40 protein-coding genes (2 of these 40 cut by a window edge) are annotated in these 57,671 nt (G+C 61.5%); 13 read left to right on the top strand and 27 right to left on the bottom strand.

Features of this window, described 5'->3' with window-relative positions; all coding sequences use genetic code 11:
- On the top strand, nucleotides 1-796 hold the end of the coding sequence (locus tag HAP54_RS31970) for a fused MFS/spermidine synthase (RefSeq protein WP_339156781.1). The gene continues 1,328 nt to the left of window position 1, outside the view; only the last 796 of its 2,124 coding nucleotides appear in the window; its start codon lies off the left edge, out of view; it ends in the stop codon at nucleotides 794-796.
- Here HAP54_RS31970 and HAP54_RS31965 read toward each other — a convergent pair whose 3' ends face one another.
- From HAP54_RS31965 to HAP54_RS31880, 18 genes are all read right to left on the bottom strand, one after another.
- Nucleotides 797-1,333 carry a hypothetical protein gene (locus HAP54_RS31965; protein ID WP_166294218.1) on the bottom strand — a complete coding sequence of 179 codons (537 nt, stop codon included), beginning with the start codon at nucleotides 1,331-1,333 and terminating at the stop codon, nucleotides 797-799.
- A 137-nt stretch (nucleotides 1,334-1,470) separates the two neighbouring features.
- On the bottom strand, nucleotides 1,471-2,061 hold the full coding sequence (locus HAP54_RS31960; protein ID WP_224741693.1) for a tetratricopeptide repeat protein: 591 nt from the start codon (nucleotides 2,059-2,061) through the stop codon (nucleotides 1,471-1,473).
- Between the two features lie 106 nt (nucleotides 2,062-2,167).
- Nucleotides 2,168-2,569, bottom strand: a complete 402-nt coding sequence (locus HAP54_RS31955; RefSeq protein ID WP_166294216.1) for a hypothetical protein — start codon at nucleotides 2,567-2,569, stop codon at nucleotides 2,168-2,170.
- Between the two features lie 12 nt (nucleotides 2,570-2,581).
- The gene (locus HAP54_RS31950) at nucleotides 2,582-4,261 is read right to left on the bottom strand and encodes a type II and III secretion system protein family protein (RefSeq protein WP_166294214.1); all 1,680 of its coding nucleotides are present in this window, start codon (nucleotides 4,259-4,261) and stop codon (nucleotides 2,582-2,584) included.
- A gap of 457 nt (nucleotides 4,262-4,718) precedes the next feature.
- Nucleotides 4,719-5,141: a TadE/TadG family type IV pilus assembly protein gene (locus HAP54_RS31945; protein WP_224741694.1), complete on the bottom strand. Its 423-nt coding sequence runs from the start codon at nucleotides 5,139-5,141 to the stop codon at nucleotides 4,719-4,721.
- Nucleotides 5,141-6,466, bottom strand: coding sequence for a pilus assembly protein TadG-related protein (locus tag HAP54_RS31940; RefSeq protein ID WP_166294212.1), 1,326 nt, complete (start codon nucleotides 6,464-6,466; stop codon nucleotides 5,141-5,143). The genes HAP54_RS31945 and HAP54_RS31940 overlap by 1 nt, the downstream gene beginning before the upstream one ends.
- Before the next feature lie 7 nt (nucleotides 6,467-6,473).
- Nucleotides 6,474-6,926: a hypothetical protein gene (locus HAP54_RS31935; protein WP_029085662.1), complete on the bottom strand. Its 453-nt coding sequence runs from the start codon at nucleotides 6,924-6,926 to the stop codon at nucleotides 6,474-6,476.
- An 84-nt stretch (nucleotides 6,927-7,010) separates the two neighbouring features.
- A complete protein-coding gene (locus HAP54_RS31930; RefSeq protein ID WP_029085663.1) occupies nucleotides 7,011-7,907 on the bottom strand; it encodes a type II secretion system F family protein in 897 nt (298 codons plus the stop codon).
- Nucleotides 7,904-8,836 (bottom strand): type II secretion system F family protein, encoded by a 933-nt coding sequence (locus HAP54_RS31925; protein ID WP_166294210.1) that lies wholly within the window; start codon nucleotides 8,834-8,836, stop codon nucleotides 7,904-7,906. Before HAP54_RS31925 ends, HAP54_RS31930 begins: the two co-directional genes overlap by 4 nt.
- The gene (locus HAP54_RS31920) at nucleotides 8,833-10,272 is read right to left on the bottom strand and encodes a CpaF family protein (RefSeq protein ID WP_166294208.1); all 1,440 of its coding nucleotides are present in this window, start codon (nucleotides 10,270-10,272) and stop codon (nucleotides 8,833-8,835) included. The genes HAP54_RS31925 and HAP54_RS31920 overlap by 4 nt, the downstream gene beginning before the upstream one ends.
- The gene (locus HAP54_RS31915) at nucleotides 10,269-11,465 is read right to left on the bottom strand and encodes an AAA family ATPase (protein WP_224741695.1); all 1,197 of its coding nucleotides are present in this window, start codon (nucleotides 11,463-11,465) and stop codon (nucleotides 10,269-10,271) included. The genes HAP54_RS31920 and HAP54_RS31915 overlap by 4 nt, the downstream gene beginning before the upstream one ends.
- Complete coding sequence (cpaB, locus tag HAP54_RS31910) at nucleotides 11,462-12,445, bottom strand: Flp pilus assembly protein CpaB (RefSeq protein ID WP_166294206.1); 984 nt, start codon at nucleotides 12,443-12,445, stop codon at nucleotides 11,462-11,464. The genes HAP54_RS31915 and cpaB overlap by 4 nt, the downstream gene beginning before the upstream one ends.
- Nucleotide 12,446: 1 nt before the next feature.
- The gene (locus HAP54_RS31905) at nucleotides 12,447-12,953 is read right to left on the bottom strand and encodes an A24 family peptidase (protein WP_166294204.1); all 507 of its coding nucleotides are present in this window, start codon (nucleotides 12,951-12,953) and stop codon (nucleotides 12,447-12,449) included.
- A gap of 95 nt (nucleotides 12,954-13,048) precedes the next feature.
- The gene (locus tag HAP54_RS31900; protein WP_166294202.1) at nucleotides 13,049-13,258 is read right to left on the bottom strand and encodes a hypothetical protein; all 210 of its coding nucleotides are present in this window, start codon (nucleotides 13,256-13,258) and stop codon (nucleotides 13,049-13,051) included.
- 132 nt (nucleotides 13,259-13,390) lie between these two features.
- The gene (locus tag HAP54_RS31895; RefSeq protein WP_414646154.1) at nucleotides 13,391-13,627 is read right to left on the bottom strand and encodes a Flp family type IVb pilin; all 237 of its coding nucleotides are present in this window, start codon (nucleotides 13,625-13,627) and stop codon (nucleotides 13,391-13,393) included.
- Between the two features lie 999 nt (nucleotides 13,628-14,626).
- Nucleotides 14,627-14,827 carry a Flp family type IVb pilin gene (locus HAP54_RS31890; RefSeq protein WP_029085699.1) on the bottom strand — a complete coding sequence of 67 codons (201 nt, stop codon included), beginning with the start codon at nucleotides 14,825-14,827 and terminating at the stop codon, nucleotides 14,627-14,629.
- Nucleotides 14,828-15,320: 493 nt separating this feature from the next.
- Entirely contained in the window at nucleotides 15,321-16,835 is a 1,515-nt protein-coding gene (locus HAP54_RS31885) for a hypothetical protein (RefSeq protein WP_224741696.1), read from the bottom strand.
- Between the two features lie 79 nt (nucleotides 16,836-16,914).
- A complete protein-coding gene (locus HAP54_RS31880) occupies nucleotides 16,915-17,208 on the bottom strand; it encodes a hypothetical protein (protein WP_166294200.1) in 294 nt (97 codons plus the stop codon).
- Nucleotides 17,209-18,189: 981 nt separating this feature from the next.
- Here HAP54_RS31880 and HAP54_RS31875 point away from each other — a divergent pair.
- The 5 genes from HAP54_RS31875 to HAP54_RS31855 all read left to right on the top strand — a co-directional run bounded on the left by HAP54_RS31875 (nucleotide 18,190) and on the right by HAP54_RS31855 (nucleotide 23,128).
- Complete coding sequence (locus HAP54_RS31875; RefSeq protein ID WP_166294198.1) at nucleotides 18,190-19,461, top strand: hypothetical protein; 1,272 nt, start codon at nucleotides 18,190-18,192, stop codon at nucleotides 19,459-19,461.
- Nucleotides 19,462-19,554: 93 nt separating this feature from the next.
- A complete protein-coding gene (locus tag HAP54_RS31870) occupies nucleotides 19,555-20,226 on the top strand; it encodes a hypothetical protein (protein WP_166294196.1) in 672 nt (223 codons plus the stop codon).
- A gap of 621 nt (nucleotides 20,227-20,847) precedes the next feature.
- Nucleotides 20,848-22,173 (top strand): TadE/TadG family type IV pilus assembly protein, encoded by a 1,326-nt coding sequence (locus HAP54_RS31865; protein WP_166294194.1) that lies wholly within the window; start codon nucleotides 20,848-20,850, stop codon nucleotides 22,171-22,173.
- Nucleotides 22,170-22,748: a TadE/TadG family type IV pilus assembly protein gene (locus HAP54_RS31860; RefSeq protein ID WP_166294192.1), complete on the top strand. Its 579-nt coding sequence runs from the start codon at nucleotides 22,170-22,172 to the stop codon at nucleotides 22,746-22,748. The genes HAP54_RS31865 and HAP54_RS31860 overlap by 4 nt, the downstream gene beginning before the upstream one ends.
- 2 nt (nucleotides 22,749-22,750) lie before the next feature.
- Complete coding sequence (locus tag HAP54_RS31855; protein ID WP_166294190.1) at nucleotides 22,751-23,128, top strand: TadE/TadG family type IV pilus assembly protein; 378 nt, start codon at nucleotides 22,751-22,753, stop codon at nucleotides 23,126-23,128.
- A gap of 826 nt (nucleotides 23,129-23,954) precedes the next feature.
- Here HAP54_RS31855 and HAP54_RS31850 read toward each other — a convergent pair.
- The 4 genes from HAP54_RS31850 to HAP54_RS31835 all read right to left on the bottom strand — a co-directional run bounded on the left by HAP54_RS31850 (nucleotide 23,955) and on the right by HAP54_RS31835 (nucleotide 36,195).
- On the bottom strand, nucleotides 23,955-25,325 hold the full coding sequence (locus tag HAP54_RS31850) for an HlyD family type I secretion periplasmic adaptor subunit (RefSeq protein ID WP_224741698.1): 1,371 nt from the start codon (nucleotides 25,323-25,325) through the stop codon (nucleotides 23,955-23,957).
- Between the two features lie 8 nt (nucleotides 25,326-25,333).
- The gene (locus HAP54_RS31845; protein ID WP_166294188.1) at nucleotides 25,334-27,046 is read right to left on the bottom strand and encodes a type I secretion system permease/ATPase; all 1,713 of its coding nucleotides are present in this window, start codon (nucleotides 27,044-27,046) and stop codon (nucleotides 25,334-25,336) included.
- A gap of 218 nt (nucleotides 27,047-27,264) precedes the next feature.
- Nucleotides 27,265-34,920 carry an Ig-like domain-containing protein gene (locus HAP54_RS31840; protein ID WP_166294186.1) on the bottom strand — a complete coding sequence of 2,552 codons (7,656 nt, stop codon included), beginning with the start codon at nucleotides 34,918-34,920 and terminating at the stop codon, nucleotides 27,265-27,267.
- Between the two features lie 145 nt (nucleotides 34,921-35,065).
- Nucleotides 35,066-36,195 (bottom strand): IS3-like element ISRj2 family transposase gene (locus HAP54_RS31835; RefSeq protein WP_166204126.1). Its coding sequence is split into 2 segments (ribosomal slippage): nucleotides 35,066-35,943 and nucleotides 35,943-36,195, totalling 1,131 coding nucleotides; the frame shifts between segments, so codons are not numbered across the junction.
- A 1,951-nt stretch (nucleotides 36,196-38,146) separates the two neighbouring features.
- Between HAP54_RS31835 and HAP54_RS31830 the strand changes: the two genes are divergently transcribed.
- The 5 genes from HAP54_RS31830 (at nucleotide 38,147) to HAP54_RS31810 (ending at nucleotide 45,816) form a co-directional block, all read left to right on the top strand.
- Nucleotides 38,147-38,683 (top strand): NYN domain-containing protein, encoded by a 537-nt coding sequence (locus HAP54_RS31830; protein ID WP_166294184.1) that lies wholly within the window; start codon nucleotides 38,147-38,149, stop codon nucleotides 38,681-38,683.
- Nucleotides 38,684-39,184: 501 nt separating this feature from the next.
- Entirely contained in the window at nucleotides 39,185-40,897 is a 1,713-nt protein-coding gene (locus HAP54_RS31825) for a TolC family outer membrane protein (RefSeq protein WP_166294183.1), read from the top strand.
- Between the two features lie 250 nt (nucleotides 40,898-41,147).
- Complete coding sequence (locus HAP54_RS31820; RefSeq protein ID WP_166306567.1) at nucleotides 41,148-43,319, top strand: type I secretion system permease/ATPase; 2,172 nt, start codon at nucleotides 41,148-41,150, stop codon at nucleotides 43,317-43,319.
- A gap of 12 nt (nucleotides 43,320-43,331) precedes the next feature.
- A complete protein-coding gene (locus HAP54_RS31815; RefSeq protein WP_166294181.1) occupies nucleotides 43,332-44,582 on the top strand; it encodes an HlyD family type I secretion periplasmic adaptor subunit in 1,251 nt (416 codons plus the stop codon).
- A 220-nt stretch (nucleotides 44,583-44,802) separates the two neighbouring features.
- A complete protein-coding gene (locus HAP54_RS31810) occupies nucleotides 44,803-45,816 on the top strand; it encodes a transglutaminase-like cysteine peptidase (RefSeq protein WP_166294179.1) in 1,014 nt (337 codons plus the stop codon).
- A gap of 109 nt (nucleotides 45,817-45,925) precedes the next feature.
- On the opposite strand, the gene HAP54_RS31805 is transcribed toward HAP54_RS31810, so the two are convergent.
- A complete protein-coding gene (locus tag HAP54_RS31805; protein ID WP_166294177.1) occupies nucleotides 45,926-53,863 on the bottom strand; it encodes a DUF5801 repeats-in-toxin domain-containing protein in 7,938 nt (2,645 codons plus the stop codon).
- A gap of 86 nt (nucleotides 53,864-53,949) precedes the next feature.
- On the opposite strand from HAP54_RS31805, the gene HAP54_RS31800 reads away from it, so the two are divergent.
- Entirely contained in the window at nucleotides 53,950-54,543 is a 594-nt protein-coding gene (locus HAP54_RS31800; RefSeq protein ID WP_248114419.1) for a hypothetical protein, read from the top strand.
- A gap of 42 nt (nucleotides 54,544-54,585) precedes the next feature.
- On the opposite strand, the gene HAP54_RS31795 is transcribed toward HAP54_RS31800, so the two are convergent.
- Both HAP54_RS31795 and HAP54_RS31790 read right to left on the bottom strand, forming a co-directional pair.
- Nucleotides 54,586-55,140: a DUF3617 domain-containing protein gene (locus HAP54_RS31795; protein WP_166294175.1), complete on the bottom strand. Its 555-nt coding sequence runs from the start codon at nucleotides 55,138-55,140 to the stop codon at nucleotides 54,586-54,588.
- Between the two features lie 269 nt (nucleotides 55,141-55,409).
- A complete protein-coding gene (locus tag HAP54_RS31790) occupies nucleotides 55,410-55,970 on the bottom strand; it encodes a DUF3617 domain-containing protein (protein ID WP_166294173.1) in 561 nt (186 codons plus the stop codon).
- Nucleotides 55,971-56,224: 254 nt separating this feature from the next.
- Here HAP54_RS31790 and HAP54_RS31785 point away from each other — a divergent pair, with 254 nt between their 5' ends.
- A complete protein-coding gene (locus HAP54_RS31785) occupies nucleotides 56,225-56,722 on the top strand; it encodes a hypothetical protein (RefSeq protein ID WP_248114420.1) in 498 nt (165 codons plus the stop codon).
- Nucleotides 56,723-56,786: 64 nt separating this feature from the next.
- Here the strand turns inward: HAP54_RS31785 and HAP54_RS31780 are convergent, their stop codons facing one another.
- Both HAP54_RS31780 and HAP54_RS31775 read right to left on the bottom strand, forming a co-directional pair.
- Nucleotides 56,787-57,047 (bottom strand): hypothetical protein, encoded by a 261-nt coding sequence (locus HAP54_RS31780; protein ID WP_166294171.1) that lies wholly within the window; start codon nucleotides 57,045-57,047, stop codon nucleotides 56,787-56,789.
- Nucleotides 57,048-57,197: 150 nt separating this feature from the next.
- Nucleotides 57,198-57,671 carry the 3' end of an IS1182 family transposase gene (locus tag HAP54_RS31775; protein ID WP_166202952.1) on the bottom strand. Its footprint extends 861 nt past the window's final position, so the window shows 474 of its 1,335 coding nt (coding positions 862-1,335); the start codon falls outside the window, past its right edge; it ends in the stop codon at nucleotides 57,198-57,200.

Genomic DNA, 57,671 nt, shown 5'->3' with positions numbered 1-57,671 from the left:
TCGCGTCGTCGAGGACCCCACCGGGGAAGTCCGTCTCCTGATGCACGGAACGACTGCGCATGGTGCAGAGCGCGTCCGCAACAAGGATGGGACGCCGGTCCGCGGCCGCCCTGAACCTACGACGTATTATTATTTCGGTGGGCCGATCGGCGACGCCATCGCAGCGGCCCGCGTCCCCCAGGGACGGCTCGCGCGCGTTGCTGCCGTTGGGCTCGGCACCGGCAGTCTCGCTTGTCATCGGCAGGACGGCGAAGCGTGGACGTTTTTCGAGATCGATCCGAACGTGGCCCGCATCGCGCGCGACCCGACGCTGTTCCGCTTCTTGTCGGAATGCGGGCCGGACATGCGCATCGTGCTCGGAGATGCGCGGCTGACGCTGGCAGCATCGGCGGAGCGTTACGACCTCATCGTGCTCGACGCGTTCTCCTCCGATGCGATCCCCGTGCACCTGCTCACGCGCGAGGCGTTCGCCGGATATCTGTCGCACCTGACCGAGCACGGCGTTATCGTGTTGCACATCTCGAACCAGCATATGTCGCTGTGGGGACCGGCAGCCGCGGTCGGCGGTGCGGAAGGCCTCCTCGCCTTCGGCAAGGATCAGACTCCATCTGACACGACCGACGACTATCTACGGACGCGTGCGCAGGTGGTGGTGTTTGCCAGGGACGAGCAGGATCTCGGCGGTTTGCCGGCGCAGCCAGGATGGAAGCGCCTGGATCCCAACGCGCGCACAGCCTGGACCGACGACTATGCCGACATCCTCGGCGCCGTTCTCGACCGGAAATTCAGGCACTGATCAGGCGTGTGTCGACGCAATCGTCCGGCGGGGTCGCAGCCACCTGCCCAAGGCGCCAATTTCATTCCCCACAGCCTGGAAATAGAGCAGGTGCGTCGTCGCAAAGGACAGAAGGCAGGCCCCAAGAATTGTCGCCATGACGTACAGGCCGGCCCCGGTCGGCACCGCGATCGGCCCAAGCGATGCTTGCGCCGTGGTGGGCGCGCCAGCCTGCCAGGCGTAGAGCAGAAAGCCCGCATAGCCTGCGCTCAAGTGCGTTGCGATCGTGAACGCGGGCCTGGCCTTGGCTAGGAGCCCGAGGCAGGCCAGCAGGAACAGCGGAAGCGCAACGCCGAAAAGCTGAAACCCGTCAATCCCAACGATATCGCCAAGCAATGCATGGCTGCGTTGGAAGATGCCAAAGACCCGGAGATTGAGGAACCAGAGCAGTTCGGAGCTCGGCACATACTGCAAGGCCAGCGCAGCCAGTTCGGCACTGAGCGTGGCGGCGAACAGCACGCATGGACCAAGGAATTGCAATTTGAAAAGGCGATTCATGAAACAAGCCATACGTAAAAAAACGTCTGGCTTGTCTTAGTTCCAAAGGATTTAACTTGTCTTAACGGGCCCCTGCACCGGACCGGCCAAGCACGAAAACATCATCAAGATCAAGCTACTGCGGCAAGGTTCTCAACTTATGGCTGATTGTTCGGCGGCCGTTCGATGAACTTGCGGCTGCCGTTGAGAAGCTCGAGATTGTTGGCGATGACAGGGTTGCCCGGATCTAGCGAATACGCCTTTTCGAACTTCTTCCGCGCGCCGCTCAGATTGCCGCGCAGCATGTAGGAATATCCCTGATCGTTGAGGATCTGGATGGTCTCGCCTCCCAACCGGATCGCCTGCGCATAGGCCTGATCGGCAAGATCGAACCTGCGTATCCGGTCGTAGCTTGCCGCGAGCCCGACCCAGGCGGTCACGTCCTTCGGCGCCTTCTCGACGGCGTCCTTGAAATAGCGCTGGGCGATTCCATAGTTGCCGCGGTTGTAATGCTCCAGCCCCAGCCGCACCGGCTCGTCGGAGGGATAGTATTTGACGTCCGTCGGCTCCTGCACAGGGTCGCCGCCCGGCGGATCCACCGGCGCCACGATCGCGGCCTCCCGCGTCGTGTAGTCGCAGGCCCCAAGGCCGGTCGCCATGCAGCAACAGATCAGCGCTGGACCAAGACGATGCAATCCTCGCCCCGTTCCCCACTTCCAGCGCATCTCTTGCACCTTTCGAAAGATCATCGCGAAACTACCTACAAAAACAGACGACACGACCGAAACACCGAGATCAGCGCCAGGAGCTCTCTTAACGGCAAATGCTCAGGAGGCTGAGACCCTCAGCTCACCACTACCTGCCGCCTCCCCCCACACCGACGGCCACCGATCCTCCGGTCCCCGCTCCCAATCCGGTTGTGTTGACGTTCTGAATTGTGGTGACGGGCGGCGCCTGGCCCATCGCCCTTGTCGGCTCGCCCATGTCGGGAAGCTGATCCAGCGGGCGTTGCTGATTGCCATAGCGCGTTATCGCACCACCCGTACGCCGCGCGTCGTACGCGATCCTGCGATCGCCGACATTTGCCGGCCATGGGTGGATCGTGTGGGTGGCGGCGTTGACTTCCTTGGCGTTGCCGGCGCTCATCGTGATGGTGTCGGAACGCTGGACGTAGCGGTCCATCTCGTCATGCCCGTAACCACCGTAGCAGCCGCCTAGCAGGAAGGGAGCGAGCAAAGCCAGATATCTGATCGTCATCTCTCGCCTCCTCTAGTTCAGTGTTTTCACGACCGGCTGGTTCGCACCAACGGCCGGTGGCGGAGCGCGTACGACCGCATCGGGCGCGATGATGTGGCCATAGGGTCCCTTCACCTCGCCGCCGGAATTGACGTAGTCGTCATAACGCTTGCGGACTTCCATCTGGCCATTGAGGAAGAAATCGACGTCGTTGGCCGGCAGCCGCGAGTCGAGCGGCGACGCTAGTTGCTGGCCGGGCGCCGCCGGCGCCACCAGCCGCGGCGTCACGATGATGACGAGATCGGTTTCTTCCTGCTGATAGGATTTGCTGCTGAACAAGCTTCCAATCACGGGCACCGAGCCGATCCAAGGCAGTTGCGAGACGTCCTGCCGGTTGCGGGTCTGCAGCAGGCCGGCGATGGCAAAGCTCTGGCCGTCGCGCAATTCGACCGTGGTGCGCGCGTCGCGGCGGCTCAAGGATGGTACCGTTGTCCCCTGGATCGATATCGCATTGGCGAAATCAAGCTCGCTGACCGAGGGCTCGACCCGGAGGTTGATCACGCCGCGCGAGAGCACGGTGGGCACGAAGGCCAGTTCGACGCCGAACTTCTTGTATTCGATCGTCACCGTGGGGAAGCCACTGGTCGTGTTGCTCGGAATCGGCACCGGAAACTCGCCGCCGGCGAGGAAGCGCGCTGCATCACCGGACAGCGTGGTCAAATTCGGCTCCGCCAGCCGGCGAGCCAGTCCCTTGGTTTCCAGCGCAGTAATCAGCAGGTCCACCGAACTGCCGTTGCCGGTCCTCAAGATGCTGGTCAGCAGGCTTCCGAACGGCGCAGGAGCTACGCCGCCGGCGGTGCCAATAAGCGTATTAAGCGTTCCAAGCACAGGAAGGCTGCCAGCAGGATTGGCACCAACAGGAGTGCTGCTGGTACTAAGGGCGCGGCTGACACCACTGGTGGGTACAGTATTGAGACTATTGATGCCGCCGATAGGTGTCCGTCCGACGGCCGTAGTTCCACCGAGGCCACTATTAGCAATGTTGGTGCCGTTGGCGTTGGCCGCCATAAGGTTCACGCCGAGGTCACGGCCCGCCGTCCGGGCGACCTCGAGGAAGCGCACCTCGAGCATCACTTGCTGCGGCGCCGCAACGCTCATGGCATTGACGACGATGCCGCCCTCGGGAACGCTGCCCTTGGCAATCGTCAGCGCCCGCTCCGCGGCGACCGCATCGGCGGCCATTCCGCTCAGCACCACCTGGCCTTCGGATGCAGACACGCGAATCCCGCGCGTACCGGTGCCGGACGCAATGTTCTGCTGCAGGTTGCCGATGTCGAGCGTGACTTCGACATCGAGAATGCCGATCTGCTTCATCGAGCTGTCGAACAGGATGACGTTGGTGGTGCCGGTCTTCTTGCCCTGAACATAGATGAGGTGGTCGCTGAGCGACTTCACGTCGACGACATCAGGCGAGCCGGCAACGATCGTCGAAAACGCCGTATCGACCCTGAAGGTTCGTGACTTGTTGATGGTCACCTTGACGCGCTGGACGTCGTTCATCTCGCTGACGAACACGCCGCTGGAAGAACCCCGACGCTCTGCCGCCCTCGCGCGATCAGCGGAAGGGAAAAAGGCAAGCGCAGCGCCCATAGCCACTAGGCTCACGGCGAAGAGACCACGTTCCGCGCTACCCCACACGCGACCGCCACTCATTTCGATTCCCCTCCGCCGCTGACATCGCGGCCATCCCGTAAATCTACGGCCCCCGGCGTTCTTGCGACTCTCCCTCGCACACCACGCCACAGAGCTTACAATGCGTCCGACTACAAATAGTTACTTGCAAATTCCCAATCCTGGCGCGCTGGGCAAGGAGCCCCACCCAGCCCGAGACCCCGCCTCGGGGCACCCGCCAGCCGCAAAAACGCGGTCTGGAGATCATCCCCCGCCGCACGCTTCGATTGCAAGGAAAGACCTTCGGGAAGATGTGGCAGTGCCGGAGAAAACTCCTCGATGTTGCCAGCGGGCACCACTTTTGGAGCCTACCGACCGACAGCGCAGCCGGATTGCCGATATTGTCAGCCACAATCAGATCAAGTCCGAGCCGGGGCTGGCTCGGTCCGGGCTTCCGTGATTCTTGCTTCAACCTGCTTCCGCAGAGCAGAAAGCTCTCTCAGCCTGGCAACGGAATTTGCGTGGAGACACTCGGGCTATTGAATGTCGAGCCCCATAGCGTTGGCCACAGCATGGTGAAACCTTGGAGCGATGCCGTAACCGTAACTGCCGTGCCTCCCGTCACCGTACTCACCGTAGGCGTGAGGCCGCCGGCATACAGGAATGGGACAAGTGCTCTTTTCTGCGCGTCAGTCGTGTAGTCGCCGCTGCAGGTGACAGTCGTCGTTACCTTGAGTGCGGCGCTTGTGTAGCAGTCATTGATCATGGCGGCCCGCGCACCAGCGCCCGCGAGCGACCGCAACGATTGCATAGTGATTACGTAACGCCCCAGATCGAAGATTGCGAAGATCAACGTGAAAATCGCCGCGGCGACGATGCAAAACTCGAACGCTGCGACGCCGCGCTGATCGAGCTTGCTCATCACTGCACCAAACGCACGGTTTGGACATTCGGCGTAGCTGCCCCATCTGACGAACATTTGGAGTTGTCCAGTTTCGTATTGCCTTGGAAGTTCACAGCGTAGGCTATGATCTGGTAGCAGCCGGTAGCGGGGGCACTCGCCGAACTGTTGCCTCCGTACGTGATCGGAGAATTTGGGACATACACCGTGCCATTGAAATAGCTGCTGGAGTTGCCACTAATGTTGACGTTGCCCGTGGTCTCATCATCATAGATGAGGAGATCTTTCATCAGAACCTTCGCCGATGCTGACAATGCGGACGGGCCCGTCGGTGCCTTCATCGCCATCAGCTGGATCGTCGGGTTTCCGGTGATCCTGAGCGATCCTCCTGAGAAAAATATCAAGGTAGCCGTCCCCGTTATCGTCGGGCTGCCGTTGATTGTGACGCGTCCCGTAATATAGTACGTACCGTTCAACGCGGAAGGCAACGACACGTTGTTGGCGGTGTTGACACACTGGCCGGCTTCATAAGATATCGCCGTCGAACCGATGCACGCCCTGTTCGGAAAATCGTTCGGCACCTTCAACGCTCCGATCGCGGCGCTCAATCCACTGAGTGGATCAGGGATCGGTTGCTGATAGGTTTGCACGCCCGTGCACTGGCTTCCCCCCGTCTGGGAGCAACCGCCGACCGTGAAGCTCGGCGCATTCACCTGGATGCCGGAATTGCCCTTGAAGCCGATTGCATTATCGGCCGTACTGTTCGACGAAATGCCGCACGTTGGCGACGAAACAGTAGGGCTCCCCTGGAACGTAATAGGGTCTTTCAGTGCCAACACACAAGGAGGTTTCGACAAACTAGCAATACTGGCGACCGCCGTCGCGCGCACGATGATCGTCGAGAAACCAAGCAACTTGGCGAGGTATGCCGGCTGCTGCTGACCAACGGTGGCCTGGACGAATTTGCCCGCGTTCCCGTTCCACGAAGCCAGCGAAGCGACCTGCACGCTCTGCGAGATTCCGCTCGGAAGGCTCGTCTGACATTTGGAGCCAGGGTAGGACGTGTCGCCCGAATTGCAGAACGCGTTCTGAGCTGCACCCTGCCTGCCGCGGTAATCGAATGGCTGTGAATTGTTGCACATTACGCCAGGCTGTGGAGCGCTGTCGCACGCCACCCGCAAGGCGCCCGCATAGGCGGCCGCATCAGCCGCCCCCTGGACGCGTTGCTTGGTGACGTACCAGGACCCGGCCTCACCACCGAGTGCCATAAATCCGACCACCGGCACCAGGGCAACGACGGTCGCGAACGCAACGGATCCTCGACGGCAACGGAGCATGTTACGCATGGGACACCTATTGAAATCGCTCTGAGTAAGATAGCGTGAACGAACAGGGATTGGCATTGGTGCTGTTGCACAACAGCGACTTCAACACTATCGGCGCGAACGTCACCGTTGTGGTGTAGACATAATACTTCGGCTGGGAGGGATCAGAGTTAGCTGAACTGCAGACAGCATTGCTCTCGCCGCAAATGAGCTGAATGCTCGGAATCGGATAACGAGTGTCTGCCTTGACCAGCGCAGCCGCCGCCCAACTGGACGCGCTCGTGACGTCCGGTGGGGGGGAATAAAGGATGGATTGCCCGAAGTTACGCAACGCCTGCCACGCAGATATGTAGCGGAAGCCGGCGACCGAAATGTCGGCAAGCGGCAGCATCACGATAAACATCAGGAAAAGCCAGACGGCCGGGAATTCAAACGCGACGGCCCCGCGCTGATCCGCCATGAAGGAAGCGTGGCGGCTCATGCCCCTACCTCGGAAGAGCCAACGGTTCGTCGAGACCGGCGTTTCAAAGGCAACCGCACTCCTGGCTCCGGCCCACATTTGAGTTCACCTCAACACTTTAAGGAGGTTCAGAAGCGGCCCGCCGCCGAGAATGACGAACATGGCCGGAAGCAGAAACAGCACCATCGGAACGGTCAGCTTGGCGCCCAGCTTGTGCGCTCTTTCTTCCAGCTTGGTAATACGTTCCCGGCGGAGGTCGGCAGCGATACTGCGCAGCGCCTGGCCCAACGGCGTTCCGTATTGCAGGCTCTGGCTGATCATGGTGCCGAAACGGCGAAGTCCCTCCGACCGCGATCCCAGCTTCTCGAATGCGTCGAGCCGATTTGGCAGGATCCGGAGATCGTCGAGAAGATCGGTCAGGACGCCGGCCATGGGGCGATTGGTCTGGTTGATTTCAGTCGCCACACGTTGCAGCGCGCTCTCCAACCCCATTCCCGCTTCGCTGCACACAACCAGCAAATCGATGGCATCCGGCATGCCGATCCGAATGGCAGCGTCAAAACGCCGCTTCAACACCCGCATGATCAATCGCGGACCCATGATCCCGAGCACCACGCCAACGAGCGTGAGGGTCACTACATTGGATGTATCGCTCCCCAAAAGCTGCGCTAGCAGGAAGGCAACCATCGGGAACGCGAACATGCTGAAGACTTTGACACCGATCCAGATCGACAAGGTTCGATGATGATTGAAGCCTGCCGATTGAAGGATGGTTCGCAATTCCTCGATGTTTTCCTCGGCATAGAAGCGCCGATACCGCGCGCCCAGCGATGAAAGCCAACCGACAATGTCCCGAGAGGGGGCCGACCGGTCAGGGATACCCAGCACCGCGTTCGACACCCGTGTGTCCAGGGCACGAAGGTGCATTTCGCGGATCATCAACAGGACAGTCGCAGTCGCGGCTGCGATGGCGAGGGCGACCAGGCTGAGACCTGCGGTCATAGCGCTGTATCCCTTCTGATCATCCAGCGTATCACGAAGTGTCCGATAATCACCGAGGTGACCGCGTAAGCCAGCATCTTATTTCCGGTGCTATCACGGAACAGCACATCGATCGTTTCCGGACTGAGCGAGTAAATCACCCCACCGACAATGAACGGCGCGGCTATAAGCGCGCGTGACGAAAAGATCACCTCTGCTGCCAGAGCCTTCGCGCGCGCGGCCATCGCGACACGCTGCCTCACGGTATCTCCGAGGATCTGCAGGGTTTCGGCCAAGCTGCCGCCCGACTTCAACTGCACCGCAAGCGTCACAGCGAAGATGCCATATTCCGCCACTTGCGTTCGCCGATAGATGCCTTCAATGACGTCCTCTGCGGGTCTGCCCATGTTCAATTCGCTGCACGCAATCGCAAACTGCCCGGCTGTCGGTTGCGGCATTTCGCGAGCGATGGTCCGGAATGCTTCTTGGACTGGCAGCCCGGATCGAACAGTACTCGTGACGAGCTGGACCGTGTCAGGTAGTTGCCGGAACAGCCGGTCGGTGAAACGATGTTGCTGCCATCCGAACAATCCCCGCACCACCATGAGGGCTATGAATGCAGCCACGATCGACACTTTGGTGGTTGAAAAATCCAAGGGACTGACGGCATAACAAAATGTCGCTGCTGCGATGAAACCGGCAAGCACCGCATAGGCCGGGTGCCATGCGTAAGGGACATCGGCCCTGTAATTGACCAGGCGGTTGAGAAACTGCGAGCCCGATCCGGTCTCCGCCCGACGAATTGAGGGCAGGTTGGCCGCGTGCGAGGCGGGCAGAGCTATCGCCACCTGACGATTGATGCGGCGCTGTCGAGCGTCGAGCCACAACGACGTGCACGCCGCGCACATCAGCAGCACCAGGACAAAGACGATCACGGACAGCGGTATCATATGTGCTCCATGGCCTCGGCCCAGGCCCGCTCGAGCCCAAAATAGACAAGACGGCTCTTGAATTTCGGCACTGCCTTGGTGGACTTGTAAGCGCCCTGGATCCTGCCGTGGACGTCTTCCTCTTTGTACTCGAACACGGCGATGTCGTTGGTGGTGATCACCTCGCCTTCCAGGCCGACCACCTCGCTGATCTGGACAATGCGGCGCTGTCCATCCCGCATGCGCTCGACCTGCACGATGATGTCCAATGCAGCGACGATCTGGGTTCTGATCGCCCGCGATGGCAGATTGACCTGTCCCATCTGCACCATGTTTTCGACGCGGGTCAGGGCGTCGCGGGTGCTGTTGGCGTGCACCGTGGAAATCGAACCGTCATGGCCGGTGTTCATCGCTTGCAGCATGTCAAATGCCTCAGCGCCGCGCACCTCGCCCACCACGATCCGGTCAGGACGCATACGCAGAGCATTCCACAGCAGATCGCGCTGGGTCACCTGCCCTGTGCCTTCGAGGCTGGGAGGCCGCGTCTCCAGGCTGATCACGTGCGGCTGTTGAAGCTGCAACTCCGCCGCATCCTCGATGGTGACAACGCGCTCGCCGTGGTCGATGAACTGGCTCATGGCGTTCAGCATCGTCGTCTTGCCGGAGCCAGTGCCGCCGGAGACCAGGACGTTGAGACGGCAGCGGGAAGCGACCTCGAGCAGTTGCCCAATGCCTGTGCTCATCGAGCCGTTCGCGATCATCCCGGCGATGTTCAGCCGCCGGCTTGGGAATTTTCGGATCGAGATGCACGGACTATGGATCGCCAGTGGCGGAAGGATGATGTTGACGCGGCTGCCATCCGGCAGGCGGCAGTCTACCATCGGGCTGGACTCGTCGACGCGCCGCCCGACCTGTGCGGCGATCTTCTGCGCCACAGCTGCGATGTGGTCGTTGTCGCGGAATCGCACCGCGATCCGCTCAAGCTTGCCGGCTCGCTCCACATAAATATTGCTCGGTCCGTTGACCATCACATCGCTGATTGATTCATCCAGCAGGAGCGGACGGAGCGGTCCGTAGCCGGTCATGTCGTCCGCGATCTCGTCCGCCAGCAGAAGCTGCTCGCGACCCGACAGCTCGAGCCGTTCCTCGTTGGCGATGCCGTGGATGATTTCCTCGATCTGCCGCCGCAGAACGTCGCGAGGAACCGCTGCAGCCGCCGATGGCTCGATCTGCTCGATGACCCGTTCGCGTAACGATGCCGACATCACCGGATGATGATGGTGAACCGGGGGTTCGTCACGCCTCGGCGTCGAGCCTGGCGCCGATTCCGGCAAGCTTGGTATCGGCGACGGCGCGCTTGCCGTCGACAAGGTCAAGCTCGGTGGCGATTCAGGCACTGGCTTCAATGAAGGCAAACGATCCGCCGGGTCGTCTGCGCGCCTCCCGAATTTTTTCATAGCCCAAGCAGCCTCCGCAAGCGTCCCTTCCGCTGGCCACCGACACCCGTGATCTCGCGCACGACCGGGGCAAGGTAACGTCGCAATCCCCTGACGTGCTTGAGAGCCGGAATTCCGAGATTGACTGCCTGGGTCATTCCCTTGCCAAGATCGGGAATCACCATGTCCGGCTCTGCGCCCAGGGCCTTGACGATCGTTGCCCTGGGAAGGCCCCCGGGTCGATTGGCACGATTGAGCAAGGTGAAGACCCGATCCTTGCCCGCGATGTTGGTGACGGCGTTGCGGAGCGCGTGGGCGTTGCGAAGTCCGGTCACCTCGGCTTCGAGCAGCACGAGAACGTGCCGCGATAGCGTGAGTACCGGATGCATCGACGGCCCAAACGGGACCGGTATGTCGACGACAATGTAATTGAAGCGTTGACGGAGCAGACCCAGCACGTGTCGCACGCCAGCTTCGGTGATGTTGAGCTGCGCATCCAGATCCTCAGCGGCAGAAATCAGGCAAACCCGCTCGTTGACATCAATTGCCGCGCGCTCGAGGAACAACGTGTCCGCCCGCATCGGGTTTTCAAGGGCAATCCGGAGCCCTGGCCCGGGCTGAACGCCCAACATGACTGCCGTTTCACCATTCTGCAGATGAAGGTCAAGCAACGCGACCTTGGCCTTGGTGGTCTCGGCGAGTTGCAGCGCGAGATTGATGGCGATGCTGGTCGCTCCGGCGCCTCCCTGTGCCCCGCAGATCGAGATCACATGCCCGCCACGATCGGCCTGACCGGTCGGCACGTCGCCGATCAGCTTCGGGCGCAGCATGTCCAGCACCATGTCACGCGTGATCGGCTTCGGAAGATACTCCGTCACGCCGATTTCCATCAGCTCGCGGTAGAAAATGATCTCCCTGCTCTCACCGATCAGAGACACCCGGACGTCGGGTGGGCAGACGCTTGCCAACCTTTCCAGTTCGGTAAACGGATCATCGATGCCACTGATGTCGACCACCAGCGCAGACAGCTCGGTGTCGGTTTCAAGCATCCGTATGGCATTCCGGATCGTGCCGCGCTTGATCGCCAGGTTGCTGCCTTCGAGGCCTTTGCGCAGAGCCGCGGCGCTCAGCTCGTCATCGACGAAACAGACGACCCGGTCGCGCGCGACGACGGATACAGCTTCAGGCGCGTTTACCATTGCCATGTTCATCATCTTTTCTCCTGCAACTTGCCGGAGTAGCCGACCGCCGCCGCCGTCGTCGTCGTAGTCTGGCGGGCAGCCTCCGGCGACCCATCGCAGCTGACGTCCGTGAGGCCGTTGTCCGGGCCTTCTCTCCTGACCGAGAACTCCTTACGCTCACCGCCGGAATGAACCACCACCGCTGTCGTGTGGCCGGCAACTGCATTCTGACGGGCGAGCTCGGGCGACACATCGCAGCTCGACATGGCGCCGCCGTCCGGCTTGTCCCATTGGTCGACAGCCGCGCGCACGGACAGCGAGAGCGTTCCGAGCTGTTTTGCGACCGTGATCTTCTTGACCTGGTCAGACCCAAGCTCCAGTGACACGGTTTGCGCCTGTTTGCCTGTCACGGCGCTGATGCCGCGCCCGCCCTGCACGATCTCCTGATCGATGGCGATGACCCGAACGTTGCGTAAAACGGTTTCGCTCAGGGCACGGCGCGCCGGATTTCCCTTCTCGAACACCTGGGTCAACAAGACATCCACGTAGTCGCCCGGCCTGATCAGGCCCGAGACACCGGACTCCTCGTCAACCTTGATGCTGATGGCACGGCTGTCCGGTGCCAGGACGCTGGCGAGAAAGCCTCGATCCTTCGGGCGCAAGATGTCTTGCAACGTCACGGGGCTGCCGGCGTCGACGAACTTGCGAACCAGAGCACCGGGAAGTCCAGCCTTGGAGTCGGGCGTCTCAAGGATCGCTCCCGCCGGAACACGTTCCGGCGCGGCGGAACGCACCGCGAAGTCCTCGTCACGGGCCAATGTGCCCCTCGGCAGCGCCCGCGCCGCAACGAAATAATTGACCGTCGTAGGCGCTGCAGGTGCGGCCGCCGGCGCGTTCTCCACGATTGCCGCGGGAGCCTGTTTCGGCAGGTTCATATTGTATGCGATCAGCCCGAACGCGGTGGTTGCGAGCAACAGCACTACGATGATCGAAATACGCAAAGCGGATGACATCTCAAAATCCTTTGCTCAAAATCGTCCAGATGCCACCGCAGGCTATGGCAACGCCATACGGCAGCGGTGCGTGCCGCAAATGGCGCCAGCGCTCTACCGCGTAGACCCGCCGCGCGAACGACGATCCGGCGGGAGCCAGTCTCGGATATGGCAGGTTGCGCATCACCAGATGCGCGAGGGCAAGAACGCCGCCGGCAAGCGCGGTAATGGTCAGCAACTGGACCACGCCCGCAAGCGGCAGGCCAACCGCCAGGGCAACCAGCAACTTGACGTCACCGCCGCCAATCGAACCCCGCGTGTAGATGACCAGCAGCAGCAGAAACAGGATCGCAGCGACGATCAGCGATTGCGCAACTTGCATCGGGCTGGCCAATTGGCTGACGATCCCGAGCAACGCCAGCGCCAGACAAATCTCGTTTCGGATCAGTCGCGTCGCGACATCGATCGTTGCCACATACAGCAACAACAGGATTTCCAGACCCGCGGCTATGGGAACAATCCAACTCATCAAATACACGCCTCAAAAAATAAAAAAATCCACTTTTCAAAAACGGTAGCGGTTTAAAAAACGGTGGCTTCAAATGTCTCCGTCAGACGGCGATATCAAGTTCCAGCTGCGGTGACGATGGCAGAACTGATCGCAATCACCCCGCTCGTGAGCGCCGTCGCGACATCGTTGCCGGGACTGAACACAGCAATCACCACGACCACAACGCAAACCGCGAGGATGATGTATTCGAAGGACACCACACCGCGCCTGTCCCTAAGGAGAGGCTTCAAAGTATCAATAATCTTTTTGCAATACCCCGACACCGGAAAAATCCTTCCTTGGCTTAAGGGGGTTCTTCAAAACGAAACGTGCGTCTAATCCGACCTGTAAAATGAAATCTGCAAAAGAGTGGGGAAAGGGGAAGGCGCAGGCCTGCCCCTTTCCAGAAGTCAAAATCAGAGGCCAGCCATCTTGGCGGAGATCTTGGTGATCCCCCCGGCCAGAGCAGACGAGATGCTGGTGTCGGTCTTGAACACGGCGATCACCACGGCGACGATGCAAGCCGCGACGATGATGTACTCGAATGACACCACGCCGTCCTTGTCGGTGCGGAGACGCTTCAATGCTTCCGTCGTCTTGATGTAAGCGTTCAACATAGGAAAAATATCCCTTTTTGAGATGAATTTACGCAATACCGTTGGCCTTCAAAATCCGGTGCCAACTGGGATTTTCTTATAATATCTCGCTAGCTCCCTGTCACCCGGTAATCGTTTGTTAACCCTACCGCCGCAGCCGTGGGCGACTCACCTGGGCAGTTTGCCATGCAAGCAATCACCGGAATCTCCTGAGATCACATGGACTTTGCCACGCTCGGTAACCTCGGGGGAGCCGGTCCCGTGCGAATACGGTGCGGAATTCCACGGGTGCGAAAGCAAGGGAAATACTGCGACAAAAACGCCCAAAAGGCGACCGTGGGCACGCGGGCGCAAGCGCAAGGCGGCAGGGCTTCCGCGCAAAATTCCCGTCAGCTTGGGCGCAAAGATCCCCTGGCTCGATGGCAACTTGCGGCCAAGCCGATGCTTGATCGCGTTCGATTGCCCACAGCTTCAAGCAACGTTGAAACCGATTTGACGGTGGTGCCGACGCTCGATCCGGATCGAGCGCACGCATGAACCGCCATCGCTTCAGAGAATATCGAACAACCAGGCCTACGCGCTATCCGCATTTTCTGGATGGCGGGCCGATCGTGGACGAGCATGGGTCCCCTCACAGTCCGGCAAGTCGATCGAGCGCACCCACAGCAAGTGGTGGTATGTGGTCCGCCGTCGCGAGGATCAGCCTGGTCGCAAAAACGAGAGCAGCGATAGTTGCGATAAATGCCGTCCGTGCTGCGGGAATGATTTTCCGGTCGTCCCGCCGGATGCCGCGATGGATGCGGGCCTTAACGGACCGGCATGAAGAACGGCACAATCAGCGCGAAAACGTCGGACATGGCGTCATGGCCAGAGTCTGCCAGATGGCAGACAATGGTGAGTGGAGGCAGCTCCGGCCCGCCGTACAGGACCTAGGCCGCCACAGACCGAATACGGACTGTAACGGGATCCGGCGTGCCAAAGTCCAGCGGCCTCCACTCGCCGATATTTGAAACCGTCGCCCGAAGGTTCAGAATCGGGCCCTTTCCAGCCGCCAAATCAGAGGCCGGACATAGCGGTGGAGATCTTGGTGATGCCTCCGACCAGGGCAGAAGAGATGCTCGTGTCAGTCTTGAACACAGCAATCACGACGGCGACGATGCAAGCTGCGACGATGATGTACTCGAATGACACCACGCCATCCTTGTCGGCGCGAAGCTGCTTCAAAGCTTCCGTGGTCTGGATGTAAAATTTCGACATAGGAAAAATCCTTTTACTCAGATGAATTTTACAAAAAGGGTCGGCGCACAATCCAGCCGCCAACCGTTAAGTTTTATAATATCTCGCCTAAAATTGTCACTGCTAATTCTTCCTTAACCTTACTGTGGCAGGCCTCCCCCGTATTTGCGCGGGGAACAGGCATGAAGTGCGACGAAATTGCCGAAAATTCCCGAATAAAATCGGCGCCAACGCCATTGGCCGGTATCGGTTTCGTATCCAGCCGTTGCTGCCTGGAAACAATCGGACGACCAGTTACAAAAAAAGCGACGATCGGATGATGTCATCGGCCACCTCCGCTTGTTCTGTGGCCTTCGGCACTGGCGTTCCTACGCTGGCCGCACGGCGCGAGCGTTCCAAAGATCCGGCGTCTGGGGTTCGGCCTGCCAACGTCGTTCAACATACAGACAGCAGCGTTGACGCATCCCGATGTCTCGCTGTCGCAGAGCGCCATCGCAATCGGACGAATGGCATTCTAGGGAATCCCAGTTTTCCCGGGCTCCGCGTTCTGTGGACGCGCGCGCCGAACGTGGACGACGGCCACCTCGTCCGCGTAGGCCCTCTCCCAGTCTGGCATTCGATCGAGCAGACCCACCGCTCGCGCAGACGGAAGCAGCAGGGTTGTGTCAATCTTGTATTCGTCAAGCAATCGGACGAAGTCCGCTATGTCCTGAAGCGAAAGGGCTCGCGAATAGCGGGCGAGAAAGGCCGGCCCGTAAAGTTCGGCACGTGAATCGACGAACGTCGGAATACCCTGGAAGATCAGGTATCCGCAGAAGTAGTAGTCATTCAGAACGCGATTTGCCTTCAACTCCTTGATCTTTTCCACGGCGACGCGCGGAACGAGTGGTGGCGTGTGGTCCATCGTCGCCACTATCACCCCTGTCGCGACAACCAGGGCGGCGATAGCCGCGACAAACGCCGTCCTTGCTGGTTGCACGACTTTCCGGCTGTGTTGCGACTGAGGCCATGAAAGGTGCTGGCCTAATGGACCGGCAACGAGGAGTGGCGCAACCAGTGCGAAAACGTCGACATAGCGTACATGGGCGAGAGTCTGCCAAATGACCGCCAGCAACACGGCAAGCCTGATCGGAGGCAGCTTCAGCCCGCTATACAGGGCGTAGGCAGCGCCACCGATCAAGCATACCGAGACCGGATTTGCTTCGCCGAAGTCCAGCGCTTGCCACTCGCCGATCTTTGAAAGAATGGATCCCAGTTTCAAAATGCGCAGTGTGACCAGGATCGATTCCGGTCCATACGGGGTGATGCAGGCGGCTGCAAGTGCAAGCCCCCCAAATCGGAGCCATTGCAGCGCGACCGTCACGCGAGCGGATTTGTCTGCGGTCCAAAGGGCCTCCAACGCGAACGGCCCAATCAACGCCAGGCCCAGCGTAAAGCTGCCGTGAAGGTTCGCCCAGAGCGTGACGAGCGGCAGATACCAGAGCGAAGGCGCTCGTCGTTGTTCGCTCGCTTCTATCAGGGTGTTAGCCCACAGCACCATCAATGGAAAGACCAGAACGTGCGGCCGGGCCAGCGTGTGCGTCGCCGTCATGGCGATTGCAGCCCCCACCATCAGCACGACCGGCACGTTCGGCAATCTCTTCAGCAGCAGGCGTGTAAGCAGGAAAAATGCTGCGGACGCCGACAGCGCGGCAAGCATTACAGGTCCCGGCCATCCGGCCAATTTGAACGCCGCGTAGTAAAGGACTTCTGACAACCACGCGCTGGTTATCCAGGGCGCGCCGGGCATCGTGAAGGAGAACAGATCGACGTGCGGTACGGCACGATGATCAATGATCCACTGCCCGACCACGATATGCCAATAGATGTCGGCGTCGCTCAGCAGGCTGACGCTCCTGGTGATGAGCGTCAGATAGGCCGTCGCCGCGAATATGAGTGGCAGCCAGGACCTAAGGTAATCGGGGCGCACCGGATCCAGGCTTATCCCGGTCGCTGTATCGACCTGACGCGAATTATTGCTTGAAAGCATGCTCTCCGTCCCCGTCCCGCAATATCAATCATTGTCAACTTAGAAATGTCGGCGCAACCGGAGATGCTCAAATTTCCCCTCAATAACACGTCCCGGCATCCCCTCCGAGCCGCCCGCAACTCTCCGGGTTCGATTGCCGCCACTGCGCGACCGCCAGCAGCGGCTTGCCGGCGTCGGCCGGCGCTGCCGATTGCCGGCTGCGCGCTTCCTCGAGGAGCTGCGAATGAAGCTTCTGGATCTGCACGTTTCGCTCGAGCAGGGACATTGTCCTTGCCTGAACCTGGCCTGCCAACGCCTTGCGCAGGGCATTCTCCCGATCGAGCAATTCGGGAAACGGAAGCAGCGGCCGTGCGAGCTCCGTCGCCTTGATCACGCAGGACGCCCGCTCCACCGCCTGCGTGATGATCGGGCTAGACATTTCGCTTTGAACCTGAAGAGCAGGCAGTGCGGTGCGGCTAACAGATCTCACCTACGAGGACTGGCTCAAACGCGCCTTTGGCCACAGGTGCGATCCAACGGGCCGCCGGTCTTTTTTGACCATGAGCGCGATTGGCGAGACTCCCGACCGGCGCTTGCGGTGGCTCACCTCACGCGATTGATCGAGAGCTCGGAGCCGGCGCTACGCTGGTATTCGGATCGCCAAATTACACATGGATTAACCTGTCTGGCAGCACCAGCGCCAGCAGTGACAACAGTTGGCTCCGCTCAACGGACGCGGCGATAACCGAGGCCGAAAGAGCTCTGGCGCAGTCACAGGGCGTTCCACGCGCATAAGCGGTGATCTGCTTTGGCACGGGAGTCAACATTGACCCGCAAAAATACGGATTTGACTCCTTCAGCCGCCTGAAAACGGCCGCTGTGGCGGACAAGTTCGGCCTGCGGCCATGGCGCGCGCAGCCTAGTGGGTGCCCGCCGCCGTGCTGCGGTCGGACTACCGCCAAAAACCTAAATGACTATTTCTTGAGGCCTTTGGTGAGGTGGAGTAGAATCTGCGCATTGGCGAAGTCCTTCTAGAAAATTGGATAACCGCATCGAATAGGCGTCTTTTGCATGCGCCGCGTGATCGACACCGCTCCAAAGGATGGGACATTCGTCATTCTCGAGGATGACGTAGGCGGAAGCTTCGAATCTGCTCATTGGTCGGCTGACGGGCGCGGGTGGATTAAGAAAAATGGCGAGCCAAGCGAGATCACGGCGACGCATTGGCTAACAATGCACCTTCCCGAGGAAGGTGATGAATTTATTCTGCAAGACGAATTAATTCCGCCAAAGGAAACTGGATCGATTGCCCCCCCCGGCGTCGCCAGGGCCCCGCTCCTTTTGTTTCCCCTCGGGCCTGGCCGAACGCGCGAGGGTGACGGAATTAACTCGTCTGGTTACGAACGCGGACCCGGTCACTGGCGTCCTGGTTGAAGCGCGGGCCGCGCAGAGCAAACAGGAGCGCGGACCGACCGCGCGGCGCGCCATCTCCTCGATCGCCGCGGTGATGGTCGGGGCGTCGCTCGTCGGCTTGTATTTCCACGCCGAGTTCGTTGCCTATGTGACGCGACACATTGGTGAGGAGGATAACGTCAGGCCAAGCATAGCAGATGTGGAGGCCGTCAAGAAGGAGACCCAGGTCCCAAGCGAAGACCAGCAAAAGGCCGATTCATCGGCGCGGGATCCGGCGCTTCATCAGCAAGCCGACCGGGCGATCGCACAGGCACCGCGGGATACTGCGCAGGGCAAACAAGCTGCGGAGGCAATGCAGCCGGAAGCGCAACAGTCTTCTGAAAAGGAGCGGCGCCGCGCAGAGGCCCTGGCAAATGAACTGGCGAGCGCGCAGCAGATCATTGAGATGCGGGCAGCGCAGGCGAACAAGGCACGCGATCAGGCAACGGAGCTCAGTCAGGCCGCGAATGGGATGGCGGAGCTACGACGGTCTCTGCAGAAGGAGCACGACAGGGCTGAGACGCTGACTGGCGAGCTTGCGACAGCGCGGCGCGACCTCGAGACCCAACTGGCGCTGTCAAGCAAGGCAGTTAACGAGACGGTGCAGGCGAAGAAGGCCGCCGAGAGCGCCATCGCGGAGCTGCGACAGTCTTTGAAGACGGAGCACGACAGGGCCGAGGCGCTGACTCGCGAGCTTGCGAGGGCCCGTCGGGACCTCGAGACCCAAATGGCGCTGTCAAGCAAGGCCGGTGACGAAGCGGTGCAGATGAAGAAGGCCGCCAAGAGCGCGACGACAGAGCTGCGACAGTCTCCGAAGAAGGAGCGCGACCGGGCCGAGGCGCCGGCACCGGGTCGCGAACCCACGCTGACTCAAGCCACGATGGTGGCTGCGACCGAGCAGCCAGCGGTCGCTGAGGCGCAAGGCGGTCCAGAAGTGGCCAGGTTGTTGGCGCGCGCCAGCGCCCTGCTCGGCCAGGGAGATATCGGTGGAGCGCGGATCGTGCTCGAGCGCGCTGTCGAGACGGGCAGCGCACGGGCGAGCTTCATGCTCGCGGAGACATATGATCCCCTCGTTCTTTCCACATGGAAGACCTACGGAACGCGCGGCGATGTGACGAAGGCGCGCGAGCTATACGCTAAGGCCCTTGCCGGCGGCATCCAGGAGGCCAAGGGTCGATCTGTCGCGTTGCATTAGGGGGAGAATGGACCGCGTCATTGTTCGAACGCCAGTTCGCTGAACTCACCAGGAAAATTTGGTCTGCGGACTTGGCTGGTCGGGGTCTTTGTGATGCGCCTGCAAGAGCTCACTTTTGAGGAATGGCTTGAGCACGCGTTTGGACGCGCAGTTCGCCTTCAGCAGGCACCTTGGTACTTCGATCCCGGCCACGATTGGTGGGATCCGGCGCCCGCTCAGGCCATAGCCTATCTCACCCGCTTATTTGAAAACCCGGAGCCAGCATTGGAAGGGTTCGCCGATCGCCAAATCGCGCAAGGCCTGACTTATCTAGTCAACACGATGGCATCCGGCGACAGCGGATGGTTTTGCTCGACCGAGGTGCCGGTTAAGGAGCGCATCCGCAGCATCGAGGCGATCGGGCCCTTTTTTGAGCGACTGTTCAAGCCGCGCTGCACCCCACATCTGTCGCACCTGAGCGAGGTCGATGCCGGGCCCCTCAACGGCGTCTGCTACATGTGGTGGGATGTTTTTCCGTCTCTCGCCCTTGCTACCGATCCAAACTTGCCAACCCTCCACGACTGTGCGCTGCGTACCATGCAGCGTACCGTTCAACTGGACTCGATTGCTTGCCAGGAGAGCGCTCTGCACGGGTTGGGGCATTGGCAGCCAAAATACCAAGAGACAGTCGCCGCGATCATCGACGACTTTTGCGAGGCCTATCCGGACACCGACCCTAGGCTCTTGGCCTATGCCGAATCTGCCCGGTGCGGATGCGTGCTGTGACGTCCCCGTGGGTCGCGGATCACTCTTAGACCATCGAGCAGGGACATTGTTCTCGCCTGCACCTGCACTGCCAATGCCTTGCGCAGAGCACTCTCCCGATCGAGGAGTTCGGGAAACGGCAACAGCGGACGTCCGAGCTCCGTCGCCGTGATGACGAAGGCCGCCCTCGCCTCGGCCTGCGCGATCTGATCCGGAAAGCCGCTGCGACATTCCGACCGCGCCGTTCAGGTTGACCGTTGCCGGCTAGGACTCTGGCTCCGCCTCCTGCTCGATGGCCTGGCGAGCGGCCCCGCAACAGGCCAGCCGGACGCGGCACGAGAGTTAACCTTGATCCGTAAGACTACGGGGTCTGACCAGAGCTAGATTGAATCGCCTGAGAGCGGCCGCCTTTCCGCGGCCTACGATACCTCCGTCAACCCTTCGCTTTTCACCACGCCCGCGGCCCGTAGTTTCCACCGGAATTGAGGAAGATCTAGCAAACAAACCTGAATTCACCTCAGATTCTGAGCGCAATTGAATAGTCGTTCCATCGCTTATTCCGGGAAAAATAGGCATTCTCTTAATGGATTTGTGTCACGGGTGGACGATTGATTTGTGCTTTCCGGTCCTCGTGAATGATCAATGAGGATTGTCGTGGCCGTTTGTTCGATTTTTTTTCATATCCGCCGCCTGCGCTCGGATCAGCGCGGCGCCGTCAGCGTGATCATGGGTGTCCTGCTCGTTCCTCTGATCGGAGCCCTAGGTATCGGCTTCGAGGTATCGAACTGGTCCATGAGGACGCGCGGCATGCAAAACGCGGCCGATGCGGCCGCTCTCGCCGCGGCGACCAACAACGGCTCAAACTACGATGTCGAAGCCAAGGCGGTCGCGTCGCGATATGGGTTTGTAGATGGTGTCGGCAACGTCAGCGTCACCGTTTCCAACTCGGCAGCATGTCCAGGCGGCGGCAACAACTGCTATAGCGCGACCATTTCAGGGTATGTGCCGCTGTATTTGTCGCAGGTTGTTGGATACAGAGGTGACGCAACATTAAATGGTGGCCCAGCAAAGCAGATCGGCGCCGCATCGGTTGCAAAACGGCCGAGCGCGCCGACGGACTTTTGTTTGCTGGCGCTTGGGCCTCAAGGGATCCGGTCCAACGGCGCACCGAAGGCCAACATGGCCTGCAACGCGATGTCGAATACGGGGTCGACATGCAACGGCGGCAACCTTGGGGCACCGATCGGTGCAGCGCACAACACCAATAACGGCTGCGGGGTGACGCAGTATTCGAATGTGCCCACGGTCTCCGATGCCTATGCCGCGCTCGCCAGCAAAATTCCACCCGACCCCTGCAGCTCCTATCCGCAGGAGCCTACCAAAAAGAAAGATCCGGCGTTACCGGCCAGTAACCAATGGTCCGGATCCCAGTCGCTCGGCGGTACCTTCGTGGTCTGTGGTGACCTCCAACTCGCCGGAAATGTCACCATCGACGCCCCGGCGGGGGCGGTGCTGGTCATCGAGAACGGTCAGTTGGACACCAACGGCTACACGTTGGCGACGACCAAGGGTACCGGACTCACGGTGATCTTCTCCGGCGATAATTCGGGTTCATACACTCATGGTCCTACCGGCGGAGGCACGCTCGACATCGCCGCACCGACATCTGGAACCTGGTCGGGCGTCGCCATCTACCAAGATCCGAAGCTAACCAACGGCGTGGATATTTCGGCGGCCGGCAATAGCCCGGCGTGGAATATCACTGGTCTTGTCTATCTGCCGAATTCGAGCGTCACATTGAGCGGCGCCGTCAACAAGGCCGGGTTCGGAAAGTCCTGCTTTGCCCTGGTCGTCAAGGACATCACCGTGAACGGAACAGGGATGATCCTGCCGAATGGCGAATGTATCCCCGCGGGATTGTCGATGCCATCTACGACGATCCCGGGCAGAGCGATGTTGGTCCTATGAAACCGGGACTCCCGACGTGGCTGAGGGCGTCACACAAACCAGCGTTCGGCTTCGCTGATCAGATTAAGGCAATCGCCGCCGACCAGCGCGGCGTCGCGGCGGTCGAATTCGGTCTTTTCGTGATCATCCTCGCGCTCGCGCTCGCCAACGTCACCGACGTATCGTTCTACATCTACCAGCGAATGCAGGTAGAGAACGCCACCCAGGCGGCCGGCCAAGCCGCCTGGAAGAGCTGCGATCTATCCCATCTGCCGGCAACGACGAATTGCCCCGGGCTATCAACGGCCATGCAGAATGCCCTTCAGAGCACGTCCCTGGGGACGCGCGTCTCGATGATCTCGGGGTCGCCGTCGGAGGGGTATTACTGCATCAATTCGTCGAACGCGCTGCAGTACGTCAGCGACGTCACGTCAAAGCCTGCTGATTGCTCTGCCGCCGGCATGCCAACCTTGCAGCCTGGTGACTACATCGTTGTGCAAACAACGTTTACCTACACGCCATTATTCCCGGGCCTCAGTATCGCCAGCGGTCTCCCGACTCCCCTCACCGGAACGGCAATGATCAGATTAGGCTGACCGTGCGAAAGCTCCTGAAAACTTTGCAGCTCGATCAAGGAGGAACGACAGCGGTCGAATTCGCTCTTATTGCGCCCATTCTGATCGCGCTCCTTGTCGGCACCATCACGCTATGCGTCGGTCTCTTTCTGATTGGCAGCCTCCACTTTGCCGTAGAAGACGGCGCCAGGTGTGCATCAGTCAAAACCACCGTCTGCTCGGATGCCGCGACAACGGTTGCCTACACCAAGAGCCGGTATTTCGGCCCAGATGTATCACCCACCTTCACCTATACCGCTGCTGCTTGCGGCAATTCGGTCAGCGCGTCGGTCAACTATTCAATGAATGTGGGCTCCAGGACATTGGTGATTCCGATCTCGGCGACGGCCTGCTTTCCCTGAGATTGAATCGTTCCGACGTCGCCGGTTAGCATCTAAGAAATGCATGCTCCCGCCTGGACGCGTTGCGTCCGTGCGAGGCCGGGCCTACTCGCCTGAGCGGCGCCGGATGATTGCCCTCCCCGGCCTAATCTAGACTGCTCCGAATCCCCCAACACTGGCGCAGACAGGCTGGAGCTGGTGCGTGTGTTGGCGCGCCGCGTTTCAAATGCGAAATGAGTGCCTGATCTGCCTCAGCATAGCCAGCGTCGCGTCGGTGTACCGACCATGCGTGAGATACTGGTCTACTTGCGATGCTCCCAGCACCACCAATGCGGCTACCGCGAAGCCCTTGATCATAATGGGCCTCCCCTACGAAAGAGACCGCCAACCGGGCTGTCGAGTTTCACGTTGTATCGAACCTTCGCTGTCGCTGATCGCGACCTACCTGCAATAGCGAATGCTGGCCGAAAACGGTAACCAGAGCCTTAAGGCGAGCGTGAAGCAGAACGTGCTCTTCAACGTACCTGTCTCATCGAACCCGACTGGCCAGCTTGCGCCAGTGGTAGCCACGCTTTTCGACGTCCTCCCGAATTCTTTCGCTCACCGATCGCACGGTGCGTTTCTTTTTGCGCCAGTTTCCGCCTAACTTCGAAGGGATGGGAAGTCCACGCCGGATAACCAGCAGATCGTTTTTCCCACCCAAGTATATGTCATACATGAGAGCGCCCTGTTGCGGGGAGCAGCATAGACCTGCACAGCAGCATTATTGGTGGCAGGGGGGCAACAGCGACTTCAAAACAATTAGGCGCCAGGGAACCAGACTGGCCTCAAGGGATCGGTCCAAGCCTCACTTCTGCCGGAACGAATGATTGAACGACATCACAAGCGGCCCCATGATGTAATCAAACGCGGTTCGCTGAATCGTCGGGATCATCACAGTTGCCGGCATTCCCGGATAAAGGTGGATGTTGGGCATGGTCGCCAGTTCGTCCTGGTCGATCCGAACGTAGGCCGTGTAATAGGGATTGTTGGTCTTGGGGTCCGTCAAGCGGTCGGCCGAGACCTGAATGACGTCGCCGTGAATGATCGGAACGATCCGCTGCTTGTAGGCCGTCAGGTGAACTTCCGCGCGCGTGTTCGGGTGGACGTCGCTGATGTCCTCGACCGCGACCTGGGCTTCGATCGTCAGCGAATCCTCGTCAGGCACGATGTCCAAAATCTTGTCGCCGCGCTGGATCACGCCTCCCATCGAAAACACGCTGAGGCCAACCACCCGCCCGGTATAGGGAGCGCGAATTTCCATCCGGCCCAGCACCGCCTTGGCATTCATCGCCTTCGGGATGACCTCCAGGAGTCTGGCTTGGGTGTCGCGCAAGTCCTTGGTGACGTCGGTCATCCGGTCGTTGTCGAATTGGGCGATCTGCTGCTCCTGCTCCGCAATCGCCTGGCGCGCCTTGGCAATGTTGGCGTTTGCATCCGCGATCTGGCCTTCGAGACCATACGCCGTCCGCTCCAGCTGCAGGATACGCGGACGGGCGATGAGCCCTCGCTCCACGAGCGGAGCGACGTCCCTGGCCTCCTTGCGCACTGAATCGATCTGATTGGTGAACGATTTCACCTGCGCTTCCGAACCAACGATTTGGGAGCCCAGCTGATTGATCTTTTCGCGGACGACGCTTCTTTGCCCTTCGAGCGACGCCCTGCGGGTGTCAAACTGGCTGACCTGTCCGTTCCAGACGCTCTTGAAATAGGGATCATCAGAGCGCGCCTTCAGATCAGGCGGCATGACAAGTTGGGAGCCATGGTCAAGCTCGGTCAGCAGCCGGACTTCCGAGGCACGAAGCACGGCATATTGCTGCGTCAGCACCTCGTGCTCCGCGCGAGCCTGGGTCTCGTCCAGCACGATCAACAGGTCGCCCGCGAGCACCCTGTCGCCTTCCCTGACGTGCAATTCCTTGACGATACCGCCGTCGAGGTGCTGGAGGCTCTTGCGGTTGCCATCGACCTTCACGACCGCATTGGCGACCACCGCCCCGTTGAGCGGCGCCGTCACCGCCCAGGTGCCGATGCCGCCGAAGAAGATGGCAATGATCAGCCACCCCGCTACAGAGACCTTGCGAATGGAGTCGTTTGGCGCGCCATCCTTGTTCGCGCGCTTTGTCCCGCGCGGGGCGGCTCCGGGGCGCATCGACGGATCTGAGACATCAAGCAATGTCATGATTTCTCCTAACCGGTCGCTCCCCGAACTGCAGGAACCGGCACAGGCCGCGTGAGGCGCGCCAGGATTTCGCTCCGTGGTCCGAACATCTCGGCCACGCCTTCTCGCAACACCAGTATCTTGTCGACCACGCCGATGGTGGCCGGCCGATGGGAAATGATCACCACCGTGGTCCCGCGCTTCTTCAGCTGCGTGATGCAGTCGGCCAGCGCTGCGTCGCCCTCGGCATCAAGGTTCGAGCTGGGCTCATCGAGCACGACCAGGCTCGGATTGCCGTAGACCGCGCGTGCGAGGCCGATGCGCTGGCGGTAGCCTCCGGACAGGATCGCGCCACCCTCCCCGACCTGGGTATCGTAGCCATCGACGAGCCGCAGGATCATCTCGTGTACGTCGGCCATTCGCGCCGCCAGAATGATGTCCTTGTCGTCTCCGTCCTTGAACCGACAAATATTGGCGGCCACCGTATCGGCAAACAGCTCGATATCCTGGGGTAGATAGCCAAGATGCTCGCCGAGCGACGACCTGATCCAGCTCGAAACGTCAGACCCGTCGAGGCGAACGGCCCCTGCAGATGGCGCCTGAACGCCGACAATATGACGCGCCAGCGTGGATTTGCCGGCGCCAGAGGGGCCGATAATCCCCAATACCTCACCCGGTTCGATCTGGAAGGTGACACCGCGCAGAATGGGCTTTGATGTTCCAGGCGCGGCAAAGGACAGCGCTTCGACGGAAAGACGGCCCTCGGGCCGTGGCAGCGTCAGTCCTGATTGGCGCGGCGGATTGGCTCCCAACAGCTCGCGCACCCGCAGGAATGCGCCGCGGGCCGAGACGAGACTGCGCCAGGATCCAACGATCTGTTCAATCGGCTGCAACGCGCGGCCAAGCAGGATGCTGGCGGCAAACATGGCACCGGCGGTAGTCATCCGCTCGATCACCAGATAGGCACCAAGACCAAGGATCAAGGATTGCATCGACAGCCGCAGGAAACGGATCATGCTCTGCATCGTCGCCGCGCGATCGCTCGCGGCGACCTGGCGCTCCAGCATTCGGTCGCGGTCCCTACTCCAGCGATTCAGGAGGCCCGCGGTCATCCCCATGGCGCGCACCACTTCGGTGTTGCGCAGGCTCATCTCGGTGAAACTGTAATTTCGATTTGCCGCCTCGCTGGATTCGGAGAGCGGAGGTTTGACGATCCATTCGTTGAGAAAGGCCATCAGCACCAGAATGATCGAAGATCCCAGTGCAAAAGCGCCCAGGAACGGGTGCAGGCAAAAGATCACCGCGATGTAGATCGGCGACCACGGCAGATCGAAGACAGCGTGAATTCCAGACCCGGTGATGAACTGGCGGAACGTATCAAAATCCCGGAGCAGCTGGCTGCGCGCGCCGCCGATTTTTGCCGAATGGTCGATGATTGCGGTCATCACCCGCGGCGCGATCATCCGATCGAGGCGAATGCTGGTGCGTGTCAACACACGTGCGCGGACCGCATCGAGTCCAGCTAGTGCCATGAACGCCAGCAACAGCGCAAGCGTCAGCATCAGCAGCGTGATCTCGCTGGCGCTCGAGATCACCCGGTCATAGACCTGCAGCATGTACAGTGGGCCAGCCAGGTAGAGAAGGTTAATGGCCAGGCTGAATATGGCCGCAGTGACAAAATAGCTCTGGCAGGCTTGCAGCGACTGCCGGAATTCATCCGCTTTTTTACGGGGAATACTCACGCGGAAATTGGCCGGAGCCACCTTCTAAACATGATCGCTGGCTGCCCCTGGGCAGCAGTCGAAAGATTCAAATAAATCAATCATCCAATCCCCCCATTTAGCATGGCCGACGGCCGCGTTGATAGCCGCCGCCGCCGCAAAACAGGCAGGAGGGTAAACATACGGGGTTAGCCTTCTCCTCGCGTGGTTCTCTCCCATGGTAGATGCGTTCACGCCCCTCAGGCGATGTGGTGCGGATCATAGGTGATCACTGTGCCGTTCGTGCTGTCGGCCTTCTCGGCAAATCCGGTCGGATCGTATTGACCGAGCAGGACGATGTTGGCCGTGTGAGCGCCATCCGAAACCGTCAGAGTGCCGCCGGTCCCGGCCTGGTTCTCCGTGTAGCTCAACGTGGTGCCCGCGCCGAAGCTGATGCCCTTGATGTCGATGTCGTCATTGCCATCGAGGCCGCTCACCGTGCCGGAGAAGTGGAAGGCATCGTCCAGGATCAGGTGGCCAGCGGCGGTCGTGTCGAAGGTGACACCTGCCGCCGAGGCTGCCCCGAACTCGATGGTGCCGGCCCCGCTGATCAGGGCGTTGCCACTGCCGGTAACCTCACCCTCTGCTGTGACGGTGCCGCCATTGGCCCAAATCAGGCCGCTGTTGGCCACCGCACTGGCGAGCACCAGGCCACCCGCACCGGTCGCCTCCAGCGTGCCGGCGTTGGCGATCACGTTGGCGCCGGTATCGATCACCAGGGCATGGGTGCCGGTGGCATTGATGATGCCCTCGTTGCTCAGGGTCAGGCTCCCCTGCCCGAGCTGGCCCGCACCCGAGATCACGTTATCGACGTTGTCGAGCGTGACGTTCAAGACCGTTCCGGCAATGACGTTGTGGTCATCGTCGGACAGGACCACATGACCGCCGCCGTTGAGCGTGATCCCGGTCTGGATCAGCTGCAGCAGCGTGTCGTCGCCAGAGGCCTGCAGGTCGATCTCGCCGGTGTTGTGGATGACACCCGACAGCGGCAGCATCGCGCCGTCACCGATGGTCATCGCGCCCGGATTTTCGACCGTCGGTGTCACGTCGAACTCGAAGTTCGCTGCGGTCAGGTCCGCCGTGTGGACGCCGTCAAGCGTAATGGTCTGGCCGTCGGCCAGCGTGATCACGGCATTGCCGCTCGCGTCGTCCGCGGTGTGGGCCTGAACGTCCGCGAAGCTCTGCCAACCGTAGCTGATCAAGTCGATGACATCAGACGACACCTCGAAGCTGTGGACGGCGTCGTTGCCGATCGGCTGGGAGAACACGAACGTGTCGTGGCCGCTCGAGCCGGTCAGGTGGTCGTTGCCAGACCAGGCGAAGATGGAGTTACCCGCAGCATAAGCCTCAACGTTATCGACAACAAATAGGCTCTCCGAGCTACCGTCGGCATGGGCCCAAGTCTCAGCGATATTGAGGATCATCGCTCCTGCATAAGAAGTAGGTGTCGTGACCGTCAATATCGACGGATCGTCCACCCGAACCGTCCAGGAGCCGTCACCATTATTGGTTCCTCCACTCAGAGTCCAATCCATCGGAACCCCGGCGACCGTCACCGTTATGGGACCGACGTGATCCATCGATGGATCTAGCCCCAAATTGATTGGCTGCCCCGCTACTCCGGCCGGCGATTTTGGGATATTGCCGCTGCTGTCACCAGCTCCAAGATTCCCGGCTATGTCGGTGTAGCTGTTTGCCGCAACACTCACGGAGTTGTTTTGTGAGCTTCCGTGGGTGAATGTCTCTGTCCATGTAGTTGCATTTACTTGGGTAAAGCTGCCCGCATTCATCGTCCCGCCACTTGACGTCACGTCGGTAGCGTCGAAGCCAGCTACCGCCTCACTGAACGTGAATGTTATTGTCGCGGACTGACCGCTCGGCACCGTGCCGGGGTTTGACACCGTTACCGTGGGCGCCGTGGTGTCAACCGTGATGTCGAGCGCATGCGTGGTTGAAGCCGCGCTGACGTTGCCGGCAAGGTCGGTCTGGATCGCACGGACGTTGTGTGTGCCTGCCGCCAGCGAGACGTCCAGAGTGAACGTGCCGCCGGACACCGTGGTGCTGCCCAGGCTTTCGCCGGCGTCCACCACGCCGTTGTTGTTGGCGTCGTCGAACAGGGTCACCGTCGCCCCGGTCTCACCCGAGCCGCTGATCGTCAGCCCCGATGTGTTCTTGGTGATGTTGTCGGTGTTGAGCGCCCCGGTATCGTCCGCCGCAGCCAGGTCAAGGGTTGTTGGCGCCGCCGCCGTGGTGTCAACCGTGATGTCGAGCGCATGCGTGGTTGAAGCCGCGCTGACGTTGCCGGCAAGGTCGGTCTGGATCGCACGGACGTTGTGTGTGCCTGCCGCCAGCGAGACGTCCAGAGTGAACGTGCCGCCGGACACCGTGGTGCTGCCCAGGCTTTCGCCGGCGTCCACCACGCCGTTGTTGTTGGCGTCGTCGAACAGGGTCACCGTCGCCCCGGTCTCACCCGAGCCGCTGATCGTCAGCCCCGACGTGTTCTTGGTGATGTTGTCGGTGTTGAGCGCCCCGGTATCGTCCGCCGCAGCCAGGTCAAGGGTTGTTGGCGCCGCCGCCGTGGTGTCAACCGTGATGTCGAGCGCATGCGTGGTTGAAGCCGCGCTGACGTTGCCGGCAAGGTCGGTCTGGATCGCACGGACGTTGTGTGTGCCTGCCGCCAGCGAGACGTCCAGAGTGAACGTGCCGCCGGACACCGAGGTGCTGCCCAGGCTTTCGCCGGCGTCCACCACGCCGTTGTTGTTGGCGTCGTCGAACAGGGTCACCGTCGCCCCGGTCTCACCCGAGCCGCTGATCGTCAGCCCCGATGTGTTCTTGGTGATGTTGTCGGTGTTGAGCGCCCCGGTATCGTCCGCCGCAGCCAGGTCAAGGGTTGTTGGCGCCGCCGCCGTGGTGTCAACCGTGATGTCGAGCGCATGCGTGGTTGAAGCCGCGCTGACGTTGCCGGCAAGGTCGGTCTGGATCGCACGGACGTTGTGTGTGCCTGCCACCAGCGAGACGTCCAGAGTGAACGTGCCGCCGGACACCGTGGTGCTGCCCAGGCTTTCGCCGGCGTCCACCACGCCATTGTTGTTGGCGTCGTCGAACAGGGTCACCGTCGCCCCGGTCTCACCTGAGCCGCTGATCGTCAGCCCCGACGTGTTCTTGGTGATGTTGTCGGTGTTGAGCGCCCCGGTATCGTCCGCCGCAGCCAGGTCGAGGGTTGTCGGCGCCGCCGCACTGGTGTCGAGGTCGATCGGGGCGCCGTTGGCCGAGGCCGTATTGCCGGCATCGTCGGTGACGTTGAGGACCGAGCTGATCGGGCCGTCGGTGAGCGTCGACAGGTCGGCGCTGTAGGAGCCGTTGGCCGAAACGTTGACGTCGACATGGTGGGTGCCGTCGCTGAAGGTGACGACGCCGGTGGCGTCGGCATCGAGGCCGGCAACCGAGAAGCCGGCCGCGGTCTTCTCGCTGTTGTTGATGGTGGTGTCGGTGATGCTCAGCGCCAGGTCGGCGCCGACGTCCGCACTGGTGTCGAGGTCGATCGGGGCGCCGTTGGCCGAGGCCGTATTGCCGGCATCGTCGGTGACGTTGAGGACCGAGCTGATCGGGCCGTCGGTGAGCGTCGACAGGTCGGCGCTGTAGGAGCCGTTGGCCGAAACGTTGACGTCGACATGGTGGGTGCCGTCGCTGAAGGTGACGACGCCGGTGGCGTCGGCATCGAGGCCGGCAACCGAGAAGCCGGCCGCGGTCTTCTCGCTGTTGTTGATGGTGGTGTCGGTGATGCTCAGCGCCAGGTCGGCGCCGACGTCCGCACTGGTGTCGAGGTCGATCGGGGCGCCGTTGGCCGAGGCCGTATTGCCGGCATCGTCGGTGACGTTGAGGACCGAGCTGATCGGGCCGTCGGTGAGCGTCGACAGGTCGGCGCTGTAGGAGCCGTTGGCCGAAACGTTGACGTCGACATGGTGGGTGCCGTCGCTGAAGGTGACGACGCCGGTGGCGTCGGCATCGAGGCCGGCAACCGAGAAGCCGGCCGCGGTCTTCTCGCTGTTGTTGATGGTGGTGTCGGTGATGCTCAGCGCCAGGTCGGCGCCGACGTCCGCACTGGTGTCGAGGTCGATCGGGGCGCCGTTGGCCGAGGCCGTATTGCCGGCATCGTCGGTGACGTTGAGGACCGAGCTGATCGGGCCGTCGGTGAGCGTCGACAGGTCGGCGCTGTAGGAGCCGTTGGCCGAAACGTTGACGTCGACATGGTGGGTGCCGTCGCTGAAGGTGACGACGCCGGTGGCGTCGGCATCGAGGCCGGCAACCGAGAAGCCGGCCGCGGTCTTCTCGCTGTTGTTGATGGTGGTGTCGGTGATGCTCAGCGCCAGGTCGGCGCCGACGTCCGCACTGGTGTCGAGGTCGATCGGGGCGCCGTTGGCCGAGGCCGTATTGCCGGCATCGTCGGTGACGTTGAGGACCGAGCTGATCGGGCCGTCGGTGAGCGTCGACAGGTCGGCGCTGTAGGAGCCGTTGGCCGAAACGTTGACGTCGACATGGTGGGTGCCGTCGCTGAAGGTGACGACGCCGGTGGCGTCGGCATCGAGGCCGGCAACCGAGAAGCCGGCCGCGGTCTTCTCGCTGTTGTTGATGGTGGTGTCGGTGATGCTCAGCGCCAGGTCGGCGCCGACGTCCGCACTGGTGTCGAGGTCGATCGGGGCGCCGTTGGCCGAGGCCGTATTGCCGGCATCGTCGGTGACGTTGAGGACCGAGCTGATCGGGCCGTCGGTGAGCGTCGACAGGTCGGCGCTGTAGGAGCCGTTGGCCGAAACGTTGACGTCGACATGGTGGGTGCCGTCGCTGAAGGTGACGACGCCGGTGGCGTCGGCATCGAGGCCGGCAACCGAGAAGCCGGCCGCGGTCTTCTCGCTGTTGTTGATGGTGGTGTCGGTGATGCTCAGCGCCAGGTCGGCGCCGACGTCCGCACTGGTGTCGAGGTCGATCGGGGCGCCGTTGGCCGAGGCCGTATTGCCGGCATCGTCGGTGACGTTGAGGACCGAGCTGATCGGGCCGTCGGTGAGCGTCGACAGGTCGGCGCTGTAGGAGCCGTTGGCCGAAACGTTGACGTCGACATGGTGGGTGCCGTCGCTGAAGGTGACGACGCCGGTGGCGTCGGCATCGAGGCCGGCAACCGAGAAGCCGGCCGCGGTCTTCTCGCTGTTGTTGATGGTGGTGTCGGTGATGCTCAGCGCCAGGTCGGCGCCGACGTCCGCACTGGTGTCGAGGTCGATCGGGGCGCCGTTGGCCGAGGCCGTATTGCCGGCATCGTCGGTGACGTTGAGGACCGAGCTGATCGGGCCGTCGGTGAGCGTCGACAGGTCGGCGCTGTAGGAGCCGTTGGCCGAAACGTTGACGTCGACATGGTGGGTGCCGTCGCTGAAGGTGACGACGCCGGTGGCGTCGGCATCGAGGCCGGCAACCGAGAAGCCGGCCGCGGTCTTCTCGCTGTTGTTGATGGTGGTGTCGGTGATGCTCAGCGCCAGGTCGGCGCCGACGTCCGCACTGGTGTCGACCGACGTTCCCGTACCGATATTGGTCGCCGACGTCTGAGTGTTACCGGCGAGATCCTTCGCTCCCGACACACTAAAGGTGATATCGGCGAGTTCGACGTTGGCATCAGCCTCAGTGTAGCTCACTGCATAATGGGTAGCGTCGACCCAATGGCCATTCGCCGGGCTGGTAAGCGTGCCCGCTGCATTGTGAGTGATGACCGGTGTCGATGTCTGGTCCATCGCTTCCGAGAAGGTGATGGTGGCGGTGACCGTATGACCGCTGTCGGAGTCGGTAATATGCGCATCGTTCAGCGCCACCAAGACGACCGTCGCGTTCTGCGTGTCGATATCGGTGCCCGAGGAGACGTTCGAGGCCGCCACCTGGGTGTTGCCGGCCAAATCCTTGGCGCCAGACACGTTGAAGGTGATGTTGGCCAGCATCACATTGGAATCGGTGACCGTGTAGTCCACCGTGTAGTGGGTCGCGTCGGTCCAGTGGCCGTTGGTCGGGTTGGTCAGCGTCGTCCCGGCATTGTTGGCCACCGTCGGAGCAACGCCCGTGTTCATCGCCTCCGAGAAGGTGATGGTGGCGGTGACCGTATGACCGCTGTCGGAATCGGTAATATGCGCATCGTTCAGCGCCACCGAGACGACCGTCGCGTTCTGGGTGTCGATATCGGTGCCCGAGGAGACGTTCGAGGCCGCCACCTGACTGTTGCCGGCCAGATCCTTGGCGCCAGACACGTTGAAGGTGATGTTGGCCAGCGTCACATTGGCATCGGTGACCGTGTAGTCCACCGTGTAGTGGGTCGCGTCGGTCCAGTGGCCGTTGGTCGGGTTGGTCAGCGTCGTCCCGGCATTGTTGGCCACCGTCGGAGCAACGCCCGTGTTCATCGCCTCCGAGAAGGTGATGGTGGCGGTGACCGTATGACCGCTGTCGGAATCGGTAATATGCGGATCGTTCAGCGCCACGGACGTAACTGCCGGCTTCGTGGCATCTACAACGTGAATCGTCGAGATCGCCGTATTGCTGTTGACGCCACCGTCGTTTACGACAACCGAAATGTTGCGATCAGATGTGTCCGGGTTAGCGCTGGTGCTGAAAACAACTTGATGGAGCGCGGTCTGATAGGACGCGAGACTTGCCGACCCAGTAAGGGTAACGGTAATTACGCCGGAGACTGACGTATTGATACTAGCAACGATCCCGGACGGAAGTCCCCCACCGATGCTCAATACGTCACCAGCCTTGGCGTTCGTCAGCGTCACCGTTGCCGATTGCATAGTCGCGTTATCGGGATCGGTAATACCGACATCGGAATCGGCAATCGCAACGGCGGCCCCAGTGTCAGTAAAAGTCGTCGCATAGCCGGAGCCCGTCACGGTGCTTGAGTTGTTGGCGTCGAGATCCAGGACCGCCGCGTCATTCACGGCCGTGACATGGATAGTCGAGGTCGCCGTATTGCTGTTGGCGCTGCCGTCGTTCACTACCACCGTGATAGTGCGATCAACCGTGCTCGGATTATCGCTGGAGTTGCTGAATACGACCTGCTTGATCGCATTTTGGTAAGCCGAGAGGCTCGCCGAACCTGTCAGTGTAACGGTAATCTGTCCCGAAACGGAGGTATTGATCGCTACTGTGATACCGCTGGGAAGCGAGCCATTGATGGCAAGGATGTCGCTCGCTTGTGCATTGGTCAGTCGGATGGTCGCTGACTGCATCGTTGTGTTGTCGACGTCCGCAATCGTGGCATCGATATCGGCGATAGAAATCGGGACGCCGTTTTCGGTGAAAGTGGCTTGGTAGCCGGAACCACTAACACCGCTCGAATTGTTAGCATCAAGGTCCAAGACCGCCGCATCGTTCGATCCGGCAAATTGCACCGTTGCGGTGGCCCAGCTCAGCGTACCGTTGCCGAGACGAATAGCGTACGTGAAGGTATCACTGAGGAACTGACCTGATTGCAGCGCGTCCAGCTGGGCCCGAAAGGCAGGGTCTAAAGTGCCCGCGTCGTAACCAACTTTGCCATCCGAAGTGATCCAGATGTGGGCCCCCTTCATACTGTAGTCGCTACTCGTCGCCTCGGCGCGAACGGTATCTTGCGTCAAAAGGTCGGTTTGGATGCCAACTGCGCTGGTGCCATTGTCAATCGAGAACAGTGTCTTGGCATTACCGCCCAGATCATTTCCCATGACGTCCAGGTAGACGATATTCGCGCTGTTTTCCGTCAGCCCGGTCGAAGCACTGGTGAAAACATCGTCTTGAGCTTGGGGCGTATTGCCAAAGGAAGTGGTGCTGCCGCCGCCAGTGGTTTGAGTCGCCAAGAGCTGGCGCCGGTTGTTTGGACAGCGCCCCGCGGGATTTAAGTGGATTCCTGCCGGGTTATGCTGAACGCGGGGCCTTACGATTTTGTCGTTGCGTCGGGAGGGCGTAGCCCGACCAGAGCGACGACAAAATCGTCGGCGACGGTCATGCGGCCATCACCATAGCTTGCGTGCCGAAGTAAGCCTCGTCGGGCGTGCGCCCGTCAAGGCTCGAGTGAGGGCGTCCCTGATTGTAGAAGGCCAGATACTTGGCAATTGACGCTCGCGCCTCGGACACGCTGTCGTAGGCGCGGAGATAAACTTCTTCGTATTTGACCGTGCGCCAGAGCCGCTCGACAAACACGTTGTCGCGCCAGGCGCCCTTGCCGTCCATGCTGATGGCGATCTTCGCGTCCAGCAGCACATCGGTGAACTCGAGGCTGGTGAACTGGCTGCCCTGGTCCGTGTTGAAAATCTCGGGCCTGCCGTGCTTCGCCAACGCCTCCTGGACCGCTTCGACGCAGAAGGCCGCCTCCATTGTGATCGAGACGCGATGGGCCAGGACCCGTCGGCTGAACACATCGACGACCGCCGCGAGATAGACGAAGCCACGCCGCATCGGAATGTAGGTGATGTCCATTGCCCACGCCTGGTCGGGCCGCTCGATCTTCAATCCGCGCAACAGGTACGGGTAGATCTTGTGACCCGGTGCCGGCTTACTCGTGTTCGGGCGACGATAGACCGCCTCGATCCCCATGCGCTTCATCAGCGTCGCGATGTGGCGGCGACCGGCGTATACGCCCTCCCGCCGCAGCAACGATCGCTGCATACGCGCTCCCGCGAAGGGATAATCGAGATGCAGCTCATCGAGCCGACGCATCAAGGCAAGGTCCTCGGCCGAAACTGGCCGAGGTTCATAGTAGACCGTGCTGCGAGCCAGCTTCAGGACCTTCGCCTGGCGCACGATAGAAAGATCATGACCGCGGTCGATCATCGCTTTGCGCTCAGCAGGCCCGCCTTGGTGAGCGCGCCGGACAAAAAATCGTTTTCCAACGCCAGCTCGCCGATCTTGGCATGTAACGCCTTCAAATCGACCGGCGTCTCGGCCGACGCCTTGTCATGCCCAAACACGCCGGCGGCGCCTTCCAGGAGCTGGTTTTTCCAGATCGTGATCTGGTTCGGATGAACATCAAACAGTTGCGCCAGCTCCGCCAGCGTCTTGTCGCCTTTGACCGCAGCCAAAGCAACCTTCGCCTTGAATGCCGGAGAATGCATCCGGCGGCTCTTCTTCGTCATCTTCGCTCCTGATTCGCGGCAAGAATCCTCGCCGCTGTCAGGCAGAAAATCCACTCAAGCTACTGTCCGAATTTGCGGAGCCAGCTCTCCATTTCTTCGTCCTCGAAATTTGATAAATCGGAATGTTATTTGGAACTGGTCCGCCTGCGAGTGAACGCAGTGGCCGGCTGGCAAGTGATTAAATCGCATGCCGCGATTGCGGCCTCGAATTCTGAAATGATGTTCTGATAAGGTGATCGTGAAACGGCGCCTTCGTCGGGCGCGGTCAGCAGGCGATCATTGGCAAGCGTCGCCGACGACTCGACGCGAAGATCAGACGGCGGGGGACTAACCGGAATATCCCGGAGGCGGGATTCAATTGCGGACCACTCGAGCGCCGGTTCGGACTTCGGGTTAAACAAAAAGCGACTCAATACACACTCCTAAAAACTCTGCCGACGCAGAGCAGGTGTGATTGCAGCCGAAAATCAATTCATCAAACTACCCAAACGCTCGTCTAAAAAAATCTGCGAGCGTTCGACCGACAAGCAATTGCCAGGCTTTTTTATGTTATTTGCTCGTCCGCCGTGCTGTGAAAGACCTCGAACGCACTACCCTGCCCGCTTCGGTGCGGCTCTGAACTCCGCACGCATGAAAATATCTTGTCTTTAAATTCTTTCATCGTGGGAATGCTTGCACTCTGTGTCCGCAAAAAATGCGAGCAAGCATCCCAAAACCTAATTTAGATGCAATTTGCCGCAAATTTGCGCGGCCGTCCAGCGCCGTACGAAATCCTCGCGTTCACCATTAATGTCGAACCGACAAGGGATTCCTCTCTATCACACGTGGTATCCGTGGCTTTACGGGGAAGCCACGACAAGCGGTGGTCGCACTCGCGCCCGTGAAACTACGGTCATTCTGTCGAACCCTCCATCGGTGAAGAACGGCCGAAGACCTGCTACTTTTATTGAATGGCGGACCTCATCCAACGTCCGACCGGCACGGGCTTTTCGACAACGACGATGGCGATCCAGCTCCGACCGCTCGGTTCTAAGAAGAGCTTCAAAGCCTTCGCCCCCTCAAAAGCAGTTCCCGGAGTCCCCTCCCAGCCGCCCGCAACTCTCCGGGTTCGATTGTCGCCGCTGCGCGACCGCCAGCGGCGGCTTGCCGGCGTCGGCCGGCGCTACCGGCGGACCTGCCCTTGCGAGCCCACTTCCTCTGCCTGCCCGTCGAGCAATGCCGCTCCGTCGGTCCTCGCTGCTGCTGTCAGGGCGACAAGACTTATCGACGCGGCGCAGCAGACACGCCGCCGCCACACCGCCAGCAAAACAAACTGTCAGTGCAATTGGGGGACGTAAAACCGTCCTCTCCCCGAGAGCGAGAAAACTTGTGTCTGCAAAAAGGTGGTATCTCGAAATATCGCACCGGCGCGAAACGGCGCCGCTACACGTGGTCAATTTTAGATGTAATCTTGTATCTGACGCAATCGTCACCTTATGCACACGGGCTGGTCCGCGGTGCGCTGCACCATTGGCTGACGTCAACGACGGCGCTCGCCCGGCGACGTAAGCACTCATTTTTATTGATAGTCCACGGATATCAGGATCAAGATTGGAATTGGAATTGCGCGCGCAGCTATTGCGGCCGATGCCAACGAAGCGCCACAAACGAAGCGCCATAGCTGACAATTCTTCGTCGCTGCCCGAGCGCCTTCGTCCAGGCGCGGGTGCGAACGTTGGGGTGCTTTCAACGACGACCGTTTCATTTATCGCTGCGGCCGGCCGTGTCGCGTCGATTGCGATCTTATCAATAAGCGCACGATCAACATGACACCCGCCATGTTGAAAATTTCAGCTTTTTCCCGACCGAGTCATTGCTCTAGGATCGGTCATTTAAATCAGGGCGCCCGCACCCGAAGCATTTCCAGAACCAAAAGAAGCAGCAGCTGCTCCGGGCGTCATGGGGATTTGAGATGACCGATCGCATTGCACTTTTCATCGACGGCGCAAATCTTCACACCACCGTCAAGCACCTCGGTTTCGAGATTGATTTCAGGCGACTGCTTGCGGAATTCAGCAAGCATGGGCAGCTCGTCCGTGCATATTTCTACACCGTCGTGCGAGACGATGACGAGTTCAGCAGCCTTCGGCCGCTGGTGGATTGGCTCGACTACAACGGCTATTCGGTCCGAAGAAAGGCAGCCAAGCAGCACGACGACGGCGAAGGACGACGACGGATGAAGCGCAGCATCGGCATCGATCTCGCGGTCGACGCAATGGAAATTGCGCACCGCATCGACCACGCATTCCTGTTCTCTGGTGATGGTGATTTGCGGGCTGTTGTCGAAGCCGTCAGGCGGAAGGGTGTGCGTGTTACGATCGTTTCCAGCATTCGAACGAAACCTCCCATGATCGCCGACGAGCTTCGCAGGCAAGCTGATGTCTTCGTCGAACTCGAGGGCCTCAGGGCATCGATCGAACGTCCGCCACATCCGATTGCGCCGGAGTGAAAGTCGCGGCCCCCTCCCGACGTCGTCTACCGAGACCGGATCGTTCACCAAACCCGCTCGGTTACGGGAGGAATGTCGGTTGCGATGAAGGGCAAAGGAGCCGAGCTGACGACAGATGTCTTTGCGGCCCGGAAGGGGCAGCTCCGTCGATCCTTGCGACCCGGCTAAATGAGCCGCTTGGCGGCCTTTAATTCCAGCGCGCCGCCCTTCGTTGCAACCATCTGGCGGTCTGTCGCGAACAGCAGCTGCGGGCCGGCGGCCGCTAAGACAAACTTAACTAACCTTTCTGTTCCGGATATCCGGTGTTGCTATTGGGCAACTCCGCGACCACAGCCAAAAGGCTGAATTTTAACCAAAATCTCGGGGTTGTGGTCCGCTCGCGGCGGAAGACCCGCCTTAGTTAGGGCCATTGTGTGGCTGAAATGTCATAGGTTACGGAACCGCCGTACGTTACCCTTCACGGATTCTACGCAATATTTTTGTGAGTTGGGGGCGGAATTGATGAGGTCGGCATACACGGTCATCGCGTGCCTTTGCCTGGCGGCAACGCCAGCATGTGCCGAGGTTTTCTCCATTAACGATGCATTGCGCCAGGCGATGCAGACCAACCCGGGCGTTGGCGAGGCTTCGGCAAATCGGCGAGCGACGGAAAGCGAGCTGAGGCAAACCCAGAGCACGCTGCTGCCGCAGGTGCGGATTGACGCCAGCTACGGTCCGGAAAAGTTCGACCAATCGCCGAACTTCATCAGCCCGAACATTCAGTCGGCACCGGTTGTGGGTGCAGGACCGTGGCGCAATGGCAGCCAGGAATCGGTGGTGGTGCGCCAGCTGCTCTGGGACGGCTTCTCGTCGATCTATGACGTCTGGCGCCAGACCGCGCGCGTGAATGCCGCGGCCTCCCGCGTCAAGGAAAGAACCGAGCTGCTGGCCCTCGACGCCGCCGAAGGTTACATGGACGTCGTGCGCTACATCCGGTTGGTCAGCCTTGCCCAGCAGAACGTCGCCAATCACGAGAAGATCTTTGCAAACGTGAATTCCCGCTTCTCGGGTGGCCGCGCCGGCGAAGGCGACCTCGAGCAAGCCCGGGAGCGCGTCGAAGCCGCCCGTGCGGCACTCGCCGAATTCCAGCGCAGCCTCGAGGATGCCAGGGCGAAGTACCGCAAGACGGTCGGCCTCGAGCCAATCAATGTTCGCTTCCCCGCTCCTCTCGCGGGATTGCCGAACAGCCGCGACGAGGCGCTCGCGACCACCCTGCGGTTCAATTCGACGATTGCGGCAGCACAGTCCGACGCCGACGCCGCCAAGCATGCGTTCAAGGCCACGGACGGAACGTTCGGCCCGAAGTTTTATCTCGAGGGACGGGCAACCCACTACGACAACTCGTACCCCTACGTGGCGGCCACCGGAACTCCCGCCATTACGCATGAGGACTACAGTGGCAAGGTGGTGATGTCCTGGGACATCTTCCGCGGCGGCCAGGATGCCTGGAACAGGTCGGAGAAGGCCGAGCGCTTTACCGAAGCCACCATGCGCCACGCGCGCCTGCAGCGCGACGCGTATGAGTCGATCGACAAGGCGTGGAATGCCCGTACGATTACGGCCACGCGCATCGCGGCCCTGGCGCGCCAGCTGGAAGCGGACCGCAAGACCATCGCGGCCTTCCAGAAGGAATACGAGCTCGGCCAGCGTTCGCTGATCGACCTCCTGAACGCCCAGAACCAGTTCTTCAACGCGTCGGTCTCGCTCACCTCCGCCCGCAGCGTCGTCGTGTTCGCCGACTATCAGCTGCTGGCCGCGATGGGGACCCTGATCGAGTATCTGAAGGCTCCCCCGCCGGTCGATGCTGCCCCCACGGACATGCTTTCGATTGGCCTGCCCCGCTACTCGTTCCCCACACTGCGCGTGAACGTGCCGCAAACGGGGTCCGAACCGCTGCACGTCGGCGTTCCGGCCCCCGTAGCCCGTCCCGGCAAGACCTATGCGGCGGCCCAGCCCAAGGAGGTCGGCAAAGATGTCGGTTTTGCCGACCGTTGGACCGGCTCGACGACGGCCGCGGCCGTGCCCGGTTCCTCGGAATGGATGCAGCAGCAGAAGAGTGCGAGCGACGGCCCGAACGTCATCTACGCGGATCCATCGGTCTCGGCGAATGCGAGTTCCTATGCCTCGACCAAGCCCCACTGGCTGCTGTCGGCCTTCCCGAGCTCCGCTCGGTAGAAGGCCCGCCAACCAAAATCCGGACTGCCGGAAGGGCCCCAAACGGGGCCCTTTCGATTCCGTATTAATACTTAAAGCAAGTTTCGCTGATTTCGTTCGCCGTTTGTTGTAGCCTGCGCGCAATCTTTAAATGAGATTTCTGCATTTCCATTTTGGTTGTCGAGGTTTCGAATTGTTATTGCGAACTCCCAGCCCGGCGGCTGACGCCGGCCGCCTCTCGCCGGATGAATCAACTTCAAAGCCTGCCGCGATAGGTCGGCCGAGTGCATTGGGCGACGATCCCCTCAGCGCGTCGTTGACCTATCTTGCGGCCTATCACGGCCGCGCGGTGAGCCGCGAAGCTCTGCTCGGCGGACTGCCGATCAAGGACGGACGCCTGTCCGTCTCGCTCTACGACCGTGCGGCCAGACGCGCGGGCCTGGAGACCGAGGCCGTCAAGCGCGACATTTCGGAAATTCCTGCGCTTGTCTTGCCGGCTGTCCTCATCATGAAGAACGGAACGGCGCTCATCCTTCTGGGCGTGGACACGGCGACCAAGACCATCAAGATCGTCGATCCTGAGACGCCGAACAGCCCGCGCATCGTCGAACTCGCCTCGCTCGCCGCCGACTACACCGGATACGCGTTCCTGGTGAGAAGTGCTGCGCACGCCGATGCGCGCACCGTCGCCGCCGGCGACATCCCGAGGAGCCACTGGTTCTGGTCGGTGGTCAAGACGCATTGGCCCAGTTACGGCCACATCGCGATCGCCGCGTTTCTGACCAACATCCTCGCGCTGGCGACGCCGCTGTTCACGATGAGCGTCTATGACCGCGTCATCCCCAATGGCGCGATCCCCTCCCTGATCGCGCTGTCGATCGGCATGGGGCTCGGTATCCTGTTCGATTTCATCTTCCGCATGGTCCGCAGTCGCATGATCGACGTGACCGGCAAGACCATCGACGTCGTGCTGGCCGCCAACATCTTCGAGCATGTGATGGCGGTGAAGATGGCGCAACGGCCGACCTCCGTCGGCATCCTCGCCAACCAGCTCCGGGACTTTGACTCGGTGCGCGAATTCTTCACGTCCGGAAGCGTGGTTTCCGCGACCGACCTGCTGTTTGCTGTGCTCTTTGTCGGGGTGCTGTTCCTCATTGCCGGGCCGTTGGCGTGGATCCCGCTGCTCATGCTCCCGCTCGTCATGCTGATCGGCTTCCTGCTGCAACGCCCGCTCGATCGCGCCATGAAGCGCCTGCAGGCCGAATCCGCCGCGCGTCACGGCGTGCTCGTCGAGTCCTTGTCGGGTCTCGAAACCGTCCGCGCGACCGGCGCCGAGGCGCGCATGCAGACCCTGTGGGAGCGTTCGGTCGCAGCGACCGCCCGATCCGGTGAGGACGTTCACTTCTGGTCGTCGCTGTCGCTGACGAGTGCGAGCACCGCCCAGCAGATCACCAGCCTGCTGCTCGTCATCGTCGGCATCTTCCTGATCCTCGACGGCAAGCTCAGCGTCGGCGCGCTGGTCGCAGCGAACATGCTCGCCGCCCGCGTCCTGGCGCCGATCGCCGGAATAGCCTCTGTCATCACCAAGGGAACGCAGACGATATCGGCCCTCAAGGCGATCGACCGCATCATGTCGATCGAGCGGGAACGTTCGCCGACCCGATCCTATGTCGCGAGACGGATCGAAGACGGCAAGGTCGCCTTCGAGAACGTGTCGTTCGCCTACCCCAACGCGCCGGGCAACGCGCTCGAAAAGGTCAGCTTCAAGATCGAGGGCGGCGAAAGGGTCGGCATCATCGGCCGGGTGGGATCGGGCAAGACCACGGTCGGCAGATTGCTGCTCGGATTCTACGAGCCGAAGGAAGGCCGTATCCTGGTCGACGGCGTCGACTCCCGGCAATACGATCCTTCGGACCTGCGCGCCGGCATCGGCTTTGCGATGCAGGATACCGACCTGTTCTTCGGCAAGCTGCGCGACAACATCGCCCTCGGCAAACCGGAAGCGACCGACGAGGAAGTCCTGATTGCCGCGCGGCTCTCCGGCGTCGAGAGCTTCATCGCCGGCCATCCGATGGGCTATGACATGCCGATCTCGGAAGGTGGCCGCAGCCTGTCGGGCGGCCAGAAGCAGGCCATCGGGCTCGCGCGCGTCCTGATCCGCAAGCCTCGCGTGCTCTTCCTCGACGAGCCGACCGCGCATTTCGACATTCGCAGCGAACAGGAATTCCTTGAGCGGCTCAAAGGGCTCCAGGACGATCGCATGACCATCATCATCTCGACCCATCGTTTGTCATTGCTGAACATGGTCGATCGGCTGCTGCTGTTTGACAATGGCCATTTGGTTGCCGACGGCCCGCGCGACAAGGTGCTCGCCCTGCTGCAGGGAAGGCCTGCGTCCGCGGCTCCGTCGCCGGAGAATACGATCCAGCCGAAATCTGCATAACGAGCAAATATTATGGCGTCTTCCGATTTTGCGTTTGCAAATGATATCCGGTCCGCGGCGTTGCTGCGCACGCCCCGCACCTCCCGCATGCTGCTGTGGACGTCCTGCGCGCTGCTTGTGACGTTCCTGACCTGGGCGCACTTTGCCGTGCTCGACGAGGTCAAGCGCGGCAGCGGGCGCGTCGTGCCGTCGCGGCAGATGCAGGTGGTGCAGTCGCTCGAAGGTGGCATCGTCGGCGATATCCTGGTGCGGGAAGGCGACATCGTTCAGCAGGGCCAGTCCCTGATGCGCATCGACGACACGAAGTTCGCTTCCGAGTTCGGCGAAATCCGCGAGCGCCGCGCGGCGATGGCGGCGCGGGTGGCCCGGCTTGAGACCGAGGCGCGCGGGCGAAGCGAGATCACCTTTCCGGATCAAGTCGACACGGTGGCTCCGGCCGCCGTTGCGACCGAGGCCAGCGTGTTCAAGATGCGGGCCCAGAAGGTCGCGCAGGACATCGATGTCCTCAATCAGCAGGTCACCCGCCTCTCCGGCTCCCTCAAGCTTCTGGAACGCGAGCAGAGCCTGACGCGCAAGCTCTATGAGCAGAAGGTCGTGCCCGAGATCGAGATGCTGCGGCTGGACCGGCAGGCCACCGAGATGAAGGGACAGCTCGCCGAAGCGCAATCGAAGATCGCGAACATCACCGCCTCCTTCCGCTCGCAGGCCGACGAGGATCTGGCCAAATCGCGCGGCGATCTCGCCGTGCTCGACGAGAACATCAAGTCCGCCCAGGACCGGGTGCGCCGCACCGACCTGAAGGCACCGGTCCACGGCATCGTCAACAAACTGAACGTCAGCACGGTCGGTGCCGTCGTGCAGCCGGGCGCCAATCTGATGGATATCGTGCCGCTGGACGACACGCTCCTGGTCGAGGGGCGGATTCGTCCCCAGGACATCGCGTTCATTCGCCCCAACCAGGACGCGGTGGTGAAGATCAGCGCCTATGATTCCTCGGTCTACGGATCGCTGAAGGGCAAGGTTGAACGCATCAGCGCCGACACCATCGTCGACGACAAGGCGGAAAAGACCGAACGTCCGGAGACCTTCTATCGGGTCATGGTGCGCACCGACAAAAACCATCTCGGCACCGAGCAGAATCCGCATCCGATCATTCCGGGAATGGTGGCCACGGTCGAGGTGCTGACCGGCGAGAAGTCGGTGCTGGACTACATCGTGAAGCCTGCGCGCCTGCTGCGTGACGAGGCCCTGCGCGAACGCTGATCGGCCTTGCGGATTGCGTGGTTAACCGATCGTGACTTTCGATCGTTCAATTTCGAACGAACGGGCAAACCCTGGATTGACCGCTTTTCCGACATTCCCGGCACCGGCCCCCTCCACTTAACCCCGCTTAAGCGGCGCGCGCGCCAGTCTACGTCCCGATAACAGCGGGGACGCAGATCGACGCATAGACGTTGACGGTCCCCGATAGTGGGGACGTCATATGAAGTCGCTGAAGTCTGCCGCGTCGGCGGTCATCGCCGTGGCTGCACTGTCGATAGGTCTTTGCGCGGCGCCATCAGCGTTTGCTGCGGACAAGCTCACGCTCGGCAACGGCGCCGGCGAGCCCCCGCCGGCTTCGGACGCAGCATCAAACCGCCCACCGGCCACCTTCTTCACCATCAGCGACGTTCTGGCCAAGCTCGACCGGCAGCGCGGCCGTGGTCCGAACGCGATCCGCACCGCTTCGCTCACCCCGCTGGATACCGCGACCGACGCCATGCCTGCGGCGAAGCCGCTTCCGCCTGTTGGCACCGAGCCGTTCGGCCTGTTCACCTTCCGCGCACCGGAGAACAGCCTCTGGCGCAAATGGCGCGGCCTCGAATCCGACCTCGCCAGGGAGCGGACCATCCTCGAGCAGTGCCGCGAGAACGCCGCCGGCTGCCCGTCGCATGCCGCGCAATTCCTCCGCCTGATCGGCGCGGTCAAATCCAAGTCCGGACGCGACCGGCTGGATGAGGCCAACCGCGCCGTCAACCAGACGATCCGCTATGTCAGCGACTTCGCCCAGCACGGCGAGGCCGACCGCTGGACCGCCCCGCTTGCCACCTTTGCAACCGGCAAGGGCGATTGCGAGGACTACGCGATCGCAAAATTGATCGCGCTCAGCGAAGCCGGCTTCCCGCGCGAGGATCTGCGCCTGGTGCTGGGCCGGGACCGCGCGATCCGCCAGGATCATGCCGTGCTGGCGGCGCGCCTGGATGGCCATTGGCTGATCCTCGACAGCCGCCGCTCCGAACTGATCGACGACGGCGAGCTCGGCAACTTCACGCCGCTGTTTGCGATCAACGAACGCGGCGTCCAGCTGTTTGCGGCGCCCTACGCCAGGCGTCTCCCGCTCGATGGCGAGGCCGACGCGGCGCCGGCGGCCGCCAATGCGGCGGACGCCGAGTGGACCGGGGTGGAGCCGCTTGAAGCGGCAAGCCCCCTCACCGGCTTCCTGCCCGTGCTGATGTGATTGCGCCCGAGTAAGGGCGCGTTCAGTCAAGAAAAACTCCCAGACGAAACCCAAAGAAAAAATCCGCGGAGTGGTCTCCGCGGATTTTCGCTTTTGCTGCAAGCCAGTCCTAGAAGATATGAACGTTCGCGGCCGCCGGAACGCCGGTGCTCACATGAGCAAGATCCACCTTGTCGGTGCCGGTGCCATTGGCCGAGTACCAGAGCTCATGCGTTGTATTATTGAAGAAGAACTTGTTCGTGCTTCCACTTTCGTTCCAGGCGCTGGCGTTGTTCTCGGTTCCACCGGTGGCTGCTGATGACGTGAACTGATTGGCTGCAAGAGCGTTTGAAGCGCCCGACGGGAGGTTCAGACCGGCCACGTCGAGAAGAACCAAATCATTGCTGCTAAAATCACTGATGATGTCGTGAGCGCTGAGATTGAGAACAAACTTGTCGCTCCCGCCAGCACCAGTGAGCGTTTCACTGGTTGATCCGGCGACAATGACGTCATCTCCGGCGGTCCCCGAAAGCGCCGTTCCGCCGTTTACGTTGACAGAGAACGACCCCGTAGCAGCATCTCCATCACCATCCTTGACGCCCACGGTAAAGGGGACGTCGCTTGCGCCATTGTTGACGAGTTCGGAGATGCTGGAAAGCAGGACCTTCGACTTGCCCGAAGCGTCGTAGAGTTCGACGTAGTCGATATTCCCATGCCCGGTGGCGGTAAGAGTGGTCCCATCGGTGGCCGAATTATAGACGTGGGAGGTCACCGTGCCATCAACGCTGTGCACGACGTAGTCAATGATCGTCGAACCACCAATGGCGTTGATTGTGAATGAGATCTGATTTCCCGTCCCGACGGCCGAAGCGCCGGGCGCCTGACCGTACGTCCAGGTATCGCCATTGCTGTTATCGCCGACAGCCCCAAAATCAAAGCGCATAAAATCGCCCTGATTGAAGTTGTTGCTGCTGATGCCCTCACCGGACGAACTTGCGTTGATCTGCGCCTGCGTCAGCCCGGACGCACTCGTCAGCGTATCGTGCGTTTCGCCAAACCAGGCCGCTACATTGAAGGCTCCACTAGTGTGGTAGCCCGTCAATATGGTGACGGCATTGCTGCTCGTGTCCGACAATACGGCATACGAAGTCGGACCAGCACCGTGCACGGCGCCAGAAGTGTTAATGGACTGTTGTGAATATGAATCGAGGGTATGGAATAGGTTGAATGTGTAAGTCGATGTCGTCGGATCGAGCGATACGGTGAAGGCGTCCGTTCCATTGGCAACGCCATGGAGGACGCCACTTGCATCCACATATTCCGAGACCGCAAATCCGCCCGCCTGGAGCGTCGTGGCTGTGGGATGGAGCGGATCGGTGGATACGCCCGCGAAATAGAGCGACCCCAAGCCATCCGCGCCAAGCGTGTATTGCAGATCTCCAACGAGGCTAAAGCCTGCCTGATTGGCAATCACACCGTGTTCTGCCGACACCCAGGCCGGGCCATCATCGAGGAAGCTGATGTGCGTGCTGATGTCGGCGGTGGCTACCGCATGATCACCATCCGAGTCGGTCACCGTGACAGTCGCACCCACCTTGCCGGCCGCCAGCGAGACGATATCGTTGGGGTTGGTGGCGTCGTTCTGGTGGAGCGAGAGGTACTCCGCCACGTAGAGCCGACCGGTTGCCGGGTCGATGGCGATGGCAAACGCCACCATGCCGGTCAGGCTCGGGTTGGCGACGTCGGTGCCGACCGTGCCGATAATCCGGCCACTGCCATCGAGTGACAGCGTAATGGCGGTGCCGTCCGTCAAGGTCAGCCCAGACGCGGCATTGAGCACGGACAGCCCGTAGGTCGTCGTTCCGGCACCGGCCGCACCGTAGCTGCCTCCGGCCACCGTCAGGATGCTGCTGACACCGGTGGAGGCAAAGCTGAGTGCACCGTTGTCCAGCGAAGCCGCCGGCACATCGGTGTCATTGCCCTTGCTCGCGACGGTCGTAAACAGTCCGGCAACCGTGTTCGCCGCACCGTTGAACGTGATCGCGGCCGAGCCAAGGACGTCGCTTGCACCGCCGGTGGTCTGAACGCCGGGCGTTTCGTCGACACCGACTGTCGCTGCGCTGACCGCTACCGTCGGCGCCTTCGGGCCGTCGTCGCCGAACTCGATCTGGTGGCCGATGTCGATCTTGGCCGAGGCCGTGACCGTCTTGTGGCCTTCATGATCGGTCGTGAACGCACTCGCCGTCAGATCGATCAGGTTCGCCGCCAGCTGCTTCACATCGTTGATGTACGAGCCGCTGTAGGTGTCGATCTGCGAGTGATCGATCGTCTCAAACTGCGTCAGCGTCACGATGCCGGTGGTCAGACCGACGCTCAACGTGAACACCGTATTGCCCGCGTTGATGCCGCCGACCGTTGCCGAAGTCGAGCCGGTCACCACGCCGGACACGCTGTCGAAATACAGGAAGATCGCGCTGCCGGCATGGGTCAGCCCACTGGCGCTGCCATTGGCCACGCCGGCGTGCAGGCCGAGCGCATAGTTGATCGTCGTCGCGCCGGCGCCATCGGCACCGTACAGGTTGGTATTGCTGATCGTGAACGCGCCGGAGAAGTTCTCTGTTGCGACCGTCTTTGACGGGTTGGTGTCGTGCGAGTCCTGGATGCCGGTGAAGTTGCCGCCGGCCAGCCCGCCATCGAACGTCAGCAGCACCGGCGCGGTGAACGCGGCCAGCGTCACCGTCGGGGTCTGCGGGCCGTCGTCGCCGAACTGGATCTGGTGGCCGACATCGACCAAAGCCGAGGCCGTGACCGTCTTGTCGCCCTCGCTGTCGGTGGTGAACGCACTCGCCTTCAGGTCGATCAGGTTCGCCGCCAGCTGCTTCACATCGTTGATGTACGAGCCGCTGTAAGTGTTGGTCTGCGAGTGGTCGATCGACTCGAGTTGCGTCAGGGTCACGATGCCGGTGGTCAGACCGACACTCAGCGTGAACACCGTGTTGCCCGCGTTGATGCCGCCGACCGTCGCTGAGGTCGAGCCGGTCACCACACCGGTCACGCTGTCGAGATAGAGGAAGATCGTGCTGCCGGCATGGGTCAGCCCGCTGGCGCTGCCATTGGCCACACCGCTGTGCAAACCAAGCGTGTAGTTGACCGTGGTCGCGCCGGCGCCGTCGGCGCCGTACAGGTTGGTATTGCTGATCGTGAACGCACCGGAGAAATCCTCCGTTGCGATCGTCTTTGACGGGTTTGTGTCCTGCGAGTCCTGGACGCCGGTGAAGTTACCGCCGGCCAAGCCGCCGTCGAACGTCAGCAGCACTGGCTCCGGACACCCCGAGAGCGTCACCGTCGGCGCCTTCGGGCCGTCGTCGCCAAACTCGATCTGGTGGCCGATGTCGATCGAGGCCGAGGCCGAGGCCGTGACCGTGACCGTCTTGTCGCCTTCATGATCGGTCGTGAACGCACTTGCCTTCAGATCGATCAGGTTTGCAGCCAGCTGCTTCACATCATTGATATACGAGCCGCTGTAGGTATCGATCTGCGAGTGGTCGATCGACTCGAACTGCGTCAGCGTCACGATGCCGGTGGTCAGACCGACGCTCAACGTGAACACCGTATTGCCCGCGTTGATGCCGCCGACCGTTGCCGAAGTCGAGCCGGTCACCACGCCGGACACGCTGTCGAAATACAGGAAGATCGCGCTGCCGGCATGGGTCAGCTCACTGGCGCTGCCATTGGCCACGCCGGCGTGCAGGCCGAGCGCATAGTTGATCGTCGTCGCGCCGGCGCCATCGGCACCGTACAGGTTGGTATTGCTGATCGTGAACGCGCCGGAGAAGTTCTCTGTTGCGACCGTCTTTGACGGGTTGGTGTCGTGCGAGTCCTGGATGCCGGTGAAGTTGCCGCCGGCCAGCCCGCCATCGAACGTCAGCAGCACCGGCGCGGTGAACGCGGCCAGCGTCACCGTCGGGGTCTGCGGGCCGTCATCGCCGAACTGGATCTGGTGACCGACGTCGACAAGGGCCGAGGCCGTCACTGTCTTGTCACCCTCGCTGTCGGTGGTGAACGCGCTCGCCGTCAGATCGATCAGGTTCGACGCCAGCTGCTTCACATCGTTGATGTAGGAGCCGCTGTAGGTGTCGGTCTGCGAGTGGTCGATCGACTCGAGTTGCGTCAGCGTCACGATGCCGGTGGTCAGACCGACGCTCAGCGTGAACACCGTGTTGCCCGCGTTGATGCCGCCCTGCGTCGCCGACGTCGAGCCGGTGATCACACCGCCGACATCGTACAGGAAGATCGTGCTGCCGGCATGGGTCAGACCGCTGGCGCTGCCGTTGGCAACGCCGGCGTGCAGGCCGAGCGTGTAGTTGATCGTGGTCGCACCGGCGCCATCGGCACCGTACAGGTTGGTATTGCTGATGGTGAAGGCGCCGGAGAAGTTCTCCGTCGCGATCGTCTTTGACGGGTTGGTGTCGTGCGAGTCCTGGGTACCGGTGAAGTTGCCGCCGGCCAGGCCGCCGTCGAACGTCAGCAGCGCCGGTGCGGTGAACGCGGCAAGCGTGACCGTCGGGGTCTGCGGACCGTCATCGCCGAACTGGATCTGGTGCCCGACGTCGATCGTGGCGGAAGCCGTGACAGACTTGTCGCCCTCGCTGTCCGTGGTGAATCCGCTCGCCGTGAGGTCGACGAGGTTCGCCGCCAGCAGCTTCACATCGTTGATGTACGAGCCGTTGTAGGTGTCGGTCTGCGAATGATCGATCGACTCGAGCTGCGTCAGGGTCACGACGCCGGTGGTCAGACCGACGCTCAGCGTGAACACCGTGTTGCCGGCGTTGATGCCGCCTGCCGTCGCCGACGTCGAGCCGGTGATCACGCCGCCGACATCGTACAGGAAGATCGCGCTGCCGGCATGGGTCAGCCCGCTGGCGACGCCGTCGGCAACGCCGGCGTGCAGGCCGAGCGTGTAATTGATGGTCGTGGACCCGGCACCGTCAGCACCGTACAGACTGCCGTTGCCGATCGTGAACGCGCCGGAGAAGTCCTCCGTCGCGACCGTCGCCGACGCATTGGTGTCGTGCGAGTCCTGGGTACCGGTGAAGTTGCCGCCGGCCAGGCCGCCGTCGAACGTCAGCGGCGCCGGCGCTGTGAACGCGGCCAGCGTCACCGTCGGGGTCTGCGGGCCGTCGTCACCGAACTGGATCTGGTGGCCGACGTCGACCAGGGCCGAGGCCGTCACGGTCTTGTCGCCTTCGCTGTCGGTCGTGAACGCGCTCGCTGTCAGGTCGACGAGGTTCGCAGCCAGCTGCTTGATGTCGTTGATGTACGAGCCGTTGTAGGTGTCGGTCTGCGAGTGATCGATCGACTCGATCTGCGTCAGCGTCACGATGCCGGTCGTTAGACCGACGCTCAGCGTGAACACCGTATTGCCGGCGTTGATGCCGCCTGCCGTCGCCGAGGTCGAGCCGGTGATCACACCGCCGACATCGTACAGGAAAATCGTGCTACCGGCATGGGTCAGCCCGCTGTCGACGCCGTCGGCAACGCCGGAGTGGAAGCCCAGCGTGTAGTTGATCGTGGTCGCACCGGCACCGTCAGCGCCGTACAGATTGGTATTGCCGATCGTGAAGGCGCCGGAGAAGTCCTCCGTCGCGACCGTCGCCGACGGGTTGGTGTCGTGCGAGTCCTGGGTGCCGGTGAAGTTGCCGCCGGCAAGGCCACCGTCGAACGTCAGCAGCACCGGTGCGGTGAACGCGGCCAGCGTCACCGTCGGGGTCTGCGGGCCGTCGTCGCCGAACTGGATCTGGTGGCCGATGTCAATCGAAGCCGAGACCGGGACCGTTTTGTCGCCGTCGCTGTCGGTCGTAAACGCACTCGCCGTCAGGTCGATCAGGTTCGCAGCCAGCTGCTTGACGTCATAAATATACGAGCCGTTGTAGGTGTCGGTCTGCGAGTGGTCGATCGACTCGAGCTGCGTCAGCGTCACGATGCCGGTGGTCAGACCGACGCTCAGCGTGAACACCGTATTGCCGGCGTTGATGCCGCCTGCCGTCGCCGAGGTCGAGCCCGTGATCACACCGCCGACATCGTACAGGAAGATCGTGCTGCCGGCATGGGTCAGCCCGCTGGCGCTGCCGTCGGCAAAGCCGGTGTGGAAGCCCAGGGTGTAGTTGACGATGGTCGCGCCGGCACCGTCGGCGCCGTACAGATTGGTATTGCTGACGGTGAACACACCGGAGAAGTCCTCCGTCGCGATCGTCGCCGACGGGTTGGTGTCGTGCCAGTCCTGGAAGCCGGTGAAGTTGCCGCCGGCCAGGCCGCCGTCGAACGTCAGCAGTTCTCCCGATGACATCGACTCCGAGTCCGTCGGCGTCACCGTCACCGTCGGGGCTCGCGGACCGTCGTCGCCGAATTGGATATTGCCACCCAGATCAAGCAGCGCCGTGACTGTGGGGGACGAATCGCCGTCGCCGTCGGTGGTGACCGCACTTGCCTTCAGATCGATCAGGTTCGCGGCCAGCTGCTTGATGTCGTTGATGTAGGAGCCGCTGTAGGTGTCCGTCTGCGTATGGTCGATCGCATGCGTCTGCGTCAGCGTCACATCGCCCGCAGCGTCCACGCTCAACGTGAACACCGTGTTGGCCGCCGTGATTCCGCCTTCCGTGAGCGCCGTCGAGCCGGTGATGACGCCGCCGTTCTCGTACAGATGGATCGCCAGGCCGCCGGACGTCAGGCCGGAAGCGCCGCCTTCGCTGAACCCGGCATGGAACTGCAGCGCATAGGTGATCGTCGTTGCGCCGCTGTCGGCACCGGCCTCGTTCAGATGGCCGAACGTGAATGCGCCGGCAAAGCTCACCGAAGCAACGGTCGGAGAAGCGTTGGTGTCGTGCGAATCCTGGGGGCCAACGAAGTTGCCGCCGGCCAGGCCGCCATCGAACGTCAGCAGCACCGGCTCGACGCCAGACACAACCACCGTCGGATTGACCGGACCATCGTCCAGGATCGTCAGATGCGAACCGATATCGACGCTCGCGCTTGCCGTCTGGTTGTTGTTGTCAGTCACGGTGGCGGTCAGCGCGATCAGGCCCGACGCCAGCGTAATCCCTTCATTGAAGTCGCCCGGTGTTCCCTCGTGAACCGCGCGCAGATCGGTCAGCGTCACGTGGCCGGTTGCGTCGACCGAGACCGTGAGGACAAGATCGCCACCGACCGCCGTGCGCCCTTCCACGACGCCGGCCGCGTTCACCGTCAGCAGGACGTACTGACCGGTCGCGGTATCGATCAGACCGGAATCTTCGTTCGGCGACGTAACCGACAGCGCGTAGGTCAGCGACTGCTGGCCGCCGGGCGTCGTGACATCAAACGACACCTGCACAGTTGCGACCGTTGCCCCTGCGGGGCCCAATCCCGAACCGGCAACGCCATGGTTGGTCGCCGCGGTCAGGAAGCTCTCATCGACGGTCAGCGACGGTACGGAGCCGCCGGAAATGGTGGGAGGCGAAATGGTGGGAGGCGTAGTGGGTTCGTTAGGCTGGAAGCTGGCCGGCTGCGTGCCCGTCGGCTGCCCGCCGAGCGCCGAAGGCGGCAGCTCTTCCTGCGGCGCCAATACATTGAGAGGCGGGGGAGCCAGCGGATCAACCGCGAACGGCCTGAAGTCCGCACCGCTCGCCTGCGCGTTGCCGTTCGAGTTGCCGCCATTGTCGGCAGCCGGCAACACGGAGGTGTCCGTGCTGATCGGAAACAGACTCGTAAATTCCTGGACCGAGATGTCGCGGCCGGGTGCCGTCTCGATCGTGATGTTGCCCTGTCCATCGGCACGGGAGTCGAAGAACGGCTCGACCGTGACCGTCGACTGGTTGTCGAACAGGATGATCAGCTTTTCGCCGACATGGATCAGCGTGATCTTTTCGTTGGCGATCGACGTGAAATCGACCTTCGCCTTCTGGTCGTATCCAAGATTGATGACGACCGCCTGATCGGTCAGTGGCTTCGTCAGCTTGTAAATACGGATGGGAGCCGAATTGGTGGAATTGCCGGTGCCCGTAGCCTGAGCGACCTGAAACGAACCCTGCATTATCAACCCCGCAAAAATGCGATTAGTGGAAAAATTGTAGAAAAATTGAGTTTTAGGCTATTGTTAACCCTCCCCCCGGTCAAGAAATGTATTTGGTTAATCAATGCTTTCCGTTCAGGTGTGGTAAAGATCGAACAGGTCGAAGCTGGAAGAACAACGGCTTAGCCGGTTTGACTTGGCCCAAAGGCAGTATTTGCCCGGCCCTGTTCGTCCTTGCTGGCGATTTGGAGCGGTCGATGCGGGTGATTCTTCTTCAGGCTTGTGCCGCTGTCTTGATTTGGGGCTGTTTCGGCGCGGCGGCCGCGCAAGCCCCCGCACAACCAGTCCCGCAGGAGACCACGGTCGAACGCCAGGTTCGGGCCCTGGCCAACCGCGACACCCAGATTGGCCTCTATCTCAACGTGCTGCCTGATTGCACGTCGGGGCCGCTGCCGACCATCCGCCTGGTCACTCCGCCGGCTGCCGGAAAAGTCGTGGTGAAGTCGGCGAAGGCGAAAGCCACCAACTACAAGGCCTGCCTGGCGCTCGAGGTGCCCGCCTATGTCGCCTTCTACAAGGCGCCGCCGGAATTCCTCGGCGATGACGCCCTGACCATCGAGGTCAAGTATCAGGGCGGCCGAACCGAAATTCAGAAGATCACCGTCAAGGTCAGTGCGCCAGGCGGGCAACAGAAGATCTGATGGCGCAGCGGGCGATCTGATGCCCGGCTCGCGCTGACCGCCTTAGAGCGGCTCGCCCTCGGCTCCATCCTGCTGCAGCGGCAGCTCGCCCGGCTCGGCGGCCGGCTGGCCAAGCGACGCCCGGTCCTCGTGGCAATCGCTGATCCGGCGGGCAACCACCCGGTCGGTCCGCGGCGCCTGACCAACGTTGGTCTTGTTGACCTCGGTATAGGCCTCGTCGCTGAGAACCGTGATGACGGTGCTGACCGGCCCCAGATAGTCGCATCGGTTGGAGAAGACGTATTTGTTGTTGATCTTCTCCGGCCGCGACGAGTGGCAATTTCCAACCGACGGAGATGAGAAGGTCGCCTTCATCGCCTGGGTTGGATCGACACAGCGCGTCATCTCGCGCTCGAGCAGCTTTTGCCGGACGTTCGAGGACGTGGCGATCTCCAGCGTCCGCACGAAGCGCCACATCCCTTTTCGGAAGGTCGGCCCGCTGAATCCCTCCTCCGCCACGGCGCTCGGGGAGGCAAGCACGAACACGGAAAGCGCGGTCACGACGCCAAGCGTGCATGCGAAGACCTTCGACGGCCCGAAGCCCTCACGCGATATCATTTGTTGAGTCCCTACCGGCCGCACGATGCGGATCGCGTGACTTCACTTGAAGCGGCACGCCCAACCTCACATCATTCAGGAGCATTTCGTGTTAAGACCCCGTAAATGCTTAGCCTTTGCTCAAATCTCTCCCGAGCTCTTGCACCAAACACGGTGAATGCCGGGTTGCTTTCAGGCCGAGGCAGCTTCGGCTCGAAAGAATCGTCGCGTCTACGCGGTTGTGGACAAATGGACGCCTCGTCCGCCGCCACCCGCCGTCTGATTGCCAGCTAGTGCTGCAAAGCCGCCGCAGCGGATTTTTCGGCCTTGGCTGCGCCGCCATCGTCGCAATCGCCAATCCTCGTCGCGACCACCATGTCGGTCCTGGGGTGCTCGCCGGTGCTGACCTCGTTCAGCTCGGTATAGGCCTCGTCGCTTCGCACGGTAATGACGGTGCTGACCGTGCCCATGTAATCGCAGCGGTACCCGAAGGTGTATTGATTGCCGACCTTCTCCGGCTTGTCCGAAACGCAGCTCCCGACCGGTCCTGACGCAAAGGTCGCCTTCATGGCGTGGGTCGGGTCGACACAGCGCGTGGTTTCCGCGTTGACCACCCGATACTTGAAGTTCTTGTTGGCGGTCTTGGCGACATCGAGCGTCCGCACGAAGCGCCACAGGCCCTTGCGGAAGCTCGGACCGGAAAAGGATTGATCGCCCTCGCCGGGCTGCACCGCCGCTGCCCTGCCGTTCGCCGGTGGAGGCGACGGCGTCTGTGCATGCGCCATCAGGGACGGCACCGAGACGATCATCGAGATGAGGAGCAAACGCGCAATGCCACCACGGAAGTTCATTCCCACCCCCGATGTTCGTCCGAATGCATTCGTGATGCGGTCCGGTCAGCGCGTCGACGCAGTCCCAGAACACGGCTCAATACGTCACATCACTTGCAGACCAATTGTGGCCAGCAAAAGCACGTTAACGCTTCCCGACAGCTTCCAGCCGAATTCAGACTCACTGCAGCAAACCTGCAACACCTGACGCTCCGATCCCGCTGCAACGTGCCTGGCGCGCCGCTTCGGGCGCAACACCAGGCCGCAAAGCGCACGTGCAGTCGACGGATGGGCTGGACGAGCGCGGGACCGGTTTGACCTCTGAGGGTTTTTTTGCTCATTTGGCGTCAGATATTTTTCTCAATTTACTTAGCCTATCGCTGGACGAGGGGGCACTGATGCGTTTTCGGTTTTGCTACACGGTCGCAGGCATTTTGACTTTGGGTGCAGCGCTATCAGGCAATTCGGGGCCTGCGGCGGCCGCGGATCTCGGCCTGATCACGAAGGCACCGGTCGGCAGCTGCACGGAGATCGTGTTCACCTGCGAGAACGGCCATCAATATCCGCTGTGCCCACGCGCCGTGTCGGTCGAGGGCGAAGTGGTCACGGCTTCCCTGCTCACCGGCCGTGGCGGCGTCCATGTGCGGCACGTTCCGATGGGGGTCGGTTATCGCTACGCCGGTCGCGGCATCTGGCTGGACGGCTTCCGGGAAAACGCGCTGCTCAACTTCGGCAAGCACCACCAGGTGGCCTGCACCATCGCGCACTCATAAGTGCACGGCTCCGCGTTGCACCTCATGGCGTGACGCTGCGCGCTTCAGGCGGCGGAGCTGCTCCTCACCCCTTGGTGCGGAGCACGGCGCGCGACGATCGCGAGAACATATACGCCTTCGGATAGATGTAGACCGGGCAGCGATCCTGCCATTGGTACAGCTGCCAATTCCATTTCCAGCAGCCCGATTCGATCTGAGGCTCCTGCACGTAATCCAGCCGGTACGGCGGATCGCCAAACGGATAGTCGCCGGATCGCGCCGCCGTCGACGACAGAGCGACGATTGAAGCGGCTGCGGCAATGATCACGGAAAATGACTTTTGCATAACGCCCTCGATCGAATGACGTGATCGGCCGAGACTGCCAAATCCGCCGATTCATAGCAAGGTGCCGCCTGCCCGCGACAAGCCGCGCGATGTTCTAGGAGCCCGTCCAGATATGTTTTCGTGACGGGCATTTGTTGTAGAGTAGCAGGCTCAGGCTGCGTTTGCGAGGTTGAACAGCTTGAGGAGGTTATGGACGGTGCAGATCATTGTCCACTCGGCGCGCACTTTCTCGATGCCCCGCAACAGGAACTGGCGGAAGCCTCTTGCCTGTTTGATCTGCCCGAACACCGGCTCCACCACTTGCTTTCGCAATCGGTAGGGTGTTTCGAAGCCGCCATCGTCGATCTTCTTTCGCATGGCCTGTGTCAGCGGGCCGCCGACTTTTCCGTTCGCTACTGTCGGGTGCTTGGCGCGTCCGGGCGCGACATAGCCATCGATGCTGCGTGTGTCGAGCGCTTCGAGATTGGCTTCGCTGCAGTAGCCGGAATCCGCTGAGGCCTGCCGCGGCTTGCGGCCAAGATTGCTCTCGATGGCCTCGATCAGGGGCACCAACTGGCCCTGATCGCTGCCGTGCTGGGTCAGTTCTTGCGCGACAATGATCTGGGCATGTGCATCGACGGCCGC

Origin of the sequence: Bradyrhizobium sp. 2S1 (assembly GCF_011516625.5) — a bacterium.
Taxonomy (GTDB): domain Bacteria; phylum Pseudomonadota; class Alphaproteobacteria; order Rhizobiales; family Xanthobacteraceae; genus Bradyrhizobium; species Bradyrhizobium septentrionale.
This window is presented reverse-complemented; position numbering and strand designations above follow the sequence as displayed.

Excerpts from the sequence above, each read along its gene's own strand:
- HAP54_RS31945 (WP_224741694.1), bottom strand. The coding sequence starts at position 5,141 with ATGAGCAAGCTCGATCAGCGCGGCGTCGCAGCGTTCGAGTTTTGCATC.
- HAP54_RS31965 (WP_166294218.1), bottom strand. The coding sequence starts at position 1,333 with ATGAATCGCCTTTTCAAATTGCAATTCCTTGGTCCATGCGTGCTGTTC.
- HAP54_RS31870 (WP_166294196.1), top strand. The coding sequence starts at position 19,555 with ATGCGCCTGCAAGAGCTCACTTTTGAGGAATGGCTTGAGCACGCGTTT.
- HAP54_RS31885 (WP_224741696.1), bottom strand. The coding sequence starts at position 16,835 with ATGCTTTCAAGCAATAATTCGCGTCAGGTCGATACAGCGACCGGGATA.
- HAP54_RS31810 (WP_166294179.1), top strand. The coding sequence starts at position 44,803 with ATGAAGTCGCTGAAGTCTGCCGCGTCGGCGGTCATCGCCGTGGCTGCA.
- HAP54_RS31925 (WP_166294210.1), bottom strand. The coding sequence starts at position 8,836 with ATGATACCGCTGTCCGTGATCGTCTTTGTCCTGGTGCTGCTGATGTGC.
- HAP54_RS31905 (WP_166294204.1), bottom strand. The coding sequence starts at position 12,953 with ATGAGTTGGATTGTTCCCATAGCCGCGGGTCTGGAAATCCTGTTGTTG.
- HAP54_RS31960 (WP_224741693.1), bottom strand. The coding sequence starts at position 2,061 with ATGATCTTTCGAAAGGTGCAAGAGATGCGCTGGAAGTGGGGAACGGGG.
- HAP54_RS31805 (WP_166294177.1), bottom strand. The coding sequence starts at position 53,863 with ATGCAGGGTTCGTTTCAGGTCGCTCAGGCTACGGGCACCGGCAATTCC.
- HAP54_RS31830 (WP_166294184.1), top strand. The coding sequence starts at position 38,147 with ATGACCGATCGCATTGCACTTTTCATCGACGGCGCAAATCTTCACACC.
- HAP54_RS31935 (WP_029085662.1), bottom strand. The coding sequence starts at position 6,926 with ATGAGCCGCCACGCTTCCTTCATGGCGGATCAGCGCGGGGCCGTCGCG.
- HAP54_RS31815 (WP_166294181.1), top strand. The coding sequence starts at position 43,332 with ATGGCGTCTTCCGATTTTGCGTTTGCAAATGATATCCGGTCCGCGGCG.
- HAP54_RS31890 (WP_029085699.1), bottom strand. The coding sequence starts at position 14,827 with ATGTCGAAATTTTACATCCAGACCACGGAAGCTTTGAAGCAGCTTCGC.
- HAP54_RS31920 (WP_166294208.1), bottom strand. The coding sequence starts at position 10,272 with ATGAAAAAATTCGGGAGGCGCGCAGACGACCCGGCGGATCGTTTGCCT.
- HAP54_RS31955 (WP_166294216.1), bottom strand. The coding sequence starts at position 2,569 with ATGACGATCAGATATCTGGCTTTGCTCGCTCCCTTCCTGCTAGGCGGC.
- HAP54_RS31780 (WP_166294171.1), bottom strand. The coding sequence starts at position 57,047 with ATGCAAAAGTCATTTTCCGTGATCATTGCCGCAGCCGCTTCAATCGTC.
- HAP54_RS31795 (WP_166294175.1), bottom strand. The coding sequence starts at position 55,140 with ATGATATCGCGTGAGGGCTTCGGGCCGTCGAAGGTCTTCGCATGCACG.
- HAP54_RS31940 (WP_166294212.1), bottom strand. The coding sequence starts at position 6,466 with ATGCGTAACATGCTCCGTTGCCGTCGAGGATCCGTTGCGTTCGCGACC.
- HAP54_RS31930 (WP_029085663.1), bottom strand. The coding sequence starts at position 7,907 with ATGACCGCAGGTCTCAGCCTGGTCGCCCTCGCCATCGCAGCCGCGACT.
- HAP54_RS31800 (WP_248114419.1), top strand. The coding sequence starts at position 53,950 with ATGTATTTGGTTAATCAATGCTTTCCGTTCAGGTGTGGTAAAGATCGA.
- HAP54_RS31950 (WP_166294214.1), bottom strand. The coding sequence starts at position 4,261 with ATGAGTGGCGGTCGCGTGTGGGGTAGCGCGGAACGTGGTCTCTTCGCC.
- HAP54_RS31860 (WP_166294192.1), top strand. The coding sequence starts at position 22,170 with ATGAAACCGGGACTCCCGACGTGGCTGAGGGCGTCACACAAACCAGCG.
- HAP54_RS31790 (WP_166294173.1), bottom strand. The coding sequence starts at position 55,970 with ATGAACTTCCGTGGTGGCATTGCGCGTTTGCTCCTCATCTCGATGATC.
- HAP54_RS31825 (WP_166294183.1), top strand. The coding sequence starts at position 39,185 with ATGAGGTCGGCATACACGGTCATCGCGTGCCTTTGCCTGGCGGCAACG.
- HAP54_RS31865 (WP_166294194.1), top strand. The coding sequence starts at position 20,848 with ATGAGGATTGTCGTGGCCGTTTGTTCGATTTTTTTTCATATCCGCCGC.
- HAP54_RS31915 (WP_224741695.1), bottom strand. The coding sequence starts at position 11,465 with ATGATGAACATGGCAATGGTAAACGCGCCTGAAGCTGTATCCGTCGTC.
- cpaB (WP_166294206.1), bottom strand. The coding sequence starts at position 12,445 with ATGTCATCCGCTTTGCGTATTTCGATCATCGTAGTGCTGTTGCTCGCA.
- HAP54_RS31850 (WP_224741698.1), bottom strand. The coding sequence starts at position 25,325 with ATGACATTGCTTGATGTCTCAGATCCGTCGATGCGCCCCGGAGCCGCC.